This is a genomic window from Nonomuraea sp. NPDC026600, from assembly GCF_040638335.1.
Classification (GTDB): Bacteria; Actinomycetota; Actinomycetes; order Streptosporangiales; family Streptosporangiaceae; genus Nonomuraea.
The window spans coordinates 56,112-112,298 of the sequence record NZ_JBEZYD010000026.1; the positions used below are offsets into that span (position 1 = coordinate 56,112).

Genomic DNA, 56,187 nt, shown 5'->3' on the forward strand with positions numbered 1-56,187 from the left:
CCGCACCTACAAGAGGCTGCCCGCGCCGCCCTACTGGCCGTTCTGGCGGCCAGGGATCCCCCGCCGTCACGTCGCCATCGACTCCGGCGCGTTCACCGAACTGTCCATGTTCCACGAGTTCGTCACCACGCCCGAGGAGTACCTTGCCGCGCTGGCCCGCTACGACGAGGCCATGGAGCTCGATTGGTGCGCTCCTCAGGATTGGATGTGCGAGCCGTGGATGCTCGCCAAGACCGGGCTCACCGTGGCCGAGCATCAGCGCCGTACTGTTGCGAACTTCCTCCGGCTGGTCGCGCTGTGGCCCGAGTTCAGCGATGCCGATTGCCCGGTGATGCCGGTGCTTCAGGGCTGGAGCGTGGACGACTACCTCGCCTGCGTCTCGTTGTACGAGGAGCACGGCGTCCGCCTGGCCGAGGACTACGAGATCGTCGGCGTCGGCTCCGTCTGCCGCCGCCAGGCCACCGCAGAGATCGGCGACATCTTTCGCACCCTGGCAGAGTTGGATCTCCCCTTGCACGGGTTCGGCGTCAAGCTCGCCGGCCTGCGCCGGTACGGCCGCTACCTGGTGACAGCCGACAGCATGGCGTGGTCGTACGCCGGGCGCCGCACCCCCACCCAATGCGGATCCACCCGCCACAAGAGCGAGGCGAACTGCCAGGTGTTCGCCCTCAACTGGCGCGCCCGCGTCGAGGCGGTCGCCGCCGAGGCCAAGCGCGAGATCGGCCAGCCCGACCAACTCGACCTGTTCCCCACCCCCGCCCGCGCCGCCCAGCAGCGCGCCACCAGGCCCATCAAGCAGGTCGCAGCCGCCTGCCCCGGCCGAGACGACCAGCTCGACCTGTTCGCGGCCGCGTGACCGCGCTGACGTGATCAGCGGACCGGGACACTAGCCCGTCCCGCCGTGTTCCCTGCCCAGCACACCAGCACGGGGCAGAGCAGGGGGCACGGTGACCAACCAGCGGACGTGGACCATCGGCGGAGTCACGTACACCGCCGACTTGGAGGCCAAGGCCCGACGCCTGCGCAACGCATTCGACCCCGAACAGCCACGCGACCGGAAAGGCCGCTGGATCGAGACCGGCGCGTCCGTCTCCATTTGGGGTGGCGGCACCGGAACCGTCGCCCGCAACCTGGGCGGCGGCCGCCTGGAGGTGCACACCGCGGACGGACGCAAGCTCGCAATCCACCGCAACTACTTGACGGTCACGGCCGCGCCGGGCGGGAAGAAGCCGTCCGGTAACCCCGCGGACCGGCCCCGGCCGCAGCGCGCCGCCAAGCCCTCCAAGGATGTGCAGGAGTTCACGCCGTCCGGGCAGGACACCCGCGTCCCCGTCTCTGAGCTTCGGCCCGGCCAGCTCGCGTACGTGCACGGCTGGGACCAGTTCGGCGACAGCACCAGCAACCTTGGCCGCATCTCCGGCGTCTCGCCGGCGGGCCCGCCGGAGGACGCCGACACCAAGCCCGGTTCGGGCTGGTCCGTCTCCTTCGTGGACAACGTCAACCGGCATTGGACGATGTTCACAACCGACGACGCCGTGGCCCGCGTCGTACCGGACGAGGACTTCGCCCGCCTGGTCGAGGCCGAACGGTTGAACGAGCAGGAGCAGGCCGACCGGATCGCGCGCGAGATCCGCGACAAGGTCAACGCGATCGACGAGGCAGAAGCCTCTGCCCAGCCGGAAGCGCCCTCGCCGGCCGAGGGCGGCGAGGAGCGGCCCGAACTGCGCGCCCGCCAGTGGATCAGCACGCAGGCGTTCAACGACCCGGTCCGCGTCGAGCAGATCCAGGACACCCTCACCGGCGTCGAGGTCGAGGTCGTCACGATCCGCGGCGACCGGCGCACCCTGGCGGAGGAGGAGCTCGGCGACTGGCAGCCTGCCGACGAGCCGCCGAACCACCGCGCGGACGGTGCCCCCGTCTCCCCGCAGACCCGCCCTCAAGAGGGCCTGTTCGCGGACATGGGCACCGACAAGGACGGCAACCGCGACATCTTCATGGCGGCGGACGACGAGGACGACCAGCCCGCGCCCGCCGCAGCACAGCCCGACGAACTCGCGCCCGGCGACGCACCAGATGAGCCGGAGACCGACGAGCTCACGCCCAGGGCCGGCGTCTTCGACGACGCAGCCAGCGAGCAGATCACCGCCGCGGCGGCCGCGTACCAGGAGGCGCTCGCTGGTGACGACGAGATGGCCATGCTGCGCGCCTGGTCGGAGTTCCGCGACCTGGTGGACGAGCGCGGCCGCACCGGCGGGGTGAACAGTCCGCAGTACGAGGAAGGGGATCGGCTCACCCGCGTGGGCGTGAGTCTGCGCGACGACTGGGACGAGGCGCACCGCGAGGTCATCCGGGAGAACCGGCGCCGGGTGGACCGGATTCTGAAGGCGCGCGACCGGGCCGAGAAGCGAGCCGACGAGGGCGACCTTGACGGCGGGCTGGCCATCATCGACGAGATCGCCACCGAGTACCCAGACGGCGAGAACTGGGACCGGGTCCGCGCCCTGGTGCGCGACAAGTGGGTAGACCCGTCCCCGCTGCCCTCCATTGACGACGGCACCCCGCCGTCCCCTGAGGGGATGAGCGACGCCCGGCGGGCGGTGCTCGTCAACGCGATCGAGCGCATGGCCACGGGCTACCGGTGGACGGGCGACCCCGGCCGGTACATCGCCGAAGCGCACGGCGAGCACCGGTACAAGGGCGAGGCGGGGCAGTCGGAGAAGGACTGGATCGACGCCTACATTGCCGCACACCCCGAGGTCCTGACGTTCACGGATAAGGAGATCGTGCGGCGCACCCGCCAGCAGGAGCGGGAGCGGGAGAACCGGAAGAAGGAAGCGACCGCCCGGTCCGGCCAGGCCAAGCAGGCGTTCGACGCAGGCGACTTCGACCAGGCGCTGAAGCTGATCGACCAGGCTGAGGAGCTCGACCCCACCCAGGAGCGGTGGGACAACATCCGCCGCATCATCCGTGAGGGCCAGGCCGAGGCCGGGCAGCCCACCGCGGCCCAGGACGGTACCGCAGAGCCGACGCCGGACCCTACCGCGGAGCCAGAGAGCGACCAGGACGCTGAAGCATCTGCCCCCGCCTTGTCCGCGCCGGAGACTCAGCCGGACGAGGCCCAGGACGACAGCCCCGCCAGGGAGGGCGACGAAAGCGAGCTGGGCGCCCGGCATCGGCAGCGGCGCCAGGAGTCCGAGCAGCGCGCCGTGGCCCGCGACCAGGCCGCGCAGGAGCGCGCCGAGGGTGACCATGCCGTACGGGAGCGCGCCGCCAGCCGCCAGCAGATGACCGCGCTGGCCAGGCAGGCACGCGAGGCGTACAACGCCGGCGACGTCGAGGAGACGTCTCGACTGCTCGACGAGGCCGAGCAACTCGCCCCGGGCAACCCGCGACTCGGCATGATCCGCCGCGTCATCCGTGAGGCGCAGCCAGCGGAGGAGCCTCCCAGGAAGACCACGCCGGAAGGGCAGGCGTACGCCGACGAGATTCGCGTCGGGGACACGCTCTCGGAGGCGCACTGGCGCATGACCGGCCCTAGCGCAGGCGCGCTCCGCCAGGGCGCAAGCTCGTACGCGAACCCAGCGGGCCCGGCCCGGCTAGGCGAGCCCGAGCGGGACAGCCGCCGTGTCACCGACATCCAGGAGGAGGCGGGCGGTCGCCTCACGTTCGTCTTTGACGACGGCGCCCGGATCAGCCGCCGCCGCGATGCGCTGGTCACCCGCGGCACTCCGGCCGAAACCCACGGCGGCGAGGACATCCCCCAGGCGAACGCACAGACCGGTGACCGGATCCGGTTCGACACCGCCGGGCCGACGCTGCCCGCCGCCCTGGACCGGGAGGCGCTCGGCATCGCCCGGTTCGAGAAGGTCACCGTGGCGGGCAGGATATCTCGCCGCCAGCCCGGCATGCCCTCGGTGGCGCTGGACGACGTCACCATCACCCGGGCGGATGGCACCACCGTCCCGGCGCCGTCCGGGACGCGGTTCTCGATCCCGCGCCGTGTGGTGCGGCTCGACGACAGCGAGCCCGCCCCGGCACCGGAGCAGGTACCCGGCGCGGGACTGCGCGAGGGTGACCGCATCTCGAGCCCGACCGGCGATGTGGCCGTGGAGCGGGTGGAGCAGTTCGACGACGGGCTCGTGTCGGCGCTTGTGCGCGGCGACGACGACCGGCGGGAGCGGCACCTCATCGCCGCTGACCGCGCCGTCCGGCTCGCGCCCACGCAGGACGGCGACCAGGTGGACGAGGACGAAGCGTCCGGCCTGGCCTTGGGCGAGTGGGTGCTCATCGATGACGTCCCCGTCCAAGTGGCGTCAGTACCGGAGATGGACGGCGGGCGCGCCCGGTTCGACGTACGCGACCAGGATGGCCGCCTGTCGGAGATGGAGCTCGACGAGCGGCTCCTGCTGACCCGGATCACGGGAACACCGACCCGCGAGCCGGAAGCCCCGGCCGTCCCGCCAGCGGAGCCGGAGCGCGTCACCGCCGTGGATCTGCCGGACGGCATCCCGACCGGCAGGGTGCGGCTCCGCACCGACCAGCGGCGCCGGCTGCTGGACCTCAACCTGGACGCCACCAGTTCGGGCGCTTCCCCAGAAGTGGCGCAGGCTGTGGCCAGGCTGCGCGCCCGCCGCGAACTGTCCGCCGAGCAGATGCAGGCCCTGGCCGCGCACCTGCGCACGATGGCCGCTGACGAGAACACGCCTGCGCCGCGCCAGCGTGCGCTCGCCCGTACCGCCGGATGGGTCGAGGCCGCCAACGCGAGGCTGGAAGGGTTCCCGCCGCCGCCGCACGACCCCGGCCGCCCAGGGCCGGAACGGGCGTACGCCCGCAACTTGGGCATGGGCGACGTGATCGCCCTCCCGGGCGAGGACGGTACGGTCCGGTTCGGCACCGTGACGGCTACCCGCCCCGTGAAGGGGTTCGGGCTGCACCAGGTGCACGTCCGGCACGAGGACGGCAGCGTGGAGCAGCGGGTCCTGCCGGACGGCGTGGACCTGTGGCTGATGCCCGACCTGCCAGCGGATCAGCCCCTCCGCCCGGCCGACTTCACGCGCGAGCACGTCACCGCCGACCGGATCGACGTCGGCGACACCATTCGCTGGGACGGCACCGATTTCGCTGACCCCGTCGTGGGCCAGGTGCTGTCCGTGAAGCGGCGCGGCGGCGAGTTCGCCGAGACTCGTCTGTACGAGATGACCGTGCTGGACGGCGACGACGAGCAGCGTACGATCACCGTCGCTGACCGGGGTTGGCCCTCGGTGGAGCGGCTCGACCGCGGGCCCGCCACGACCGGGCAGCCGTACGACTCGGTGATGGCGCCGGAGAACGCCGAGTACGTGGGCTGGCGCGACCTGCGCGTTGGCGACCGCGCCCAGGTGATGATGGCGACCGGCACCATCACCGGCATCACCCGCCATCCGGCGGCCGACGACGTGCCCGAGGGCGTCACGGTCCAGATCATGGCCGACTCGGGCGAGCACCGCTCCGTGTCGGTGTTCGACGACCCGGACGCCCCGGACGACTACATCGACCCTTCGGTGATGCGGCTCATCCCCGCCGACGACAACGCGGCCGCCCGCATCGCCGCCGTACGGCGCGAGCGGGAACAGATCAGCCGCGAACGCGAGTTCACCGCATTCCTCGCCGACCTGGAGACGACCCGCTCCCGGTGGGCGGCAACCGACGTCGCCGAAGCGCTACGCGAGCTCCCGGCCGGAGCAGGGCGTGAGGAGGCGCTCGCCGCCGCTCTGGACCGGCTCGACCGCATCGACGCCACGACCGACAGCACCGCGGCGACGCTCGCGTTCCGGCTCGGCGCCCGGGACGACGCCCAGACCGCCGCCATGGCGTCGGCCACCAGTGCCGTCACCGGCGCCGTCAAGGCCCGCGCCACGGGCCGCATCCGCGCCGCACTCGAAGGGGCGGACCCGCTCGGCAGCGAGACGTGGCCGCGCGCTCTGGCCCGAGTCGCGGCCGCGTACCGAGACCATCCGCCCGCCCCCGGCGTGCTGCCCGCCGGCATGTCGCTCGCGCGGCTGCGTGACCGCATCAAGGGCGCGCCCGAGCAGCCCACGCCGCGCATGCCCGACATGCCACCGGACGCCGACCTGCCCGGCCGTCTGGCCGCGTACCGGGCCCAACTCCCCGACGACCTGACCAACCTGGGCCAGCAGCCCGTCATGCGGACGCTGTTCGAGCCGACCACTCTGGAGGACCTCGAAGCCGGGCGTGTCCCCGCCGTACGGCAGGACATGCTGTGGGCGCCCGACATCGCGGACGACGACGGCCCCGGCCCGGAGGCGATGCGGCAGCTTGCCGTGCTGCGTACAGCGGGCGCTGACCTCGACGTGAGGTTCCGGCAGCACCTTGCCGGGCGGGCCGACGCGCTTGGCGCGGAGCTCGACGCCGTCACGCGGGAGCGCGGGCAGGCGTGGAAGGCGGCCGATGACCTGGACGCGGAGATCGCCCGTGTACGGAGCGACGGCGGCATCCCGGACGAGGGTCTGCTGGGGCAGCGGGACGATGCGGCCGCGCGCTGGGAGGCGGCCGCGGTGCGCGAGCAGGAGCTCCGGCGCATGCTCGCCGAAGCTCGCCGCGAGGCGCTCGCCGCCACCCTGGCCGAGGTGCGGCAGGTGGGCGGCGACGGGCTTGACTACATCGACCGGAACCGGCGTGTCCTGACTGCACGGGCGGGGTCGAACGCTGGGGCGCTCCGCTACGTGGAGGAGGTCCTCCCGTCCGACTGGCTCGCCGCGGCGCGCGAGTCCGGGCCCGTCGAGGTGGTGACCGGGCCTGGCCAGCACGTGCACGTCCGCGCGGACGGCTCCACCCGGATCAGCCTGCCCACTGACGACCACACGCAGATCGCGCCGGCGATCCGAGAGGGGCAGCCCGGCCGCGTCCCGGTGCCGTCCGCGCAGCCCGGCGGGGTGGCCAAGGCCACGGTGGCGGCGCACGAGCTGGGCCACCACCTGGAGGCGACCGTGCCCGGCCTGCGCGCGGCGGGCCAGGCGATGCTGTGGGACCGCACCAGCCACGGCGACGTCGGCGACCGCGTCAGGCCTGAACCGATCTCCGGTGAGGACCGCGGCCGCCCGTTCGAGATCTACCCGGGCGACTTCCCCGACGCGCGCACCGGCCGTGTCAACGGCGACGGCACCCAGGAAGTGTTCGCCAACGTGCTGGAGTCGCTGGCGGGGCACGGCGACTACGCCGACGACGATCTGCGGCACTGGGGTCTCGGCGTGCTCGCCCTCCTGGCCACCGACGCGACCGGCCCGCAGGGCGGCACCCGTCGCGAGGAGAGGGCGGAGCGGCGCGACCCGCTCGACGGCATCAACCTGCTGGCGCTGACGGACGAGCAGTTGCGGGCGCTGCTGGCGCGGATCGACGACCCGCGGGCAGTCGCTCGCCTGCGCGGGCTGCTCGACGAGCGCGAGCAGCATCGTACCGGCGGCGGCGAGATCGACCTGACCGACGTGTCGGACGCCGAACTGGAGTCGATGCTGCTGGCCGGCTGGGACGGCTACGGCGACGATCCGGCGAAGACGGCGTTGCAGGACCGGGTGATCGCCGAGACCGAAGCGCGTGAGGCCGAACGCGGCCGCCGCGGCGACGAGCTCGGCGACCTCGCCGCGTCCGAACTGCTGTCCATGGACACCGACGACCTCGCCACGCTGTACGGCCGCAACCTGGGCCGGTACGGGCTCGACCCGGCGGTCACGTCGCTGCTCGACCAGATCAGCGCCGAACTGGAGGAGCGCGACCGGCGCCGCGACATCGGCTCCGACCCGTACGCGGGGCTCGACCTGGCGGGGATGAGCGAGGAGCAGCTCGCCGAGTTGATCGAGCGGCACCAGCCGCTCTATCACTCCGACCCGTGGTCCGGGGCGCTGGTGCGGCGGGTCATCGCCGAGCTCGACGACCGTGACCGGCAGCAGGGCGCGGAGGACGATCGCACTCCGGAGGAGACCCGGATGGACGAGCTCATCGGCCAGGGGTGGAACCCGCGCGAAGCGTACGCCGAGGTGTACGGCTTGTCGGAGGAAGAGATGGACCGTCAGGAGCGGATAGCGATCATCGACGCTGAGCGTGGCGCTGGGGAGCGGCGGGAGCAGGTGGTGCGCCGCATGTACAAGCAGTGGGTGTACGAACAGGCCCTTGATGCGGAGAAGGCGACGAACGGCTACATGCTGTCGCCGCTCGGCCGGAAGGCCGGCGTGAACCCGGAGCGGTTGTGGGGTGGCAACGCCGATCACGCGTACGCGTACGCGTCGGAGGAGCTCAAGCGGTGGTGGGCAGATCAGCCGAACGGCGGCAGGATGACCTACGACGAGTGGCGCGCCCAGTGGCTCGGAGACTCCCGCGACCGCAGGCAGGCACAGGAACGACGGCAGACCGCGGGCAACGGAAAGGACTTCGGCTGATGAGCACCGGCCAGGGGCGGACGCCCACCGATGAGGAGCTGGTCGCTGCGCGCCGCTCCGCCAGGCGCGCGGCGTGGCTCGGCGCTCCGCCCGGCGTGTGCCAGTACGACCCGCGCAACCCGGACGAGCGGACGCTGGCCACCGTGTGGGTCGCCACCTACGTTGACGCACTCCCCAACGACGACGCGGCCGCCGGCGGCCAGGAAGAGGCCTAAGTGGATCGCATCGTGGAGGGGTACCTCGTCGGCGTCTACTACGCGGTCACCGTGGCCGAGACCGCGCCAGGCGGAGACGACACGATCGGCGTCGTCTCTGGCGCGGCCGCGGCGCGCCGGCTGCTGGAGTTCCACAACGGGAAGCCGTTGCCGCACTCCGGCAACGTGCTCGACGTGGCCAACCCGGACATGGTCGTGGCGGCGCTCCAGGAACTGACGCACGTCATCCACGTCCGGCCGGCCGAGGCGGAGTGATCGGAGCCAGACGCTAGCCACGGTCGCCCGGCAGGGTGCTGGATGTGCGGGGGTTGGGGTGGCGGTTCGGGCTCGCCATAGGGATCACGCTGGGACTGATTGTGGGGTCGGTCCTGCTGTGGATCTGCGCGCCTGAACCGCCACCCGCGGACATCTATCTCGACGGCCCGCCGCTTCAGACCGCAAGCGTGAGGGGACGCCGTGACGATGTACCGGGCCAACGGCACACAGATCAACAAGACTCAGGCGACAGCGCTCGTCACCGCCGTGCCGGTGACCGACCCGCTGGTGAAGGTTGCCGAGCACATCTATGAGGGTGTGCGGCCGGACGGGACCGACTTCCCGCCCCGCCGCCGCCGGCTCGTGTTCCGCAAGGACCAGATCATCCGCACGTCCGAGCTGAACGCCTGCTTCCCGGCTCCGACAATCAAGTCGATCAGCCCGGCCACGGGCGCGGCCGCCGGCAACACGCTCGTCACCATCAAGTGCACGAACGCGACCCCGGGCACCACGGTCACATTCGGCGGCACCGCCGCGACCAGCGTCGTGGTGGAGGACGAGAGCACCATCACCTGCCGGACCCCGGCCAAGACAGCGGGCGCGGCCGACGTCGTGGTCACGAACGACTCTGCTGGAGTCACCGCCACTGGCGGCTTCACCTACGCCTGACCCATCCGAAAAGGAGAGCCACCCCCCGTGGCCGTGTACCAGTGGAGCCGGTTCGGCGTGCAGTACAAGGCCGTGCTGGATGTGAAGGCGTACGACCCCGACCAGCCGCGCGGCTGGCACGGGCGGTGGATCCAGGTCGGCAGCGTGGTCCGGCTCCACGGCGGAGGCCAGGCCACCGTCGTTGGCAACAGCGGCGACTGGTATCAGGTACGCCATACCAGCGGACATGTGACGACCATCCACAGCAGGCAGATCGCCGCGGTGGTGAGCACGCCGGCCCCGGCTCGCGCCGCGCGTACGCGGGCGGGCAAGGTGCAGCCGGGCCAGACGGCGACGGCGGCGGACCTGGCCGTCCTGGATGAGCGGCTGTGGGCCGACCTTGACCCGGCCGGGCGGCTCAAGCTCACCGAACTGGAAGCCAAGGACCATAACCTGTTCATGCGGAACCGGGCTATGGCCAAGCGGCAGATCATGCAGGACCTGACGCGCCGCATCGAGCACGTGGACGATGAGTACGTGCTGGAGGAGCCGGTGCGGGCAGCGCTGGCCCGGATCCGGTCGGGCGAGTCCGTCATGGTCCGCTCCCCCACGCGGGCGGTGGCGTTGCACGCGCAGCCGGACAGCCCGGACCTGCCGAACGACCTGGCCGACTGGACGTACCAGGAGGTGCTTCCGGAGGAGTTCGAGCAGGCGCGGCAGTCGATGGCCATGAGCGACTTCGAGGTCATCGACGCCGACCGCTACCGGGCCCTGCACCGGGAGAGCATGGTGGCCGCCATGATCAACGCGTGGGCGTTCGACGCCGTGTCGCCCCGGTCGCTGGCCATCCAGGTTGTGGCCCGCGAGCAGTTCGGTCTGGAGCGGACCACGATGGACGGCGTGAAGCCCCACCGGCTGGAGATGGCCGGCGAGATCCTGGACAAGCAGCGGCCATTTGTGGAGGCGTTCGTGCACGGCCAGTACGACGCCACCCAGGAGTGGCTACGGGAGGCGGGCGTCACCCACCTGCATGTGCTGCGCGGCATGGTGTGGGACGCCACAGACACCGAGGAAGGCGTGCCCGCGTGGGCCGACCGAGACCGTGGACCGGACGCGTACGAGGCCGATGTGCCGCTGCGGCCGCTGTCGTCGTTCACGCTGTCGCCGTTTACGGCGCAGGAGTTCGTCGGCCAGGAAGGCGACACTTTCGAGTGGATTCACGAGCACGGCGTCGTCATCGACGGCACCGTCCCGGCTGCGCGCGTCTTCGCGCTGCCTCGTACGGGGATCGGCTGCCTGAACGAGTGGGAGGCGGTACTGCTGGGCGGCACCGACCGGTGGCGTGTGGTCGGCCGTGTCGGCAAGTATCGCTTCTATCTTCAGCACCTGATCGCGACGGCGGGGAGCCGTTATGAGCAGTTCGTCGCCACCGAGTTCGCCCGTAGCATGGGGATGATGGAGATGATCCCCGATTCATGGACGACGGGACAGAAGGCCCTTCCGGTCGAGGAGGCTGCGGTGGCGCGCAAGCAGGCTTGGGACGTGTGGAACGGCGGCCGGATCGCCACCGACCTGGACACTTGCGTGAAGGCGTCCGGCATGAGCCGGGAGGAGACAGCGCGTGACCTTCTCGCTCGGCAGCATCTGGTGGATGTTCCGGCCGACCTGCTGGAGGAGTGCCGGCGTGTTGTCGCCACCCAGAATGCAACGCCAGCATAGACGCCACTAAAGAACGTGCGGTAATCTTTGAAGGTTGACAGGTTGGCGGTCGTCTACGCCCGCTGCACACCCGGAAAGGAGACCGTAGCCATGCCCGCACCTACCATGACCGTCGTGGAAGAAGACAGGACCCGGCGCCCGCAGCGGCCACACCCCAACGTCGTCGCCCGCGAGCAGGCATACAGTCGGCTCCGTGACGAGTGGATGGCAGCCCACCCGGGCGCCGAGGACGACGCCATGCTCAACGACCCCGACTTCGTCCGGGCCATGAACGTGATCGACGGCCGCGACCCCAACCACGGGCTCGACGAAGCCTGACGTTAACCCGACCCACCGAAGATCATCCCGGCGTGGGTCGGGAAGCGGGCGGCGACTGGCAGCCGCGAGGATGGCACGGGCGATGGATCGAGATCGGCGACCGCGTCCAGCTAGTCGGCTTCGGCCGGACAGGGACCGTAAGCGGCGCCAGCCGACGCCGCGGCGTCGGCGTGCAATGGGACGACGGCGGTACCACGACCGTCGCACCTCACCGGTTGAAGGTGATCGAGTCCACCCCGTACACGCCCCCGCGGCACGTCCCCGAGGCCGACTCGACCGCCACCCCGGATGGGGCCGCCGCCTACTTCTCCCGCCCCGGGCACCCCGGCGACGCGTGGGTCCGCTACGACGAGAGCGGCGACCTGGACGGCTGGATCCGCTACAACCGCGACGACCCGTCCACCATCAGCCGCTACCGGGAGGTCTTCAACGATCCCGCATGGCGGCGCGACGTGGACGCGATGGGGCTACGCGAGGCCCCTCCGCCCGGCACGACGTCCCCGGCCAGGCCGTCCCTCGCTGACCTGATCCCCGCGTCCAGAGACGACGTTCACAACCGGGGAGGGGAGATCACCGAGGCGTTCCGGCGGGAGCTCCAGCACCATAACTACGCTGGCTTCGGCGTCGTCATCGACCTGGCCGACTCGTCCTACTCCGAAGAGTTCGGCGGCACCGTCACCCTGGACGCCAAGGTCGTCAAAAACGGCCGGAAAGCCGGGCAGACCACACGAATTTTCCACCGCGATCTCGACGGCAGCCTGTGGGTGTCGCACGACTACCTCAAGATGGAAGACGAATACCAGGGGCAGGGCTTCGCCAGCGCCTGGAACGGCCACCTCGAGGGGTGGTACCGCGAATCCGGGCTGGAACGGATCGAGATCCAGCCCGGCCTGTCCGCTGGCGGCTACGTGTGGGCCATGAACGGCTACGTGTGGTTCGACGGCTACGAGGCGGGCCCCTTCATGCTGCCCGCTGAGGGCAGCGAGCACCGCAAGAAGCCCGTCCCGCGCCTCATGGGCGAGATCGACGCCCTGGAGAGGCTGTTGGCGGTCAACCGGGACGGCTCCGCACCCGCCGGGTACGGGCTGACCGACGATGAGATGGAGCAGGAGCAGGCCGAGCTCGAGGCCGCCCGCGCCATCCTGGAGCGGCTGCGCCTCCCCTTCCATGACCCGGCCTACCCGTCGCCGCGTGACATCGCCCTGATCGGGTGGAAGCCAGGCCGTGATCGCAAGAACGATCCGTGGCTCGGCCACCGCGTCATGGCAGGTAGCAACTGGCGGGGCGTGAAGTGGCTGACCTGATCGTGGCCGGACGCTAACGGCCCTGCGCGGCCACTCTGCACGGCAGTCGATCAGGGGGTGGCTGCGGTGCCAACGCTGGAGCTCGAACGGAAGGCGGCCGGGGGGCTTGCCGCCGGCATCGTCAACGCGCAGGACGAGGGCATCGTAGAAGCCCTGGTCAGCGTCACAGGTGTCGTCGATAACGTCGGCGACCTGATCTTGCCCGGGGCATACACCGAGACGCTCGCGCAGCGCACGCCGAAGGGCTTTTTCTCGCACGACGACAAGGTATGGGTGGCCCGTACCGAGCAGGTGGAGGAACTGCTGCCGGGCGATCCGCGGCTGGCCGCCATGGCTGCCGAGGCGAAGATCGCATGGCCGCGCGAGGCGGGCGCCCTGTACGTCAAGGCCCGCTTCAACCTGGAGACCAAGGACGGGCGCGAGGCCTTCAGCAACGTCAAGTTCTTCGGCCAGGAGCAGGAATGGTCCATCGGCTACCGGGTCCCGAAGGGCGGCGCGACCCGCGACGCCAAGGGCATCCGCAGGATTAAGAAGCTCGACTTGTTCGAGTACTCGCCGGTCGCGTTCGGGGCCAACTCGCAGACGTTCACCCTGTCGGTCAAGTCGGCGCTGGCCGACGACGACCTGCCCGGCCGGATCGCTGACTGCCTGCGCGACGGGGCGCCGCTTGAGGTCAAGCGGGATCTGATCCGGGAGGCGCGCGAGAGCGGGCAACTCGACCTGGTGCCGATGGGGTGGCAACTCGGCATGGACGCTGCGGTCGCGCTGGAGGACCTGGCGGCCGCCAGCGGGCGGGAGGTGAAGGCCGACCGCGCAGACGCCGGGACGGGCGTCATGGTGGCGTTCGTGCTGCCCGGCGAGGTAGCTGAGCAGCTCGCCGTCCCGGACGGCGTGCCCGCCGGCGACCTGCACGTCACGCTCGCCTATCTCGGTAAGGAGCTCGACGAGGCGGGGCTCGCCTCGGTGGCTGACGTCGTCAGCGAGGTGGCCGCCGGGGCGGCGCCGCTGTCCGGCGTGGTCGGCGGGATCGGCGCGTTTCCTGCGGGTGAGGACGGCGTGCCGGTGTACGTGCCGGTGGACGTGCCCGGCCTGGAGGTGCTGCGGCAGCAGCTCGTGGAGCGGCTGGCCGAGGCCGGGATCGCGCTGGCAACAACCCACGGCTACACGCCGCACGTCACCCTCACCTACCTGCCGGACGGCGAGGTGACGATGCCGGAGCCGATGCCCGCCCACGAGGTGGCGTTCGGCGAGGTGGCGGTGGTGCGCGGCGGCAAGGTGACGCCGTTCCCGCTCGGCAGTGCCGATGCCGCCGCCGAGGAGCCGGATGGGGACGACGGCGGGGACGGCTGGGACGACCTCCTCGACGTCGGCGACCCCGAGGAGGGCGAGGAGACGAAGGATGCTCAGCTCGACGTGGCCCGTGCGATGGGGTTGCCCGTGCCCGTCAGCTTGGAGGAGGTGCGCGAGCAGATCCGCCAGGCCGTGGCCAGGTGGGCGCGCGAGGCTGGATTCCCTGGATGGGTGAACCTGGTGGCGACGTTCTCCGACGTCGCGTTCGTGTGCGTCCACGACGACACCGAGATCGAGCAGACGCTCCAGGTGCCGTACGAGGTCACTCCCGCCGGCCGGGTGACGATCGGCGAGCCCCTGCCCGCTGAGGTGACCATGTCGGGCGTTCCGGACGAGGGCGCGCTCCTCGCGGTACTGGAGGAGACGGCGGCCGCCGTCAAGCACATCGGGGGCGGGGAGACGAAGGCGGGCAGGGTGCTGTCCTCAGCGACCGCGAAGGACTTGCGCCAGGCGGTCGCGTCGCTGCTCGCCGTGTTCCGGCGGGCGGGGATCGACATCTCTGACCCGACCGAGCCTGACGAGCGGCACATCGACGAGGAGGAGGTACTGCCGGACGAGCCGACCGTCCGGCCGGACTCGACCGCCCCGTCCGCGCTTCCCACGGAGATGAAGGCCCTCTCCCCCGAGATGCTGGCCGAAGCCGCCGAGATCAGCGCTGCGGCGCTACTGATGGCGGTGGAGGAGTGAGGCTGTGGCGGCGCGGCCGCGCATCCGGCTGCGCCCACTGCGAGCGCCTGGAGCGGGTGCTGGCCGACACCCGGCAGGCCCAGGGCGAGGCGGAGCAGGCCGAGCAGCAGACGCGCGTGGAGAAGGACAGGGCGTGGGAGCACGTGGATCGGCTCACGCGCCGGCTGGCCGCGATCGACGGCGACCGGCTGCGCGGCGAGCGCGACGATCTGCGCCTGGAGAACGCCACCTTGCGGGCTCGGCTTGCGCTGGGCGACCGGTCGGAGCTCGCGCGTGCGCGGGAGACCATCGCCCGCCTGGAGGCCCGCCTGGAGGCGGTCGAGCGCGGCGTCGTCACCCTCTGACCTTCCCTGCGTGATCGGGCGCTGACGCAAACCCCGTGTGCCCGCTTTCCTCGCCTTTGATCGTCTGACGTCCCGGTGCTGACCGGGCGGCGCGACCGCGAAGTCAATCCGTGTCAGCATCAAGGGGGAGCCGTGACCACGGCTAAAAGCGACATCAACAAGCGCATCAAGGAACTGACCTCCGCTCTGGAGACAAAGTCCGCCCGGCTCAACGACATCTCCAACACGATCACCGACGAGACCGGCAAGGGCCACTTGGTCCTCTCGACTGAGGCGCACGCCGACTACACCAAGACGCTCGGCGAGGCGCGCGAGATCAAGGCCCTGATTCAGGAGCAGAAGGAGCACCTGGGCATCGAGCGGTTCCTCGACGAGCCAAACGAGCCCAGCCACGCGGCCCGCGACGCCGTGGCGTCCGCGCACGGCAAGCAGCACAAGAGCCTGTCCGAGGCGTTCCTGGGGAGCGACGCCTACTCCGAGATGAAGTCCGGCGCCTTCCGGCAGCTTGGCCAGGTGGCCGAGTTCGAGCAGGGTTTGTACGACTTCGAGCGCAAGGACATCTTCAGCCTGAGCGCTGGCACGCACACCACGCCCGCCTTCGGCACCGCGGAGAACGTGGGCCTCGCCGAGCGGCAGCGCCGCCCTGGCCGGGTGCGCGACCTGTTCCCGTCCGAGCAGACCCAGAGCAACATTTTGTACGGGATCCGGCAGGTCGGGTTTACCAACAACGCCAAGCGCGTGCCCGAGCGGGAGCAGCCGAACGGCGGCCCGGCGCTCGGCAACGACACCGACGTGTTCGGTAAGGCGCCGAAGTCCAAGCTGTCGTTCATCCCGTACACCGCGCCGATCGTCGAGCTCGCCCACACGGTCCACATCCACAAGAACACGCTCGCCGACGAGTCCCGCATCCGGGGCATCATCGACCGCGACCTCGTGGACGGGCTCAAGCTGCGTGAGGACGAAGAGATCCTCTACGGCACCGGTGCTGGCGACGCGATCACCGGCCTGTTCAACATCCCCGGCGCCCAGGAGTACACCGGCCTGGCCGCGGACGCGAAGTTCAAGTCGCTCCAGCTCCGCCGCTCCGCCACGATGGCGATTTTGGCCTTCTTTGAGCCCAACGGCGTGGTCCTGCATCCCTTCGACTGGGAGCAGATCGAAACTGAGCGTGACGATCAGGGCCAGTACCTGATCGCCGTGTCGGTCGCGGTCGGCGGCGAGAAGCGCGTGTGGCGGATGCGGGTCGTGGACACCGCCGCGATCAACCAGGGCACGTTCCTGACCTGCTCCTTTGGCTACGGTGCGAAACTTTTTGACAGGGAGTCCGTGTCCGTCCAGGCATCCACGGAGACGGGCGAGGCGTTCGAGCGCGGCTATGTCGTGCTGCGCGGCTCCGAGCGGATCGGCCTGGCGGTGGACAGGCCCGAGTCGCTGGTGCTCGGCGAGTTCGCCACCACCCCGTGACCTAGGCGAGGTGATCGGGAGGGGACGCTAACGGTCCTCTCCCGGCACTCTCCCCCGCATGACTCCGACCTCGCGTGATCTGCACGTCTACCGCGCCAGAGTGCCCAACACGGCCCGGTGCAAGACCAACGTCGGGAATGCCCGTGCCAGCGCGTAAGCACATCGACGTAGGCGAGCTCGTCAAGGCGTACGAGGCGGGTGCATCCATCCGCGCCCTGGCCAGAGACTACGAGGCGTCGCACACCGCCATTCAGCGCAGACTGAAGGGTCGTGTGGTCATGCGCCCGGTTGGCGGCAGGGCCGGCGGCAACCTCATTCCCCAGCAGGTGCGGGACAAGATCGCCGCCGCTTACGCCGAAGACGCGCCGATGGCGGACATCATGGCCGAGTTCGACGTGTGCGATGAGACGGTGCGCCGTTTCGCGGATGAGGCCGGGATACCGCGGCGGCCGGTCGGCGGGCAGCAGCGTCTCGACCCTGACCAGATCGTGGAGCTGAGCAGCCAAGGGTGGCCGCCCGATGCGATCGCGGTCCTCCTGGACGCGAGCCCTTCCCGCGTGCGGGCGATCCTGCGCGAGCTCCGAGAGGAGCCGGCCGAGGTGTCGGAGGCAGACGCTAACACCGCAGGTGAATGACACTGCCCGGCATGGCATCACCCTCCAGCACGACACGCACCCGCATCACTGACGACATGGTGGACTCGGCGGCCAACCTCTACAAGCAGGGGTGGACGCTACGGAAGATCGCGGCCGAGCAGCGCTGCTCCTTCCAGCGGCTATCCACGCTCCTGCGCCAGCGTGCAGACGTGCAGATGCGGACACCGGCCCATCCGCGGGCGCTGCGGCTGCCTCCGGACAAGCAGGCGGAGATCCGGGCTGCGATCGAGCAGAAGATGAACCAGTCCGAGATCGCCCGGCTGACAAAGGTGACGCCATCGACAGTGGCGCGGTTGGCCGACCGGGAGAACCTCACCCTGTTCAGGGGGAAGCGTCCGAGGTGGGACGTGGATCTGGCCCGGCAGAGGCGGGCCGACAACGTGACCTACCGGAAGATCGCGGACGAGGTCGGCGTGGGCATCATGACCGTGTGGCGCAGGCTGAACCCGGCGTCCTCGAGGACGCCGGGCTAGAACAGGACGTAGCCCTGCGCGTCGAGGTCGATCTCGATGCTCAGGATCTCCGGGTCCTTGGCGTGCGCGGCCGCCAGCCACTCCTGGTGCAGCCGGCGCGTGTTCTCGTGTGCGACGAGCAGGCCGGCGCCGTGGTTGAGCCCGCCGCACACGCACTTGCATTCGGCCTCGTGCGCGTCGTAGCAGCGGGCATCGCAGCGTTGCGTCCGGCCGCCGGGGCGGATCACGGCGAGGAGCGTGGACACCTCAGACGGTCACATCCCACACGTCGATCACGTTGACCGCCTCCGGCAGTTCATCGACCGGGGTCACCAGCACCCACACGTCTGGACGCTCGGGAACGTATCCCCGGTCGGTCAACCACTGCTGCACGTCGTCGGGCAGATCGGTGTAGGAGACGGGAGAGTCCGCGTCGGAGAGGTCGATGCCGTTGGCGTGCTGCTGTTCACCCTCGACGATCGTCAGCGTGAACGTACGGCCTGAGGGCGCCGGACTGAGGAACTCCTCCATGTCGAGCGCGGTCTCCTCCGGCCCGATCGGCTCATAGCCGAGCTGCTCGCGCACCGCGCGCCGCCCAAGCCACCCCAGATACCAGCGGCCCAGGAGCCGGCCGATCAGACCGTTCTCGTCCTCGGTGAACACCGTGGTGCCGCCCGAGCCGCGGATGGCGAACGTGGTCGCGCAGAACGGGCTCATCCGGATCTCGCCGTAGCCATCGGCTGCCACCTCAAGGATGCCGCGGATCCACCACGCCCGCTGACTCCACACGCCGCCGGCAGACCAGGCGACCACCTCGATCAGGTCTTCCTCCGGCTTGGGTCTGATCCACACGCTGGTGTTGCCGTCGCGCCTGGCCAGCAGAGACCGGACGCCCGCATCCAGCCGATTCGCGACGCCACCGGCGCGCTCGGCGAGCAGTTCGACGACCGCGGCCGGGTCGATATCCCATCGCTCGGGCTCCATGCGTGGCCAGAGACTCGACAGATCGACGGTGCCGCCGTCTGCGACGTCGTGCAGGCTCGGCCACTCCTCCCGCTGGCGGGCTGCCTCGACGGCGTGCTGTTCGGCGAGCTCGTCTTCGGTGACAGGCAAGGGCTGGGGGGTGTTGTTGTCGTGCATCGTGTCCTCTTCGGGTTGGAGGTTCCTCTCACTAGGTACAGATGGACGAACGAGGTTGAGCACGTGGGCGGGGGCGGTCATGCGAGTTCCTCCGTGGGTGTGGCGCCGATCAGGTCGGCTTTGAAGGTGGGCAGATCGTCGGGCTTGAGGAGGACCTGGCGAGCTTTGGAGCCCTCGCTGGGGCCGACCACGTTGCGGGCTTCGAGCAGGTCCATGAGACGTCCGGCTTTGGCGAAGCCGACGCGGAGCTTGCGCTGGAGCATCGAGGTGGAGCCAAACTGCGTCGTGATGACGAGCTCGGCGGCCTTGACGAGCAGGTCCAGGTCGTCGCCGATCTCCGCGTCGATGTCGCGTCGGGCGGGCGCGGCGGCGACGTCTTCGCGGTAGTCGGCGCGGGCCTGCCTTTTGCAGTGGGCGACGATCTCGGCGATCTCCTTCTCCGACACGTACGCGTTCTGGACGCGGATGGGCTTGCTGGTGCCCATCGGCAGGAGCAGCGCGTCACCCTGGCCGATCAGCTTGTCGGCGCCAGGCTGGTCGAGGATGACGCGCGAGTCGGTGAGGGAGGAGACGGCGAACGCGAGCCGCGAGGGCACGTTGGCCTTGATCAGGCCGGTGACGACGTCCACAGAGGGGCGTTGGGTGGCGATGACGAGGTGGATGCCGGCGGCGCGGGCAAGTTGGGTGATGCGGACGATCGAGTCCTCGACGTCCTTGGGCGCCACCATCATGAGGTCGGCGAGCTCGTCCACGATGACGAGCAGGTACGGCAGGGTGGTGCGCGGCTCTTCCCCCGGCCGGGGCTTGACGGTGCCGGCGCGGACGGCGGCGTTGTAGTCGTCTACGTGCCGGAAGCTGGTCTCCGCCAGGGTGCCGTACCGGCGGTCCATCTCCCCGACGACCCATTCGAGGGCCTCAGCGGCCTTCTTCGGGCTGGTGATGATGGGGGTGATCAGGTGCGGGATGCCCTCGTACACGCTGAGCTCGACCCGCTTGGGGTCCACCAGCACCATGCGCACCTCGTCGGGGGTGGCGCGCATGAGGATGCTGGTGATCAGCCCGTTGACGCACACCGACTTGCCGGCGCCAGTCGCGCCTGCGATGAGCAGGTGCGGCATCTTGGCCAGGTTCACGACGATGGTCCGGCCCTCGACGTCCTTGCCCAGGCCGACGATCATCGGGTGGCGGTCGGCGCGGGCCACTTGGGAGCGCAGCACGTCGCCGAGCGCGACCAGGTCCTTATCGGTGTTCGGGATCTCGACGCCGATGGCGGCCTTACCGGGGATCGGGGACAGAATCCGCACATCAGCAGACTTGACGGCGTAGGCGATGTTCTTCGTGAGGGCGGTGACCTTCTCCACCTTCACCGCGGGGCCGAGCTCGATCTCGTAGCGGGTGACGGTCGGCCCTCGGGTGAAGCCGATCACCTGCGCGTCGATGCCGAACTGGTCCAGCACACTGGTCAGGGCGTTGACCACGACGGTGTTGGCCTTGGTCTGCGGTCTGGGCGTCCGGCCGGTCTGGAGTAGGGCGAGGTCGGGCAGGGCATAGGGGCCGGGGTCGTGGACTGCGACGGGGAGCAGTTCGGCGGGATCCTCCTGCTCGGGGGTGTCATCGGTCGGCGATGTCGGCGCGGCTGCGGGTGTGGTGGTCGGTGCGACGGGCGCGGCGGTGGCGGGCTGCGGCTTGGTCTCCGGCGTGGCGGGCGCGGGCGTGACAGGAGTGGGCGCGGGTGTGGCGAGGGTGGGCGCCGCGGGCGACTTCTCCGCCGCCTTGACCGGGGCGGGCTGCTCGGTGGTGTCGTCGTCCGTCTCGGCGCGGGCGCGGCGGCGCTCGGCGACGCGATCGAGCACGTCGCGGACAGCGTCCCGGGTGTGCTGGGGGACGCGGTGGAGCGGGACGCCGGTGATGAGCAGCAGCCCGAACACGGCCAGGATCAGCAGCAGCGGGACGACCACGACGACAGGCAGCACGAGCGCGGGCAGCGCGGACAGCAGCCAGCCGACCATGCCGCCGGCGGCCGAGACAGCGTCCCAGCTTCCGCCGTCCCCGAACGGGGCGGGCAAGCCTTGGGTGACGTGGACGATGCCGAGCAGCGCGGCCGCGAGCAGGCACCAGCCGGCGACCGTCCGGCCGGGTGAGGTCTTGGAGCGCAGCAGTCGCCAGGCGACCGCCACGGCGAGGAGCGGCAGCAGCCACGCGCCCACGCCGATCACGGCGCGGATGACGACGTCCACGGCGGTGGCGATGCGGCCGTCCGCGAACCGCCACACGATGGCGGCCAGGATGAGGGCGGCGGCGATGATGGCCAGCGCTATGCCGTCGCGCTGTTGCGCCTTGTCGAGGTTCTTGGCGCCGCGCGCGGCCGCGCCGAGGGTCTTCGCGGTGAGCTTCCAGCCCTTCTTCGGCAGCGTGACGATGAGGGTATTGAGGGCCCAGCCGAGCGGGTCCTTGGACGCTGAGGAGCGGCGTGCCAGCGTGGGCCGCGCCTTGGTCCTGGCGGTGGTCTTGGTGGCGGTCCGTGTGCGGGTGGTGCTGGCCCGGGTGCGTGGTTTGGCGGGCACGAGGTCCTCCGGTGGGGTGAGGAGCGGGGGCCCGCGCCCTGGGCGCGGGCGCGGGCAGGGGCGGGGGCTAAGCCACGGAGCGCAGGTGACGGATCGGCTTCTCGGCGACCGCGCCGAGCGGGCCGGGGTCGAGGTGGTGCTGCGCGCGGGTGACGGCCACGTAGTTAAGCCGCTTCTCCTCCGCGCCGAGTTCCTTGCCGTCCTCCGGGATGCGGGCGTCGGACCCGATCTGGACGGTGTGCCACTGACCGCCCTTGGCGCAGTGGATGGTCGAGATCTCGATGTCGAAGTTGGTGACGTCCCTGTACTTCTCGGCGACTTCGAGCAGTTCGTCCGCGCCGTGCTCGTTGATCAGCTTGACGAAGGTGCCGAGGTCGCCGCCGTCCGCTTCCTCGTCGGCGTAGTCCTGAACCTGGCCCCAGGACTCGAACCCGATCAGTTCGGGGTGCTCGGCGGGGCGGCCTTCCTGGAGCGCCTTCGCGGCCTTCGCCATCTCCTTGATGGGCTTGAAGCCCTTGACCAGCATGGGGATCTGGCCAGCCTTGTGGGCGTGCATGACGTGGACCATCGCTTCGGCGTTGGTGCGGGTGAGGATGACGTCGGCGTCGCTGGCCGCGATGGTGCCGAGGGTGGAGTTGATGGCGGGGTTGCCCTTGAGCCGGAGCGGTGTGCCGACCATGGCGAGCCAGATGTTGGCCAGGTCGGCGATCTCCTGCCCGAACCGGAAGCTTTGGGAGAGGGTGCGGCGGGCGTCGGCCTTGATCTGGCCGAGTGCGTTGATCGCACCGTTCCACTCGTTGATCTGCTGGGCCGAGTCGCCGAGGGCGATGATCTGGGAGCCGGACGCCTGCTGGAGGTCCACGTAGATGGACCGCATTACCGGGGACACGTCCTGGGCCTCGTCGAGGATGACGACGCCGTAGCCGAGGCTGGGGTTGGCCATGCGCAGGCGGGCGAGCTGGAACGTCTTGAGGTAGACGTCGCCGGTCCACGTGATCTCACCGTGTGGCGAGCGGATGTCCTCCCGGTAGGCGTCGATGTAGGGGCGGATCACGGTGCGGTAGCGCGCCAGCATGCTGCCGTCGAGGCCGTGCGGGGTGGGGATGTGCTCGTCCTGCACGCCGAGGGTGTCGCTCTTGCAGTAGCGGATGATCGCTTCCTTGGCGATGGTGCCGATCTGCGCGGGAGAGAACTTGCGGTCGCCGACAATGAGCGGCCGGGTGATGCCGAGGATCTTGGCGATGCGCCATCCCGGCTGGCGGGGGCCGCCGAGCCGGTGACGGTGCGTCTGGGGAACGGCGCGCCAGGCGGCCGAGTGGACGGTGGCGCACGTGACGTTGGCGGGCATGGTGCCCTGGGCGTCCTCGATCACCGACTTGTTGAACGCGGTGTAGAGGATGCGCTGACCTGCGAGGGCCTTGGCAAGCTCGCGGGCGGTGGCGCTCTTGCCGCAGCCTGCGCCCGCTTCGACGACGAGGTGCTTGCGGGCACGGCCATCTTCGACGATGTCGTGCTGCTCGTCGGTCATGTGCTGCACGTGGGGTGATCCTTCCGGTGGACACCGGTTTACGCCGCTCGCAACCCGGTGTAACACTCAAACATTAGCAGCATTCTCTAATGTCGTCTATTACGGTTTCGGAAGGCATGTGGAACGGGCGCGGACGGTAGGACGGGCCCCCGCCTACCGTCCACCTCCGATCTGGGCCGCTGGTCCAGAGACATCCGTTGACTCTGGAGGCGGCCATGCCACCCCGAACCCGAAAGCAGGCTGTAGCCGACCCCCCTGCCGAGGAGACCCCTACGGTTTCCCCGGCACTGGAGCCCGCCGACCCGGCGCCGCTCACCCCGCCCGAGGAGCCCGCTGAGGCGGACACCGAAGACGATGAGCCGACTACTGACGCTGCACCGCTGACTCCACCTGCCAAGCGCGTGAAGGAGCCCGAGGTCAAGCAGGACCCGATGACTCCCCCTCCGCCGCCGGCGGCCCTGGGCCAGGAGGGGACGCTGGATCTGCGCTGGACCAACGGTGAGCAGGTGACGGACGCGGACGACCTGTTCGAGGATCCGGGCGCCCGCTACACGCACATGCTCGTGAAGCGGCGGGTGCTGGAACGGCATTACTACGACGGCGCCAACACGCCGACCAACCGCCTGCTGTACGCGGTGGGCGCGCGGGTGCCGCGATCGGAGGCGGACCGTATCCGCCAGAAGCTGTCATCCTCCTGATCGCGTGATCGGGGGGACTCGGCGGCGTACTGGTGGAGTGTGGGCACCCAAATGGTGGGGACCCGGCGCCCACACTCCTCCAGTGCGCCGCCGAGCCATATCTACAGGAGGAGCTTGGGGTGAGCGCTGACGAGCTGCTGGTCGTCTCCCCGGAGAAGGTGGCGGTGCGGGCCGGGCTGAAGCTCCCGCTGACCGAGGCGCAGCGCGAGACCGTCGCCGAGGCAATCAGCGACGCGTTCGGGGACGTCGCCGCCTACCTAGGCAAGCCGCCCCTTCCGGTGACGCTCGTTCAGCGCGGCACGCGCGGGGACGGGCGGGGCGGCTGGCAGCTCGCCTACGATCCGGCGATCGAGGTGCTGTTCGCCGTGGCGGAGACGGGCGTGGACGACGAGCTCACCGGCCTCTACACCATCACATACCGGGCCGGCCTGGATCCGGTCGCGAACCCGGTGTACGGCAAGGCGCTCGCCAGGTTCGTGGCGGCGGCCGCGGCCGCGCACCCGATGGTGCGGCGCGCAGTCCAGACCGACGCCCCAGATACGCGGCTGATCAAGCAGGCGAACGTCGAGGGTCAGGGTGTCACCTTCGAGGACGCGAGCGGCGGCGCGGCAGGGTCGGGCGCGGCAGGCGCGCCCCCCAGCCTGGACAGCCTGAAGCGTTGGCGGCGCCGCGGCGTCAACCAACAGCCGGGCATCGCCCCGCATCCGCTGGAGATCACGTGGCGGTGGCCATGGCCGTAATACTCGCGACGACGCGCCTAGCGGTGCGACGCGCGATCGTCACCGTGGATGCGCACGGCACACGCTCGGCGTCCGACTGGGCGCCGGCAGGGCTGGCGCGGCCGGGGCGGCTCGTGGAGGAGCCGGCCGAGGATGGCGAGCGCGACGGGCCAGGCGTGTGGGTACTGGGGGTAGACCCGGAGGAGTGGCCTCTACGGGCCCGCGATCTCGTCGTAGAGGCGTCCACGGGCCGGGAGTGGGTAGTGATCACGGCGGAGCGTCGTGCACACGCTGTGGACGCTTCTGTGGACTGGCTGCGGGTGGAGAGCACGCTCCGTCAGACGTGACCGGCTACCGGCGGCGGGCCATGACGAGCGACCCCGCCAGGCTGAGAAAGTGCGAGCCCGGAGTGTCGTTGGTGCCGAACTCTGCTTCCCCGATCCGGGGGAAGACGACCTCCACCATGGCGGACACCTTTGAGCCGCGGACCGTCGCCGGGAGCGCACGGGTCGCCGCGGCGATTACGCCGGGCACGATCACACTCTGACACTCGCAGTGGATTCGCTGGTGGAGCGGCAACGATGGATCACGCGGCCTGTCGGCCAGGTCCACGGCGGCGAGCGTCACCCATCTGCCCGGACCCGTGCCTGACCTGCGCCGGTCGTCGCCTCCCTTGCGAACGTACTCCATCTTCGGGAGCTGGTACGGGACGCTCGCCGGGATGATCTGGCCGTCAGCGTGCCGGTGTGAGGGGCGAGCGTCAGCGCCGTTGGTGGTCTGCCACCGCTTCGCGTCCGGCGCCCGGTCCTTCGCCTCTTCTGCCACCGCTTCGGTGATCCGCTCGACCTTGTCCCGGATGACGCCGGCCGCCAGCCGTTTCGCCAGCCCCGGATAGATACGTGCCTTCGTGCGAGCCATGGCCGAAGCGTGCCGGTTCCGCGCCCGTTGCGTCCCCGACCGTCGCCCGGATCTCGCATCCCAGGACGTTCCATCCAGCCGGGATTCGGGCGCGCTTTGTGTCGGGGGAAGTGCATACGCTCGTAAGCATGACTACCGCCAAGCAGTTGCCCGGCTGGGCGTCGCCCACCTGGGAGAGGCTCCTGAAGATCCGAGGGCTGCTTTACATGGGCAGCTTCAGCCCTTCGGAGCAGGAGATGCGTGATGACCTCGACCGCGCTCTCCGCAAGGTCTCCCCGGGGAAGCCCCTCAACACGGCCGCTGTGCATCGCATCTCCAACGAGGTGCTGAAGATCTTGCTCAGGTACTCCGATGACCGGCCCATCTGCTTGCCTGCCTACGAGGCCGTATACACCAAGGACGGGAAGCTCATCCCTGTTGCGGAGGCGGCGACCGCTGCCCCGAGTAAGTACACGCACCAGCAGAAGGTCATGATGATCCGGCTCCACATCTTCGTCGTGGTCCTGATCGCCCTGTACGGGATCATCAGCGATCACGAGGACCAGGCCGACAAGATCAGCCTTTACACGGGTGGCGGAGCCGTGCCTATTGCCTGGTGGTGCGCGCAGGTAGTCGCCAAGCAGTACGACAAGCGCTACGGCGACAACGCCGAAGACTGATCAGCCGCCAGAGCCGTGCGTCGGCGCGGGCCCGAAGGACATACGCCGGATGAGGTGCCACTGGTAGATGCCGTTGTCGCGGTTGATGTCGATCAATGAGACCCGGGTCAGAACGGCAGGAAGCACGGTCGCGTGCTTGGCGAGGATGTCCCGGATCGGCGCCAGTGGCAGTCCGCTGGTGTGGGAGTAGGCGAGGCTCACGTGCGGGACGAAGCCGTCTTCCGCTTCTGGCACTCGGTCAGCACCCCACACATCTGCGATGCCCTCGCGTACGGCTCGACGTACCGCATCCACCGCTTCCGCGGGGCGGACGGGAAGGTTGACGCCTTCGGGATCCACGACGGGAGGCCCCAGGGTGACGGGCACGGGGCCGATGCCGCCGACACGCTCGCTCACTGCGGCGGCGATGGCGTTCAGGGTATCTTCGCTCACCTCGTCGGTGAAGCCGACCCCTTGCAGGGTCATGTGGAGCCATTCCAGCGGGATAGGGCCGAGCGCTCCTGTAGTCGCGAGCTGGGACTGGAGCTGTTCCGCGAACTCATGGATGGCTGGCTGGTCCTCCACGAGGATGTGCCAGGTGTAGCAGGAGCGGCCGATGTGCCAGCCTGGCCGCCACCACCAGTGGTCACGCGTCTCGGTCTCTTCCGCTTCCAAGCGCCCGCCTTTCCACTTTCGCGGTCGTCGCCGCCCGGAAGGCGCCGATCGCGTCACTGATCCTTCTGCCATCCGTGCTGTCGCGCAAGGCCGGACGCATCCTGGCGCTGATTTCGGTGAGTTGCAACAGAAGAGGAGCCGGCCGCGCGTCGTCGGGGGTACCCAGTACCGGCGACAGCTCATCGCCGGCGGCGTCGAGCTCATTGAGGTCAATGTGAGCGCGAACGACGTGCAGTTGAGTCATGCGCTCGGTACCGAGGTTCCGATCCGGCTCTGGCCGGGATTGGGAGAGCGCCACGGCGCGTTTGGCCATCTCCAGCGCCAGCGCGGGATTGTCGAGCACGAGGCAGGCGTCTGCCCAGTAGCTCAGAGCCCTTTCCGCAGGGCAGCTCAACACTCCCCCCGGGCACTGGCGTTCTTGCACGACGGGAATGTCCCGCGCCTGCGCCAGCTTCTCCCGTGCCTCGTCAAGTCTTCCCGCCCGCGCGTAGTCGAGCGCCAGAGTGCTCGCCAGCATCACCTCGGTTTGCCCGCCTGCCCGCGTAGCAAAATAGAGGCCGCGCTCCGCCTGGCGAATCGCCGCTTCCAGATCCTTCGCCCAGTAGGCCGCCACTTGCCGCGTCTTGCATACCCAGGCGCGCAGGGCATCGTTCCCGGCTTCCTGCGCGAAATACCATGCCGCGTGCGTGTGGGCCGCGGTCGCATCGACCCGTCCCATGTCGGTGCTGGCCCAGCCGAGCATGGTCATGGCCCATCCGGCGATCCCGTACAGCTCTGTTCTGTAGCGGAGGGGCTGTTGTCCCTCGAGCAGGCCGAGTGATTCGTCTCGGATGCGCCGCACATCGGCGAGAAGCTTGCCCATCGGGGTCTTCAGGTAGTTGTGCGCTGTCTGCTGTAGTTCGGCGTTCAGCCGGGCGATGGTGTCGTCCCCGACGTTGCTGCGCTCAGCCTGGTTCAAGATCTTCGATGATTCTCGCGCGTAGAGAGACAGTTGCTGGGAGGGATCGAGGATACGACGGTCCCTTAGGTCGGTCAGATTAGGACGAGATACCTCAGGCGTGCCCGGATATGACCCATCTACGACAGCGGTGTGCTCTTTTGTCCTGTAATTGTCATCAAGCGATCGATAGTCGATACAAGTGATCTCTTCCCTTTCACTGCTTCTATAGAACGCATATTCGGCATTCGTGAGCAGGCTCTGGGCGCGCGTCTGGTAAATGCGGGCCAGGACATGCAACGCGGCGACGCTGGGGCGACGACCTCGGTTAGGCCAGTTCTCGAACTGGTAGATCCGCGACTTGACCATGGTGGCATCACCAGCGTCGAGCTCATTCCAACGGTCAGCCACGTCCTGAAGGCTAAGGTCATGGGCCCATCGAAAAGCTTCGCGCGGCGATATTTCGGGATGGTCCGTTTCCCAGACCGCCGCGATGTGTTCCCATGTCAGCCCACGCATCCGTAGCTGGTGCGTGCGAAGAGTCCGCTGCCGCTTCGACGTAGTAGCCATGGCTCATCCTTTGCAAGGGAACGCCTCGATCTTAAATGTAGCGCTCGCCGACAGACTGGCGAAGAGTTAACTTTTCGGCCCCCCTGGCGACATCGTCGCAGGTCACCGCCTTAGCGAAGTGTTAACTATTTTGGCTCTCTCCACGCTTCGCAACTGAGCGTTTACTGACTTTAGTTCTTACCGCATACGACGGGAGCGGTGTTGTCCGTACTCCTGATCGCTCCCCATATCCAGCCGAGGCCCCCAATGATGACCGACGCTCCCTCCTCGCCGCCGCCCGGCAGCAACTTCAACACGCGCGAAGCCGCCCGCCCGCACGTACGCCGTGTTCCGAGTCCTGGAGCACCAAAGACGAGACCACGGGTGCAGGTCCAAGTCGCTTCGCAAGGCTGAGATGCGCCTCGCTGACGCGGGCCGGGTTGAGGCGCCCGGCCCGTGCCCTTGACCTGTTTACTGAAAGGAGTTGAAGACGAGCATGCTGGCCACCGAGTTTGACCCCGACGCCACCAACGCGGCAAAAGCACATGCCGAGGACCTTCAGAGGTGCAGCGGCGGGTGGTGGCTGGTGCTGTACGGCCCGCACAGCCGCCGCTTCTTCGCCTTCTACACGGGCCGATCCGCGAGAGTGAAGATGCCTATCGAGGCTCGGACACCGGCCGAGCTCTGGCCGATGATGACTGCCGCCGACGACGCCTGGTGGAGGTCGCGGCTCGTTCCGCTTCGCGCGCAGCCCGATGCTCGGGACGGGCCGGCCGACTGATGAATACGAGGCGTGGGGTATGCGTCGGCGGATCCAGATCTGCGCGCACAATCTATGTCTTTGACGGGCCCAGTAAAGGAGAAGTCTTCCCGGAGCAGCGCCACGACACGGGCCGGGATCAAGACCTCGTCCTGGCTCGTGTCGACCGTCTCGTCTCGCAGCCCAGGATGTCCGCGGGGCTGCGAGATCAACCTCGGCCACCCACACCTGCACAGCGCGAGCCTGCCCTCTAACAGCGCCGCGCGGCGGACGGAGAGTGGGGAAGGCGGGCGGCATCTTCCCCGTTCGCTGTCCGCCTTCCTTGTCTCACCAGGGCCCCACGCTCTGCGTTCCACTACCGCAAAGGTCGCAGCCTTGAACGCCATCGTGCTCGCCTTCCTCAACTACAGCACGGTCGAGCCCCCGGCCGATGGCGACGAGGCCGGAGCCGACATCGCCCGGGCGGACCCGCACGACCGCGACCACGACCACGACGGCGGCCGCCAGGGCCACCGCCCCAACCACGAATGATCACCAGAAGGGTTCGCCCCTCATGGACTCGACCCCACCCGCTACCGGTGGCGCACGCGGCAGGACAGCAGGAATCCTTGCCGATGACCTGTTCTTCGCCATGTGGGACACCACGCACTCGGGTCTGCCCCACCTGCACCCGTCACGGGCGGCTCTGGGCCTCGCTGGCGCGCTGATCGGCGAGCTGGTGCTGCACAACCGGCTCACCGTGGCGGGCGAGCATCTGCGCGTCGTCGATCCGCGGCGAGTCCACGAGGCGGTGGCCGATGGCGCGCTCGCCTCCATCATGGCTTCGCCGCGGCACACCGCCGTCCGCACGTGGCTCGAATATCTGGCGAAAGACGCTGTCAAGAATGTGACCGGGCGGCTGATCGCCGCCCGACTCCTGACGCGCGAGCAGCCGACTCTTTTCCGCCGTCAGCAGAGATTTCGCTACACCCAGTTCACGAAAGCCATGTGGCCGTCGACCCGGCTGAAGCTGGACCTGGACGAGCGCAAACCGATGACCGTGCAGGACATGCTCCTGGCCGCGCTGGTGGACGCATGTGACCTGATGCGCGTGGTGATCGAGGATCCCGCCGATCGGCCCGCCGCCAAGGCGTATCTGGCCGCTCTGCTGAAAGAGCGGATGCCGCAGCCGCTGAAGGACCTGACCGGCAGCGTCCGCGCCGCGGTCGGCGATTCCGTTCTGACCTACCGCTGACTTCAAGAGAGGACCTGATGCGCACCACCCCCTCCAACAGCCACTCCAGCAGGCATGATCCGGTCGCCGGCGCGTTAGCCGCCGACCGGCTGTCCGCACGCGCGGTCGTCTGCTTCACCATGGCAGCAGCCGCGCCGCTCACCGTGGTGGCCGGTTTGGTGCCGACCGCTTACGCCGTCACGGGGAGCCTTGCCTTGCCGGCCGCATTCCTGATCATGGGCGTCGTCCTGGCGCTGTTCTCCACCGGATATGTGGCGATGGCCCGGCACATGGCCAGCGCCGGCGCCCTCTACACCTACATCAGTCGCGGCCTTGGCAGACCGGCGGGCGTGGCCGCCGCCTGGGTCGCATTGATCGCCTACAACTGCCTGCAGACCGGGTTGTACGGCGCGTTCGGTGCGGCGCTCGCGCCGATGCTGAACCGCTGGGTCGGTATCTCCCCGCCGTGGTGGCTGCTCGCCCTGGCCGCCTGGACGGTAGTGGCAGTCCTGGGGGTGATGCACGTCGACGTCAACTCCGGCGTGCTGGCCTTCCTGCTGTGGGCGGAGATCACGGCGATCCTCGTCCTGGACCTCACCGATCTGCTCCACCCCGCCACCGACATGGCGCTGGAGACGCTGTCTCCCGCTGCCGCGCTGACCAGTCCCGGGCTGGCACCCAGCCTCGCGATCGCCGCCGTGGGGTTCGTCGGTTTCGAGTCCGCGGCGACCTTTTCGGAGGAGAGCCGCGAGCCGGGCCGCACGGTGCCTCGGGCCACGTACGCGACCGTGGCGATCATCGCCGGGGTGTTTGCCTTGTCGGCGTGGGCGATGGTGGTGGTCGCCGGAGCCGGCAACATCGTGGAGACGGCGCGCCAACACGGCGCGGAGACGATCTTCGTGCTGGCCGGGGCGCACTGGGGAAGCGTCGTGGTCGACATCGCGCAGGCGCTGTTCGTGACCGGTCTGCTGGCCGCGATGATCTCTTTCCACAACACCACCGCCCGGTATGCGTTCGCGCTCGGCCGCGAGCGGCTGCTGCCCGCGGCCTTCGGCCGGACCCGGCCGCGCAGCGGGGCGCCCCTGGTCGGCTCCATCGCGCAGAGCGTGCTCGGCCTGGCCGTGATCGTCACCTACGCCATCGCGGGCTTGGACCCGCTGGTGGACTTGTTCTATTTCGTCGGCACCGCCGGCGGATTCGGCGTGCTGCTGCTGATCTTCGTCACGTCCATCGCCGTCATCTTCTACGCCGCCCGCCACGCCCACGGGCAGGCTCTCCGGCAGCGCCTCATCACGCTGACACCCGCCGCGATGGCCACAGGCGCCCTAGCCACCATCGTGTCGCTGATCTCGACCAACTTCGCAACCCTGCTCGGCGTCCCGCAAGATCACTGGCTCGTCCACTTCGTGCCCCAGCTATATGTGAACGTCGCCGCGCTCGGCGTCCTGTACGGGCTCGTCCTGCGCTCTGTCCTGCCCGATATGTACGCCCGGATCGGGATGGGCGCCAAGGCCGCCCTCCCTAGCACCCCCCTCAACTAGAAGCAGGAGATCGCCCGCCATGCCCCCGATCATCCGCCAGGCCCGCATCACCGACATCGAGCCGACTGCACGCCTGATCGCCGCCGCCTTCAACAACCTGGATGCGGCGCGCTGGCTGGTGCCGGACGCGGGCCGCCGCCCCACAGTTCTGGCCGCCAACTTCCGGATCCTCGTGGAGCACGCCCTCTTATTTGGCCTGGTCGACATCATCGACGACGGCCCCATCAGCGATGACAGCGATGTGCGGCTCCACGTCGCCAACACCGGCCCGGCCGCCGTCGCGGTCTGGTTCGACCGCACCGAGCCGCTGCCGGAACCGGGTTACTACGATCTCCGCCTGGAAGCAGCCACCGGCAATGACGTGGACCACTTCAAATTCTTGGACAAGCTGTTCGCGGAGCATCATCCAGCCGAGCCGCCCCACGATCACCTGGCGCTCCTCGCGGTCGATCCGCCCTACCAGGGCTGTGGGCTGGGCACGGCGCTGCTGAACCACCATCACACGCAGCGGCCTGACACCCCCGCCTATCTGGAGGCCAGCAGCCCGCGCAGTCGCGACCTGTACATGCGGTTCGGCTACCAGGTGCTGAAGACGATCAGCCTGCCGAATGGGACCAAGTTCTGGCTCATGTGGCGCGCTGCGAACTCCGCGAACTAGCTCGCCCGGCCTGGCCCGAACGCGAGCGTTTCCGACCAGGCCGGGGCTGCGAACCCCCTCGACCCCCGCCCGGGCATGGCCCTGGCCGGGGCGCCAGCGTCGTGGGACGGCGCGAACCCTCCGCCGTCCCATGACACATCCCCACAACCGGCCGCGCGAAGGACACACGATGGACTGGCTACCTGTCTCCCCTGAGGGCTACCACGGCTGGGTCCCCCCGACCGGCGCGCCCCGATGGCGATGGTTGGACAAGCTACTACAGCGCCTCAGCCAGGACTCCACAGCAGCGGCAGAGCCGACCATCTCGCCGCTGCCACCGGCTAGCAGGGGCGACCCGCTACTCGCCATGAACCTGCATGAACGCGGTCGCGGCCGCTGTACGGCGCGCAGGCACTGATCCACCCAGACAGGGTGATCAGCCTGCGACACGGCCCATGGGTTCAGCCATCGGCCGATATCAGGCTGGCCGCGCCCCGAACCACCTTGACCCTCCTTTTCTCCCCTCACGCGCAGAAGGCATGAACTCGTCCATGACCAACAAGCGGGCCTATGAACTGTGGCCGCATCAGCACGAAGCGGTCGACGCCACGGTGGCCGCGCTCACCAGCGCGGAACGCGCCACTACCGTCATGGCCTGTGGCACTGGTAAGACCCGCATGGGAGCCGCCGCCGCCGGCACGCTCTTGGAACGCACCGGCGGGAGCCGGGTTCTGATCGTGGCGCCGTTTTTGGAATTGCTCACCCAGACCATCCGTGAATGGCGCGCGGTCCTCGGCGACACCGCGCTGGGCCAGGTCATTGCCGTCTGCTCCGACCAGAAGGTGCTGGACGAGCATCAGGGCGACCTGCAAGAGCAGCGAGCCGCCGTCACCTCCGACGCCGCCGCCCTGGTGGAGCTTGCCGCCGCCCACGGCCGGGTCACCGTGGCCAGCACGTACCACAGCCTGCCGGTGATCGCCGCCGCGCACGAGCTCGGCCTGCCGATGTTGGACCTGGTCATCTGCGATGAGGCGCACCGCAGCGTCGGCCGCGTGGACAAGACGTGGGCCATCGTCCACAGCAACGCGCACGTCCTCGCCGACCGGCGCCTGTACCTGACCGCCACCCCGAGGGTGTTTCAGGGCGGCGGCGACGACGTCGTCAGCATGGACGATGCGAAAATTTTCGGCGAGACCGCATATCGCCTTTCGTTCTCCGCCGCATCCAAGCTGGGCCTGCTGGCCAACTACCAGGTCGTAGCGCCGGTCGTGACGTGTGAGCAGATTCGTACCGCTGCCCGCGCGCCGCAGCCTGCGGAGTTCTACCAAAGCGGCGGGAAGTCGGCGCTGTCGGCCTCCATGCTCGCCACCCAAATCGCCGTCCTGCGCGCCGCCCGCCAGTACGGCATCCGCCGCATGATCACCTTCCACAACCGCGTGAGTGGTGCCGAATGGTTCGCCACCACCTTGCGGCACGCCGCCACCCTTCTGGACCCTGACGAACGTCCAAGCAAGCTGTGGACCGGGCACGTGCACGGCGGCCAACCTCTCGCCCAGCGCCGCACGATTCTGGACCGGTTACGCTCCGACGACGACGGCCTGGTCGTCATCGCCAATTCGCGCGTGCTCGGCGAGGGTATTGACGTGCCTGCGGTCGACTCCGTCGCCTTCATCGACGGGCGCACCTCTGCTATCGACACCATCCAGGCCATCGGCCGGGCACTACGGCGCGGCAACCAGCCCGGCCCCAAGACCGCCTCCATCATCGTCCCGGTCATCCTCGAACCCGGCGAGGACCCCGAAACCGCACTCGCCACCTCGGCTTACGCCGGGGTGTGGCAGGTCGTGGGTGCCCTGGCCGCCCACGACGAGGAACTTGCCAGCCACCTCAGCACGCTGCGCCGCCAACTCGGCAACGATTCCCTCCTCGCCGGCGCGAAGGTCTCTCCTGACCGGCCGCTACTCGAGTGGCTCCGCGTCACCGGCGTGCCCGTACCGGACGGCTTCGCCGCCGCCATCACCGTCCAGGCCATCCGCGCCAGCACCCACTCCTGGGAGGAGTACTACGGCGCCGCCGAAGCGTACTACGCCCAAGCCGGCGACCTGCTGGTGCCGGACGGCTGGCAGACACCCTCCGGTCTGCCGCTCGACAACTGGCTCCACCACCTGCGCACCTACAAGAAGAACAACACCCTCTCGCCACGATGGATCGCCCTAATGGACGCTATCGGCATGGCCTGGGACCTGCGCGAACACCACCGGCGGCGCCTCATCTCCGAACTCTGCAAGTACCGCGAGGCGCGCGGTGACCTGCTTGTTCCCAAGCAGTACGTCACCGATGACGATCCTCCCTACCCGCTCGGCTCCATCGTCGGCAACACCCGTGTCCGCTACAACGCAGGATCCCTTGATCCCGGCTTCGCCGCTGAGTTGACCGCCCACGGCATGGTCTGGCATGTCCCGAATTCGGAGTGGGAGCAGTTCCTCGCCGATCTGGACGACTACCAGAAACAGAACGGTGACCTGGACGTCCCGCAGGAGTACGTCACTCCCGGGCCCAACGGCCGGCCGCTGGGCCGGAAGGTCGCCGGCCTGCGGAGGCGCCGCCAGGAGGGCCGCGTGCCCGGCGAAGACATCAAGCAGCTCGACAGCCGCGGCTTCATCTGGGACGCCCTTGAGTACCGCTGGAACCGCTACCTGCAAGCGCTGTACGTCTACAAGCGCACGCACGAAGGAAGCGTCGATGTACCGCAGAAGTACGTCACCCCGTCCCCCGAGAAGCTCACCCTCGGCCGATGGCTATCTCAAGAGAGGGCCCGCTACCGCAGGGGCGAAATGTTGCCTCACCGCGCCAAGGCGCTCCGAGCAGCCGGCGTCAAATTGCCTCCCGAGCGAGCCCAGTGAAGAGTCCTGACCTCGGCACTCAATCGAGCGCGTGGGTGCGGTTGAACGACTCAGGTCCCGGCCAGCAGGTAGTGACTGCTGTGGCGCTGGCCCCAGGACCACATGCAGCGAGTCGACTCGGTCGTTATGCGTCCAGACGGGTCGTGATCCTCGCTTGAAGGTCACCCAATGCCGATGTGCCCGCGTAGGGTGCGGTTTCGTCGAGTAGTTCTCGAAGTCGGTCCTGGACGCGTGTCGAGTCCACGAAGGCCATCAGCTCCAGCGCGGAGTTGGTGGCGGCGACGGCGCCGTCCGGGTCATCGGCGGCGAGGTGCGCCCGAGCCAGACCGATCAAGTCGAAGGTTTTGCTGCGGATACGGCCGTCAGCTCGCAGGGTGATCGCTTGTTCGATCATGTTGATGGAGCGGGTCGCGTGGGTCGGCTGGCCTTGGCGGGCGGCAATTTGGTAGCACACGCCGAGAGTGGCGTAGTACTCGCTGGCGTCAAAGAAGCCCACCCATGGCGGGTCATCCGCAGGAGTGCTGTGCGCGAAGGCGTCTTCAGCCAGGCCCGCCGCCCGGTCGAAGTCGGGTCGTCCTATGACGGCGTAGGAGCGGGCTTCGAGACTATGCAGGATGGCCCGAACCGTCGGCGTGGCAGAGTTGCGGGCCCCATACAGGGCCAGGTGGACGAGTTCGAGAGCGTCCTGGGGCCGGTCCTGGTGGCCGGCTTGACGGGCCATGCAGTTGAGCAGATGCGCGCCAAGGTTGGCGTCACCTGCCTCCTTGGCAGCGCGCAGGCCCAGCAGGAAGTAGTGCTGGGCAGCGGCGTGCATACCACAATCGTGGCTCATCCAACCGGCGACGCTGGCCAGCTCACCAACGGCGGCATACAGCTTACGGCCGACCTTTTCGGTATAGGTGGCGTCCTTCAGCAGGGACGCCGCCCAGGTGAGTTGTCCGATCACCGCTTCGCGGGCCAGGCCGCCGCCGTGGAGGTTGTCCAGCTCGCGCAGGCCCGCGGTGACGGCGTGGATCTGCGTGACCTCACGAAGCCCGATGCGGCTGTGGCTGTGGCCGGAGGGGATGTCGAGGGGGTCGGGGGTGGCTGTCGTCCAGGGCTGGATGGCTCGCAGCAGGTCGTCGCCGGTGAGGACGGCAGCGCTGTGGTTGATAACGTCGCGGCGGCCGAGCATGAGGTCGCTCCTGGTGCAGTTGATGATCTCGGTGACCGTGTGTGTCGATACCCAGGGGGTACCCGGCCACGCGGTCACCGGCGCGGCGGGGTCGAGGCCGATGTGGGCGAGAGTGAGTTGCTGGCCGACGTGGCGGCGTAGAACTTCCAGCAAAAGCTCGGGGACCGGGTCGCGGGGTCGTTCACCGTGCCGCCAGGCGCGTACGCGCCGAGCATCGGGATGCACGTTCTTGTCATCCGCTAATTCCTGGAGCTCTCGGGCTAGCTGGCAGTTGTTCAGGCCTGCCTGCTGTTGCCAGTAGATGAGGCTGTGGTTGCGGGCGGGGCCGTCGTCACCGGTATGGGCCACGAGCTACCTCCTGGCGTAGGGCGACCCCTGCCCGGAGCGTAACCGTGTTCTTCGCGGATGTCGTTGCCCGGCAAGGATTCGCCTACTTTCCGCCTACCCCACAGCCGGTACGCGCCCCCTCGCGGCGGTCTTGGCACCGCCTTGGGGTCGGCGGCGAAGATGGCCGATTCGCCGTCTTCACCGCCTATGCCCTCCGGGGGTTCTGTGAGCGATGACAGCTCACACGGCGATCCCCGAGGAGACGACCTTGGACGAACTCGATGTTCTGGTGATCGCACCCCACCCTGATGACGAAGTGCTGGGGTGCGGTGGCAGCATCATCAACCACCTGGCGGCGGGCCGCCGCACCGGCGTGGCCTACCTGACCTCCGGTGAGCACGCGAGCCCCACCATGTCGGCGGACAGGCTCGGACCGCTGCGTGAAGACGAAGCCCGCGCGGCCACCGACGTCCTGGGCATGCCCGCGGACAACGTGGAGTTTCTACGCATCGGTGACGGAAGCATCTCGCCGGCCGATCTGGCTCAGATGGGCACGGTGATGGAGTTGCTGCGGCGCAGGCGTCCGCGGCTGCTGTACCTGCCGCACCCGCGCGAACCCTACGACCATCGGGCGGCGTTCGAGCTGTGCTGGCGGGCCGCCGGCATGGCGGGCAGCGGCAACTACCCGCAGCACGGGGTGAGGCCGCACTGGGTGGAGACGATCCTCGGCTACGAGGTGTGGACACCGATCAGTCACCCGGAGTACGGCGAAGACATCACGCCCGTGCTCGACCAGCGCACTGCGGCGCTGGCTCAGTACGGCTCGCAGAGCGCGGCCGCCAAGGGAGATGGCCAGGCCGACTACATCGGCCAGGCCGCCCGGTTTCTTCCCGGGTATCGGGGCGCGATGAGTGTGGGCGGCTACCGGGAAGCCTTTCAGGTGTTGCGGCTGGGCCGGGTGATCGTATGAGCGGGCGCCGGCTCCTGGCCGGGGTGTGCTGGGCGGGCGCGGTGGCGATGGCGGCTCGCGGGACGGCCGGGTCGTGGAACACCGCCCGGTCACTGGCCTGGTTGCAAGACGGGCAGAGGCGGCCGGTCGGGGGTGGGGTGCCGCTTCACGTGGTGGTGATCTTGCCGATGTTGCGTGAGCAGCGGATCATCGCTGAGGCGTTGCGCTATTTCGCAAAGCTCGCCGAGGCGTGTCCGGCAGCGGTGTCGCTGGCGGTGGTGACCACCGCCCGTGAGCACGCCGAACGCGGCCGGTTCCCCGAGGTGCGCAGCACGAACGAGCTCGCCGCCGACCTGGTGGCTGAGCTGCGCGCCGCCGGGGTCGCGGCGCGGCACTACGACTACCCCGATCCCGGCGGGACGATGGCCCACCAGGTCAACTACGCCGCCCACGGCGAGATCCACCACCTGGCCGCGGCCGGTGTGCCGCAGGAGCAGGTGTGGGTGGCGCTCTACAACGCCGATTCCCGCCCGCACCCGGACACCATCGCCGCTCTCGCCGCCCGGGTGAGCGGTGATGAGCAGGTACGGGTGGTGCAGCAGTCGGCGATCTTCACGGCCAACGTGCCGCAGCTCCTGGCCCAGGGGAGGCTGGTGGCCGCCGGAGCGGGCCTGCTGCAAACCCGCTGGACGTTGGCCCGGGAGATTCCCCGGCTCCGCCGCCAGGCCCGCCACGCGCGCCATGGGAGCCGGTGGCCGCATCTGGCGCACTGCGTCGGCCATGGCCTGTTCATCCGCGCTGATGAGTTCACCGCCCGTGGTGGCTTGCCGGTGCAGACGATGAACGAGGACCTGGCGTTCGGCTACCTCGCCTGCGCGGCCGGCACGCCGATCGAGGCGCTGCCGCTGCTGGAGCTGGCCGAAACTCCCGCCTCGGTGCCCGCCCTGGTCCGGCAGGGACGGCAGTGGTTTTGGTCCTACCCCGAATACCCGGCCTTCGCGGGGCTGGCCGCACGCCAAGGGCTCGGCACGCGGTGGCGGCGGGCTGGCCTGACGGTGCAGGGGCTGGCCCGGGGAGGGCTGTGGCTGAGCCAGTCGCCCGCCGTGGCCGCCGCGCTGGCGTTGCCGCTGCTCGATCGCCGCCGCGGTGCGGTCGCGGCGAGCGCCGCCGCGCTGATCCTTTACGCCGCGGTCCCGCTGGCGCTGATGGCCGCCCATCCCGCTACCCGGACCCATGTGCCCTGGAGCGCGCAAGCGCTGGTGGGGATGCTCGGTGCCGCCGTTACCTCGAGCGCGGGCCCGTGGTGGTGCTGCGTCAGCGCCGCCGACCGGGCCGTGCGTGGCACGACGTACCGGCACGACAAGACGGAGCGCTGACATGACGACCCACGTCGACAGCGGCCTGGACGAAGCGCTCGCCGCTCTTGCCGCCGGCCCGGACTTCACCCGCGCACTGCGCCACCCCGACCTGGACGGGTCGGTCAGCGCGGTGATCGCCACCTACAACCGGTGCCCGCACGACCCAGCCACCCGGCTGGCGGACAACCCGCTGGCCTGGGCGTTGGACAGTCTGCTCGCCCAGCACGGCACCGCCCTGGGCGAGGTCGTCGTGGTCGATGACGGCTCCACCGACCACACCCCCGCAGTGCTGCGCTCCTACCAGCACAAAGCCGCCCAGGTGCCGGTGCGTGTCGTACGGCTCAGCGTGCGGCGCGGCGTGACGGCCGCCCGCAACGCCGGCCTGGATGCCGCCCGGGGTCGGTGGGTGCTGTTCAGCGACGACGACTGTGTGTCTGCCCCCGACCAGGTGGCCGGTGCCGCGCACGTGATGGGGCGGCTTCAGCGCCAGGACCCGGCCGTCGCCGCGGTGATGTTGCCGTTCTACTATCGCGACCTTCGGCCCCGCCACGTGGTCGCGGCCGGTGAGCTCGGCCGCCTGGAGCTGGGGCAGGCGCGGCTGTGGGCGGGCTTTCACGCCTGGCCGGATGCTTACCTGCCGGATCCGCCGTTGCTGGCCGGCGGTCCTGTGGTGGCGCCGCTGCCGGTGCAGGTGATCGCCGGGACGGCTCTCATGGACGCTGGCGCGCTCGCGGCCATCGGCGGATGCGCCGACGTCTCCGCCTGGCGCAGCGCCTACCCGGAGCACCTGTACCTGTCGGCTGATCTGACCGACGCCGGCTACACCCTCTACCACTGCCCGGACCCGCGGTTAGGTGCGGCGCACCTGAAGTTCGGCGCCGCCGGCAGGTTCACTCCGCCTGGCCGGACCGGGGACGAGAGGTTGCCCGGGGTGGGGCGCACCCTGGCGGAGCTGATCGACCTGGCCCGTCAACCGGCCGACGACACCGGTAATCGGGTGCCGGACGAGCGGTTCCACCCGGAGATGGTGGGAAGCTTCTTCGCTTTTTGGGCGTGGCGTAGCCCGCAGGCGGGCCACCGGTGGGCGGTTCGGGTGTGGCAGGAGTTCGTCATCGACGGCCAGGTCTACTCCCAGACGGTCACGACGGTGCCGCCCCGACCGGCCCGGCGCAAGGCATGGCGGGAAGGGCTGGCGCGCGGCGCCCGCTTCCTCACCGACACCCCGGCCCGGGGACTGCCGGACGGTCAGGTGCAGCAACTCCTCAACGAGGTGTGCGCGACGGTCGGCCAGCCGCCCATCACCGACTGGTGAAAGTCTGCTCCACCAACTCCAGGTTGGCGCTCCACCACTCCAGCATGGCGCTGGCGGAGACGAACAGGTGATCGCAGGAGGTGTCGTGCCGCTCGTAATGCCAGTTCAACTGCCACAGGTCACACACCCGCTCCCACCACAGGCGGCGCACCGCGTGCAGGACCTGCTCATCACCCACCGAGACGACCCCGCGATAGGCGGCGACGAACGCCGCCGCCCGCAGCACATCGACCACACCGGTGGTGGCGTCGCTGAAAATCAGCGTGACCGAACGGGCCAGCTCGTAGGCGTAGGCGCGCCGCCGTCCCATACGGTCCCAGTCCAGCACCGCCACCACCTGCCCGTCACGCCACAGCAAGTTCAGCGCGTGGAAGTCGCCGTGAACGTACCCGCCCGGCTCCAGGTCGGCGCTGTCATCAGGGCGCAGGTGACCCACGTTTTCCAGCAGCTCACGCCGGGCGTCGAGCTGGGTGCGGGTGAACTGGTCGAAGTCGTCCAGGTGGGGGCGCTCGCCGATCAACGCCTGGTAGCGGTCGAGTCCGGCTTTGGCCTTGGACCCGTCCGGCACCCGGTGCTGGATCGCACCCACCCCTTCGGGCAGCGCTTGGGCCAGGCCCGCGTGGATGCGGCCGAGCAGTTCGCCGACCTGGCGGCACTGCGCCAGGCTCCACCGGGTTCCGGGAAGGTGCTCGCCGTCCACCCAGGCGACGGCGGCGAACACCGCCTCACCCAGGTGCAGCAGTGTCTGCCCGTCGGCCGTGGCCAGCGGGGCGGGAACCGGCAGCCCGGCCGCGGCCAGCACCGCCGTGGCGCGGTGCTGGAAGAGGGCTTGGTCGGCGCTGACGTCCAGAACTTGCTTGACCGCGACGCTGACGTCGCCGACGTCGACGCGCCAGTTGCGGTTCATCAGCCCTTCGGCGATCGCCGTGATGCCGGTGGGAGCACCAAGCCCAAAGGATTCACACACCGTAGTCAGTACCCGCAGGTCAGGGGATGTGCTGACCGTAGACAAGCTGTTCACCACGGTTCCCTCCGGTCACGTCTCGGCTCACGCGGACCACAACGTATCAGCCGCATCACTACACGCGAGGGAGATAAGTCAATGCATGATGACGATCATCGAACGCCTCAGCGGGGCCGCGTTGTCGTGGGGTTGGAGGGCCCCTGTTTCGCCGGCAAGACCACCCTGGCCGGGGCGCTCGCCGACCGATTCGGCGCCACGATTGCACCGGAGTACGCCGACGTGACCGCCCTCCCGCCGTTTCCGCCGGCCGATGAGGCGAGCGTCACGGCAGCGCTGGAGCACTTTCTGATGGTCGAGCACAGCCGGGCCGACCGGGCTGCCGGAGCCGTGGTGGTGTGCGACCGCAGCCCTCTGACCTTGATCGCGTTCGAGCACGCGATGGCGGCTCTGGCCGTCCCCCGCGACCCCATCCACGCCATCGCCCTATTCACCCAGGCGGCCGAGCGCGGCGGCATCCTCGTCCCGGACGGCTACGTCCACCTGACCATCACCCCCGAGCAGGTAGCGGCGCGACAGCAGTGGCGCGGCCCGGTGGCCGCCCACCTGGCCCATCCCGGAGTGCAGGCCCTCATGCGGGAGGCTTATGAGTTTTACCTGCGACAGGTGCCGCCACAGCGGTGCCTATTCCTGGACGGCGGCCAGCCCCTGGCCGAGGTGGTGCAGGCAACGTCGGCCTTCCTGGACGGGCTGGCCGTCACCACCGCCCCGCCGCCCCCGTCGTGGCGGTGCCTGCTGCCGCTCGTCACCACGACCACCGGCGGGCAGCAATGACCACCCCGCCCGCCACCGTGCCCGCCACCGTGCCCGCCGCCTGCGAGGAAGCCGCCCTGCGACAGCGGCTACACCGGTTGTGCCCCGGCGTCATCGGCGAGGAGCCAGCCATCCGGACCGAGACGAGCCTGCTGCTACCCGGCCGTCTCGGCGCCCGCCCGGTGATCGCCAAGCAGCCGACCGACCGGCGGCCGTTCTGGGTCCAGCGGTGCCTCCACGAGATCGCCGTCTACCGGGCCCTGGAGGCGGCCGGGCCCCCGCCGGTTCCTCTCCCCGAGCTGGTCGCCGCCGACCCCGAAACACCGATCGTGGTCGTGACCCGGCTGCCCGGCGATGCGCTCGGCCCGGACAGGTACCCGGCCACCCCACCACCGCCCGAGCGGGTCGACCTGCTGCTCGCCTGCCTAGCGCGGATGCACGCCTGGCGGCCGACCGGCGGCATCTTCCCCGTCGACGACGACTACCCCGCCCAGTACGCCCGTCTGGGTCCGCTGTTCACCCCCGATGATCTGGCGTGCGTGGCCCGCCTGCACCACCAGGTCACGCACCGACTGACCCTACGGATCGCCCACGGCGACGCCCACCTGGGCAACGCCCTGCTCCACGATGACGCCGTGGCGCTCATCGACCTGGAGTTCACCGCCTGGCGGCCTCCCGGCTTCGACCAGGCCAAGCTGTGGGTACTGCTCGGCGACCACCCCCAGGCGCAGGCCCGCCTGCGAGACGTTATCCCCGCCGACCCGTGGCATCAGGCGGCGTTCTGGCTCGCCGCAGCGTTGATCTGCGGCCGGGAACTCCGCTCCCACCAGCGGATGGCCGCCCGCCAGCAGCGCCTGGCCCGCCTCGCCGCCGACCTGCACGTCAGCCTGCACGCCCTCCACCGATCCGACCTCGCGTGAGGAGAGCCATTGTGATGGACCTGCCCGCCGAACCCGTCAGCGACTTCTACGGCTACGACCGCGGTGCTCCCGTCGACCGCCTCTACATCGACGCTTTTCTCGCCCGCCACGCCAACCGAATCCATGGCCACGTCGCCGAAATCAAGGACAACACCTACGCTCGCCGTTTCGCCGCCGGACACCTGAGCGGCGTCACCGTCATCGACATCGACCCCAATAACCCCGAGGCCACCCTCATCGCCGATCTGTGCCAGCCGCTCAGCCTGCCCGCTGGCACCTTCGACTGCATCATCTGCACCCAGACGCTTCAGTTCCTGACCGAACCGGCAACCGCGCTGGACAACATGCGCAACGCCCTGCGGCCCGGCGGAACTCTGCTGCTCGCCGCACCCGCCCTCAGCCGCATCTCCTGCGGCGCCCCCGACAGCGACCTGTGGCGCGTCACCCCGTCCGGGTTGAAACACCTGCTCACCCACTGGCCGGGCCCAGTGACCGTCACCGGCCACGGCAACCTCGCCACCTGCCTGGCGTTCCTTACCGGCTACGCCGCCGGTGAGCTGCCATCCGAAAAGCTCACCGCCCCCGACGACCCGCGCTTCCCCCTGCTGTCCTGCGCCGCCGCGACCCTGTTCACCCACTGATCTGCGGGAAGGTCCCCATGCTCATCCCCCATGACGCGGTCGTCTTCGACTGCGACGGCACCCTCGTAGATACCGAAACGTCCTGGAACCGCGCCTACCATCACTTGTTCGACCACTACGGCGTCCCCCTCGACCCGTCCGCCCGCACCCGGCTGGTCGGCCTGCAACTGAGCGAGCTCGGCCACGCCCTGGCTGACCTTCTTGGCCACCCCGCCCCGCCCGACCAACTCGGCCGCACCATCTACGCCCTGGTATGCGACAACGTCGGTACCGGCGTGAACGCCCGGCCTGGCGCGGTCGAACTCGTCACCGCCTTGCACGGCACCCGGCCGCTGGCCATCGCCACCAACACCCCGGTCGAAATCGTCACCGGCTACCTGGAACGCATCGGCATCCGGGCGGCGTTCGACGCGGTCGTGGACTGCGTCACCGCAGGTGCGCCCAAACCATCGCCGGCCCCCTACCTGCACGCCTGCATGATGCTCGGCGTGGAGGCGGCCCGGTCCATCGCCATCGAAGACTCCGCCACCGGTACAACCGCGGCACGGGCTGCCAGCATGTTCATCATCGGCGTGCCCTCCCACCGCGACCTGACTCTCGATGCCGACCTGCGCGCCCCCAGCTTGCACGACCCGGCGGTATGGGAGGCACTCGGCGCCACCGACAGCGTGTTCTCCCAGACGCGGGACCGCTTCTGCGCGTAGACATCACCTCATGCACCCTCACCTGATTCTCATCCGGCACGGCCACGCCCACTCCAACGCGGCCGGCGTCGCCGGCGGCCTGAACGGCTGTGCCGGATTGACCGACCTTGGCACCTGGCAGGCCCGTCAGCTCGCCGCGCACCTGGCCCGGCAGACCAGCTTCGGCCAAGCACCACCCGCCATATATGCCAGCCCGAGCCGGCGTGCCCGGCAGACCGCCGATATCGTCGGCGCCGCCCTCAACGTCGACGTCACCGAAGTACCCGACCTACGCGACCCGGACTACGGCGACGGCGACGGCCGCCCCTGGGAAGAGATTCTCGACCAATTCCCTGGCGACCCCTCGACCCGGTTGGACGAACCGCTCCTGCCGGGAGCCGAACCGTGGCCGGCGTATCTGCAACGCACCTGGACGGCCCTCGACGCGATCATCGACACCGCGCTGCCCGCCGTGGTTGTCGGTCACGCGGAAACCGTCAAAGCGGCGTTCCACCGTTTCCTTGGGGGCCCACCGAACCAGCGCATGCCGATCAAAGTCATGGTGGACAACACCGCTGTCACTCGCTGGCAGCTCATTCCCCCACGGGTAGAAGGCGGCCTGCCCCGGTGGATGCTGCTCACGCATAACGACACCACCCACCTCGCCGAGCGGGCGCCGTTACCGGGATCAAACGGCGCTGGCGCCTCAGCGTGGATGTCCAAGAGAAGGCCGCACTGACCGAGATCGCGCAGGGCTGCCCCAACACCGAGCTGCCCGGCGCAGACCGCCTCTGACCGAGACGGTAAGCGATCAGTTGCCCAACCTCATGCCGCCCGTGTGGCGTACGCCGCCGCCGACACTGTGGGGGAGCCAGCCGCCTGTGTCGCCAGCCGGGACCCAGCCGCCGCCGTGATTGCTGTGTCTGATCATGGCTGCGAGCATGCCAGTTCCGAACCAGGCCCGACAATGCCCCCGCATGGGGGCCGATCGCACACGCGCGTGGGCGTGTGGAGATCCTCCGCAGGAGGCGGCCCATCGATCGTCATAACCTTCCCCCGGCGAAGGTCGGGGTTGAGGAACAGCGGAACCGCAGTCAAGATCGACTCATGGCCGGTCTCCCGTATCTCGGCTGGACCCGGCTAGGCTCCAGATGATCATCTCGTGACAGTGCGGGACCGACAGCCCCGAAAGGATCGGGTACATGGTTTCTGATCGCGACAGGGAAAAGTATGAGCGGGCCTTCGACACCTTCGACTCTGACCGCGACGGTCGCATAACTTGGTCGGACGTCCAGGTTCTCATCGACCGCTTCGAGGGGGGTCCTGGCATCCAGTCCTTTTACCAGATGTACTGGCAAGAGCTGGTGGGTCTCTCGGGCGGGGACGAGGATGGCCTGTGGAGGGATGCCTTCATCGAGGCCCAGAGCCAGCTTGAATTCAGCCCAAGCCAGGAAGACACAATCCAGAGCGCCGCTGACTCGATCTTCCAGTCCATAGCCAACGACGGCGGCGATGAGATCGCCAAAGACGAGTTCGTCAACCTCCTCCGCAGAGTCTGGGGGACCGACGACCTGCACGCGGCGGATGCTTTCCGCCAACTCGGCCCCGACAGGGACGGCCGCGTTTCGCGGCAAGAGTTCGTCCAGGCAGCGCAGAAGCACTTCTTCACCACCCACCACAACGTCGGTGTGAGTGCTGCCTTCTTCAGCGAGCTCTAAAGAGGGCGGTCACCCCGGCAAGCCTCTCCTCATCATCCGTCCGCGGTAGCCGGATCGCGCAGGGAGATGAACGGAGAAATGTGCCTGCTATTCGGGCTGGTGGTCGAGGTGGACCAGGTCGGGCGGCAGCTGGGTGGTCTCGGCGCGGGAGCTGGCGGAGAACGTCACGCCGACCGATGCCGAGCTGGGCCGGGCGCGTGGGCGGGCCGGGGCGCCCCGGCCCGCCAGGGCAATCGTGCGGGTTTACATCAGTGCAGCGTGGCCTGCCCGGCATGGCTTGTAGCGCCGCCGGAGTTGTCCAGCACGTGGGCTCTGTAGGTGAAGGCCTGTCCGAACCTCAAGCCCCTGTCCTCGTAGTCGTAGATCATGATGCTGCCCGTGAAGGTTCCCTCAGGGCCGCAAGATGTTTCGATCCTGCCTCCCCAGTGTTCCCCCGTGATGAGGACGTGGATCCACGCGTCGGGCTGGCAGGTGCCGCGCCAGTGCATGGTGATGTCTTTGGGAGAGGGCGTCGGCCCGGCTCCGACGAAGGAGAAGGTGTCCTCCGCGGCGGCGCGGACGGGGGTGGCGGCTTGGGCGGGTGCCGATGTGCCGGCGACCGCGCCGATCGCTAGGGCGGCCACCGCCGTGGCTGCCAGGCGTGCGAGGTACTTCATCGTGATCTCCTTATCTGCTCGGCTGAGGCGAGCTGGTCGGGGTCGTGCTCGGCTTGCGGCGAGGCCGGCCTGCGTCCCGGCGTGTGGTCGGCGGCAACGTTATTGGCGGTCCCCTGGGATGTACGGGGCGGCCTGGGCGTGGTCCTGCCGGAGACCGGGGCGCGGCCCCGGGTGATGCCGGATCGGCTGCCGGAGGGCCGGCGGTCAGGTGGATCGGGGTTGCAGGGATCAGCGGTCTGGGCTGGGAAGCGGCTGGTCGGGGCAGGTGCGGGCGATGGCGGCCAGGGCGTCCTTTTCGACGGGGTCCACTGACAGGTGCCAGCGGAGTTTGACCGCGGTCCATTCGGCCGCATACCGGCAGCGGGCCGGCTCGTGCGGGGGCAGCCACTGGGCGGGGTCCTTGTCGGCCTTTTGCCGGTTGCTGCGGGCGGTGACCGCGACCAGGTGCCACGGCTCGTCCAGGTCGTTGGCGTAGGCCTGGCGCTGGGCGGCGTCCCAGGCGTGGGCGCCCGAATCCCACGCCTCGGCCAGCGGCACCAGGTGGTCGACGTCCAGCTTGGACGCCGCATCGACGAGTTGGTCGTCGTAGTAGGAGTTCCAGGTTCCGCCGGTCAGCGCGCAGCCGGGGCCGATGTCCGGCGGGGTGGTCGCCTCGTCGATCAGGACTTCCGCGCGGGTGTCGCAGCCGTCGCGGTCGACGTCGATCCAGTGTTTGAACGAGGTGCGTTTGTAGCCGGTGCGGTCCTCCACGTCCACCGGCAGGCCCTGCACCGCCTCCTGCAGCAGTGGCCCTTCGACGGCCGCGGCGGGTGACGTCCGTGCCGCGGCGGTGGCCGGGGCGTTTCCGCTGGCAAGGGTGGCGGCTAGGAGTGCCGCGACGGCCGTCAGGGTGCGCCGCACGGGGAACAACGCAGGCATGGTTCTCCAACCCGAAACACTCATTACTCACAGTGGTGAATTGCAACTCTAAGTAATCAATGCGGGTGGGCGCGTGTCACTACCGGCGCGGTGACAGCTATCTACCGCTCCCCGTGAAGGGCCGCTCGATTCGCCAGCACGGTTGGCGGGAGCGCTGACGTCAGGCGCCTACACCACGCGGCGTGTTTCTGGCGTACTCCGTTTTCAAAGGGGTCACAGGGTCACCTCCCACACCTCAGCGATCCCGCCCTCCCGGTTGACCTCAATCCGGCCGGTGGGCCGGGCGCAGCCCAAGTCCACGCCCGACACCTTGCCGGTCTCCACGCCCAGGATCGTGCTGCGCACGCGAGGGAGCACCAGATCGTCCGCGCACGGCCGCGGCCGCCACACGCCTTCCTCTTTGCCGATCCAGCCGGGCGGGAGACCAAGCCCGGGGCGAAGCACGATCTGTCGGATCGCGCCGGGGATGGCGCGGACGGTCACGCCGAGCACGAGGACCAGGCCGGCTCCCATGTCCGCGGGCAGCGGCCACTGTCCATCGGGTAGGTCGCCGCGGGTGAGGTGGATGAGGACGTGTTGCTCGCCGAGTTGCTCGGCCACGTGGCGCCTGGCGAGCTTCTCCGCGTGCTGGCGTATCGGCTCGTCGTCGGCCGTGTTGGGGATGAGGTACCGGGCAATCCGGTCGGGCCGTGTCCCTGTCGGAACGGCGTGCTCGACGAGCTCCTTGTACGTGGCGTGCTGGCCGGGGTTGCCGTGTTGCTCGGCGATGACGGGCGCCTTCTCCGGCTCGACCATGATGCGGACGCCGTACACGGTGGCCACGTACGCGCCAGGGCTGGCTTCGGCGAGAATCTTGGGCAGGCGGGCGGCCAGGAGCGGCCGGTCGGCGTACTCCTCCGCCATCCGCTCGATGTGCACGATGAGCGCTCGCGCCTTCTCTACGCTGTAGACCTGCTCGGCGGTCTCGCCCAGCCCGTCCGCGATGTAGGCCTTGTATGCAGCCGTGCGCCGCTGGAGGATTTCCTGCACCACGGGGTGGTCCGGGAAGCCCAGGTGCATGCTGCTGGCGATGATGTCGGCGATCTCGTCAGCGGGGTACCCGCTATCGAGGAGGTCGCGGAGCTGCTCCCGCGTGACCCTCCCCTTGGCGACCGCTGTGCCGCCAGGGTCGCGCCGGGGCAGGCGGGAGTCGTTCAGGCGTGTAGGCGTGCCGCCGCGCAGGTGCGGGGCGGGCTGGCCTTCCCCTTCGTGGGTGGCGCGGGTGACATTCACGCACGGCTGGCTCACCCCATGGAGGACCTTGCGGATCTCTCCGGCGTCCGGCCGCTGAAGGAAGCGTGGCGTCTCCACGACGCGCAGGTTCAGCACACAGATGCCGGCCAGCCGCTCGGCGTCGGTGGCTTCGATCACCTGGTCGGCGCGCAGCCCGAGGTCGCGGCGGACGGTCTCGGTCTCGGCGTTGTCGTAGGCGCAGATGACGGTCAGCATGTCGTGCGTGGCCATGAGGTCTCCAGGCTGGTGAGGGTGGGGTACAGCGCCGGGGGGACGTGCCGGCGGGGACGTGCGCGGAGGGCGCGCAGGTGAGTGGCGATGGTGAGCTGGGCGTCGAGGACGCCGACGTTCCGCAAGAACGGGGCCAGGCCGGTCGGGTTCCAGCCGGCGAGGTCGTCGAGCTCATCGCGCGAGAGGAAGACTCGCTGCACGTTCCGTTCGACATCGGCCAAGAGGGTGCGCTCTACGTATCGGCTGGCGCTGAAGTCCTCAGTGGCCTCGTCGTGCACCGTGTGCGTGGGTCTGGCGCCCTGCCGGGCCGGGGTCGGGGCGCTACTCGACATCTGCGGCCGCCTCCGGCTCGGCGTCGGTGGGGGTGTCGCGTTCGCTGCTGTCGATCTGCGTGCCGTCCCACAAGCGGGCGTGGAACATGACCTTCATGGGGCCGGTCGTGTGGAGCTTCCCGGCTTCCAGGCCGGCCGTGCGAACGTCCATGTCGGCGCGCGCAGCCCAGGACACCCACGACTCGGCGACCATGACGCGTAGGTGCGACGGCAGAAGGGGCGGATCGTCGGTATCGTGCTGCCAGTGGTCGGCGAGCTGCTCCAACCAGCGGCGCACTCCGGGCTTGGGGTCAGGGAACGGGCCGCACACAGTGCGGGCCGCGGCCTCCAGCCCGGGGATGAGCTCCTCGCGGGGCCCGTTCGGGAGCGGCCGCTCATGCTGGCTGCCGTCGATCCAGTCGGCGTAGTTCATGGCGGAGACCTTGTTCCGCGCCCTGGCGGCTTCGAGCTGGTCGAGCAGCTCGTGGTGGGTGGCCACCATGCGCAGCAGCAGGCCGGGCCCGTCCTGCATGAAGGTGCTCACGGCGGCGTTGTCGATGACGTTGCCGGAAGGCTCGGCGAGGATGGCGTGGACCATCCGCTCCGTCTTGGCGAGGTCATGGCGGGCGGCGGCGATCGGATCTACGGCCATGGTCACTATTCAGTCCATTCGGGGTTAAAGCCGGGTAGGTCGCGGTGGGCGCGGAGAAGGCCTCGGATGGTGGGGCATGGGTAGCCCATGTGCGGGGCTTCGGCCGGGTTGCCGGTGTCGCAGTAGGCGCAGGTCGCATACGGGACGAGAAGGCGCTGATCGCCGTCGTATCGGTAGATGCGTTCCTCGTGTACGGCGTGCTGGTCGAGTAGCCCGAGGTGGTAGTCGGCGATGGCGAGCTCGTGCCGCGGATGATGGCGGGCGGCGTGCTCGGCGTCCGGCCGGGACATGGCGCCGGTCGGTCCGCCCCACGTGACGACGTGGTCGATGCTGCTGCCGGGGTGGCGGCGTACGAGGTTCACGAACTGGTGACTGCTGGGCTGGAGGTGCCAGACGGCGGGGGCGCCGCCGGCGCGTTCGGCCAGGACCTGGGCGGCGGTGAGGGCGTTGCGGAGCCAGCCCACCATGTCGTGCGCCTGCTGCACATCGAAGCTGGGCGTGGTGGTGGCGGGGTCGCGGACGTCGAGCTCGGGCGTGGTCATCGGCGCCGTCCCGTCCGGTGGCGGGCCCGCTGCTGATAGAGCGTCTTGGCTCGCCGCTGCCCGGGATGCGGTCGCCTGTAGAAGAAGCGGTGAGCCCACCACGAGCAGCGGATCATCCGGATCGGGATCGTGAACTCGAGGCGGCCGGGCGATGCCCACGTCTCCAGCCGCTCCGCCGACGTCACGAGGTCCGGCGCGAAGGACAAGCCGTCAACGTCGAGGAGACCAATGTCCTGCCAGCCGTTCGCGTCGGTCGGGCTGGCGCCGGAGGGGCCAAGCTTGAAGGCCCGTACGGACCCATGGAAGACGCCGCTCATCGGGCCCACCAGAGGCCAAGGTGCGGGTGGAGGCAGTCGAGGAGCTTACGGAAGCTCCCCAGGACGGCTGGCGTGCCGGTGAGCTTGAGCAGGTGGAGCCGAAACAGCTTGCCGTTGTCGTGCTGAACGGTGACGTGGATGCCGCGGGCCTTGGCAGCGAGGAGGATGCGGCGGAAGGTGCGCCGGGATTTCGGGGAGTACTGGCGGGTGATCACATGCCAGGGGATCGTGCGGGGCGGCGGGGGCGCCGGGGGCCACTGCATGTGGAGCCGGTCGGGGGCGCGGGTTTTCTTGAGGGGGAACAGGCCGGGCATGAGAAACGGTCCTCTCCGTAGTGGGGAGAGGACCGTATGAGGGCGTTCGGGTTAGCGTCTGCGTCCGATTTGGCCGGGGCAGGAGGCGCCAGTGTGTCGATGCCCGTACCGCCCTAGGCATGCCGTGCAGAAGATCCTGTCTACGGGGACGGTGGTGCTCGTCTCAATGGTCAACTTCTTGTCGGCGATGGCGGCGGGAGCCTGCTCAGCGGTGATGGGGACGCGAATGGCTGCTACCCACTGGTGCGCTGTACCGGTCATTGGACGGTCTTCCTCTCTTGAGTGGAGAGGGGACCATATGGCGGGCTTGCGGTTAGTGTCTGCCTCCAATCAACCTGGCCCGAATTACACCCAAATCAAACCTTTTGTACGATTCGGTTATGCGGCTGTGGGTGGGCATTGACGGGATAGAGGTCGAGGGCAAGATCCTCCAGGACCGACAGGTCCTCACGGTCTTCCGCCGGTACGGCAAGCGGCGCTATCTGCTGGGCGACTGCCGGTCCGTGGCTCAGGTCCGTGAACACGTCGGCGATCTCGCCGCCCTCGTGGAAGTCGTGCAGCTTCGCCGCAGATAGGGCGAGCGAATCATCTGGTGTCACGCCTGCTGAGCGCGTCTGCCCGCATACGGCGCCGTATCTCGGCCGCGAAGATACGCCGCGCCCGTAGCTCATGGCGGAGGTCGCCGCAGAACGGGTCGCGCACGAGCCGGAACGTCAGCCAGAAGTCCCGGGCCCAGAGGCGAGCCTGGGCAAGGCGTTCGGTTCGATGTTCCACGCTGCGCCTCCTCTCTCCGGGTACACGGGGGCGAGAGTCTCGACCGTGAGGGTGGCGGTGCGGCCGTCGTCGGCTATTTCGGCTTCGACCAGCGTGCCTAGCAGGGTGCCCTGCGCACCGAGGATGACGGGGATCTGCTTACCGATCTGGCTGTCGAACGCGCCAGGGGCGAACACGTCGCCGGGGTCGGCGTGCTTCTCGATCTGCCAGCGGGCGGAGCTGCTGCTCACGCTGGGGTTCCTTGTGCGGCTGCGGTGATGACGTCCTGGAGGGCCTGCACATACCGGTACTCCACTTCAAGGGTCCGATACGGCCACTCCCGGGTGGACGCGTCGCCGAGGTAGGCATAGCTGAGCCCGTGGACGTGGACGCGGCCCTCGCGCACTTCCACCCGGTGCTCGGGCAGAGCGCTGCCCTCCTGGTTCTCCTGGAGCGCGGCCGCGTAGCCGTGGAAATCGCGCACCTGGTCGAACGCGGCGACGAGGGCCGGCACCTGGCCGGCGGGGATGCTCCACCCGCGTTCCGGCGTGACGGCGAGGTAGTCGGAGTGGCAGCCGAGGTAGAACGACTCGCCGCGCACTTCGACGGTGAACGGTCCCATCTCCGGGGTGGGGTCGAGGCAGCCGCCCATCATTGTGGCCTTTCGTCGTTGGCTGGCGGGGTGGCGCGGTTCGGCAAGCGTAGCCGGTTGACCGCGGCGCGGCGGGTCTCTTCCGGCCGGCGGTCGTAGCGGGCGGTGGTGGCTGGGGAGGAGTGGCCGACGAGGGCCTGCGCGGTAGCCAGGTCCACGCCGGCGTCGAGGAGTTCGCCGATGAAGGTGCGGCGGAAGTCGTGCGCCCGGAACGGCTTCTTACCCATCGTCTCCGGGTCGAGGTGCTTAGCCTGGCTGACGCGCTTCATCAGCATCTTGCGCAGGGCCTGCCCGGTCATGCGGGCGGGCCGGTCGTTGGCGTCCGTACGAAGCCGTCCGCCCTTCCAGATGGAGGGGAAGAGAGCGCCGGGGGTGCGGCCGCGCACGCTGAGCCATTCTTCGACGAGGGCGGCGGTGTCGTCGGGCACGTACGCCATGCGCTCCTTAGAGCGCTTGCCGAGCACGCGGATGCTGTTAGTTTCGCGGTCCCAGTCGGCCAGGTCGCGAGAGACGAGCTCCTCGCGCCGTACCCCGGACGTGTAGAGGACAGCGAACATGGCACGGTCCCGCATGTCGGCGGGCTTGTCGGGGTCGTCGCACACCGCGAGCAGCAGCGCCAGTGCGGCGGCCGGGATATGGCGGCCGGCCGGGAGGGTGGAGGCGTCTTCCTGTTCGAGGTCGATGGCGCGCTGGTAGTCCTCAGCTGATAAGAGTTCGAGCCGCCACGCTTCCTTCAGCACGCGGCGCAGGGCGACGAGGTGCTTGTTGATGTAGGCGGCGGACCACCCCTGCTTGAGCACCTCCGCCCGGAGACGGCTGGTGTGCTCGTAACGGAGGACGTGCCAGGGGAAGTTCTCCCCGGACACGGTGCGGTCGTCGAGCGGCTGGCCGCGGAGGATGCGGGCGAGCCGGTCCAGGCAGCCGCCCATGGCCGTCTTCGACCCTGCTGACCGCAGGTTGTCCAGATAGGTGCGGTACGGGTTCCGGATCGGGTCCACCCGGACCACGTCGCCGGCGACGAGCTCGCCGCCGGCGGGGACGAGTCGGGCGGGGACGGCGCGGGCGGGCAGCCGGTCGATGGTCGTCAATTCGGTTCCTCTTCTTCTCCGGCCGGGAGCGCCGCGGCGTGCGCTTCCCAACCTGCTGTCCATGCGTCGGCGTACAGTCGGTCGATCAGCTCTATCGGGTCTACGGGGCTGCCGTCAGGGTCGCCGAAGCCGAGCACGTCGTTCGCCCACTCGTCCGGCGCTTCCGGCGGCACCCCTTCGTCCAGGGCCGGGCCGATGCGTAGCCCGCGTTCCTGGAGCCGGTACGCGAAGTCGGGCGAGGACAGGGCCGCGTACATCTGGTCGGCGAACGCGTGGAACAAGGCGTCCGCGACCAGGTCGTACGGGGAAGCGGTGTCGTCGTGGGAGGCGCGGGCGGCCAGGCGGCGGCGCAGCCCGTAGTAGACGTCACGCGCCTCCTGGTGCCGCTCGCGGGCGGCCTTCTCCTCCGGGGTGCGCGGCTCGATCCCAGGCAGCAGCGGCCGGGTCACAGCCGCACCTCGTCCGCCGCGAAGCCGTACGGCGCGAGCAGATCGGGCAGCGCGTCCCTGCCGGCCAGTACCTTGCGCTTCCGGCCTTCCATCGGGCCGACCACGCCGAGCTCCTCCATCCGATCGAGGAGCTTCCCCGCAGTGGCGAACCCGATACGCATCCGCCGCTGGAACTGAGCGGCCGTCTGCCCTTCGACGACGAGCACGATCCCTTGCGCCAGGAGCCGCAGCTCCGCCTCCGCGGCCTCGTCGAAGTCAGGGGAGGCGCGGCGGGCCGTCATCGCCCGCCAGTCCTCCGGCAGCTTCGCGGCCAGGGCCTGCGGCATCGGCGTGACGAGGGCGCGCAGCGAGCCCGGCAGGTACTGCGACAGCCACCACAACCGCCAGTGCTTCCGCTCCAGCACGTCCATCTGCCGGACCAGCTCGCGGCGCAGGTCTCCCGACCGCTGCTCGTGCGCCTTCTCCGCCTGCTCGGCGCGCTGCTCGGCCGCGGCCGCCCGACGCTCAGCCTCCACAATCCGCGGTCTGGCGAGCTGCTCGGCCCGCTCCTCGATGCGCTGTTCGAGGGCATCGAGGCTGCGGAACAGGGTGTCGGCGAGGCGGTTGAGCTGGTGTTCGAGGAAGGGCTCAACGTTGCCGTCTGGCATGTCCTGGCCGTCCTGCGGCCACTCGTCGGGGTGATCGTTCGCCTCCTGCCAGCCGAGGACCTCGCTCTCGCTGGGGCCGTCGTCGCGCACATCGTCCATGAGGTCGCTCACCTGGTCTGCTCCTTCAGCTCATGCTCGGTGATGGGCTCGACGTGAGACAGCGCCACACAACTCGACTCCCCCTCCATCCACACCACGGCGGTGTGCCCGCCCAGCAACTGCGCCGGCGTCCGGGTACGGCTCCGCCTGCCCTCCCCCTCCCGCCAGCCAGTCCAGTACCGGACGGGCTGGCCCACCGGGTAGGCGGCGTTCCACTCCTCCACCAGCTCGGCGGCAACCTTCGCCCGCGCACGGCGCCAGGTTCGAGAGCACCGCCCCAAGCAGCGCGCCCACACTGCCGCCCAGCCACCACAGCGTCCAAATCAACCGGTTCGCCCGACACCACGGTGTCCTCCACATCGGTGCTCGCGCGTGCGCGCGCGTTGGCCTCCCGAAACTCCCGGGGCGGGGTCTGGCCTTTGGTCAAAGGGGTGTCGGGGATGGTGGTCATGAGGGCCTCCGTGGGGTCATGGCGGCGATATGGACGCCGTAGGCGAGTACGCAGGCTCCTCGGACGACGGTGTCGTTCTTGCGGGCCATGAGGGGGCGGATGAGTACTCCGCAGGTGCAGGTGATGGTGCCGGTGTCGCGGTCCATGGCTTCTGGCATGTGGAGGCGGGTGGTGCCGTCTGGGGTGGCGGTGGGTGCGTGGCGGGGGCACAGGTTGGTGCCGCCGAGGTGTCCTCTCTGGAGCATGCGCCAGCCTGGCTCTAGTTCGCCGGTCTCGTACATGGCGATGGCGTCGTACGTGTTGGGGCATCGTGTGGCTACGCAGCGGCGGATGCCGGGTGGGGCGATGGTGAGCTTGGTGAAGGTGGCGGTGAGGAAGGTGGTGCGGTAGCGGAGCGGGTTGGAGCCGTCTGCGCGGAGGGCCTGGCCGGTGAGTGGGACGGAGCCGTGGAGTTCGCGGGCTACTGTCTCGCTGAGGATCATGGCGAGGGGGCGGGTGCGCACGGAGGAGGCGCCGGCGGGGATGTAGACGAGGCGGCCGGGCTGGAGCTCTTGGAGCGTGGGTGTGGTCGTGGTGTTCATCGCGGCTGCTGTGCTTCCTGGTCGGCCTTGCGGAACAGGGCGGCGCACGCCGGACGGCGGCATCTCCAGCTCTCCGGGATCTCGTGGGCGGGGTTCTCGGTCAGGCCGCCGAGCATGATGCGGCGCGGGTCGCAGGC

General features: G+C 69.5%; 58 protein-coding genes (2 of these 58 running past the window's edge). 33 read left to right on the plus strand and 25 right to left on the minus strand.

Going from position 1 to position 56,187, the window contains the following annotated elements; translation table 11 throughout:
* The 13 genes from AB0F17_RS42820 to AB0F17_RS42880 all read left to right on the plus strand — a co-directional run.
* Positions 1-856, plus strand: partial view of a hypothetical protein gene (locus AB0F17_RS42820; RefSeq protein ID WP_358035507.1) — the 3' portion only. Its footprint begins 113 nt before the window's first position; only the last 856 of its 969 coding nucleotides appear in the window; its start codon lies off the left edge, out of view; its stop codon occupies positions 854-856.
* A 91-nt stretch (positions 857-947) separates the two neighbouring features.
* On the plus strand, positions 948-8,429 hold the full coding sequence (locus tag AB0F17_RS42825) for a hypothetical protein (protein WP_358035510.1): 7,482 nt from the start codon (positions 948-950) through the stop codon (positions 8,427-8,429).
* Complete coding sequence (locus AB0F17_RS42830) at positions 8,429-8,644, plus strand: hypothetical protein (protein WP_358035513.1); 216 nt, start codon at positions 8,429-8,431, stop codon at positions 8,642-8,644. Before AB0F17_RS42825 ends, AB0F17_RS42830 begins: the two co-directional genes overlap by 1 nt.
* Complete coding sequence (locus tag AB0F17_RS42835) at positions 8,645-8,899, plus strand: hypothetical protein (RefSeq protein ID WP_358035515.1); 255 nt, start codon at positions 8,645-8,647, stop codon at positions 8,897-8,899.
* Positions 8,900-9,106: 207 nt separating this feature from the next.
* On the plus strand, positions 9,107-9,568 hold the full coding sequence (locus AB0F17_RS42840) for an IPT/TIG domain-containing protein (protein ID WP_358035785.1): 462 nt from the start codon (positions 9,107-9,109) through the stop codon (positions 9,566-9,568).
* Between the two features lie 27 nt (positions 9,569-9,595).
* Positions 9,596-11,266: a hypothetical protein gene (locus tag AB0F17_RS42845; protein ID WP_358035517.1), complete on the plus strand. Its 1,671-nt coding sequence runs from the start codon at positions 9,596-9,598 to the stop codon at positions 11,264-11,266.
* Between the two features lie 90 nt (positions 11,267-11,356).
* Positions 11,357-11,584 carry a hypothetical protein gene (locus AB0F17_RS42850; protein WP_358035519.1) on the plus strand — a complete coding sequence of 76 codons (228 nt, stop codon included), beginning with the start codon at positions 11,357-11,359 and terminating at the stop codon, positions 11,582-11,584.
* 32 nt (positions 11,585-11,616) lie between these two features.
* Positions 11,617-12,888 carry a hypothetical protein gene (locus tag AB0F17_RS42855; protein ID WP_358035521.1) on the plus strand — a complete coding sequence of 424 codons (1,272 nt, stop codon included), beginning with the start codon at positions 11,617-11,619 and terminating at the stop codon, positions 12,886-12,888.
* Between the two features lie 66 nt (positions 12,889-12,954).
* Positions 12,955-14,925 carry a 2'-5' RNA ligase family protein gene (locus tag AB0F17_RS42860; protein WP_358035523.1) on the plus strand — a complete coding sequence of 657 codons (1,971 nt, stop codon included), beginning with the start codon at positions 12,955-12,957 and terminating at the stop codon, positions 14,923-14,925.
* Entirely contained in the window at positions 14,922-15,269 is a 348-nt protein-coding gene (locus AB0F17_RS42865; RefSeq protein WP_358035525.1) for a hypothetical protein, read from the plus strand. The genes AB0F17_RS42860 and AB0F17_RS42865 overlap by 4 nt, the downstream gene beginning before the upstream one ends.
* Before the next feature lie 132 nt (positions 15,270-15,401).
* A complete protein-coding gene (locus AB0F17_RS42870; protein WP_358035527.1) occupies positions 15,402-16,733 on the plus strand; it encodes a phage major capsid protein in 1,332 nt (443 codons plus the stop codon).
* 143 nt (positions 16,734-16,876) lie between these two features.
* On the plus strand, positions 16,877-17,368 hold the full coding sequence (locus tag AB0F17_RS42875) for a hypothetical protein (protein WP_358035529.1): 492 nt from the start codon (positions 16,877-16,879) through the stop codon (positions 17,366-17,368).
* Positions 17,369-17,379: 11 nt separating this feature from the next.
* A complete protein-coding gene (locus tag AB0F17_RS42880; protein WP_358035531.1) occupies positions 17,380-17,862 on the plus strand; it encodes a hypothetical protein in 483 nt (160 codons plus the stop codon).
* Here AB0F17_RS42880 and AB0F17_RS42885 read toward each other — a convergent pair.
* The 4 genes from AB0F17_RS42885 to AB0F17_RS42900 form a co-directional block, all read right to left on the minus strand.
* On the minus strand, positions 17,859-18,107 hold the full coding sequence (locus AB0F17_RS42885; protein ID WP_358035532.1) for a hypothetical protein: 249 nt from the start codon (positions 18,105-18,107) through the stop codon (positions 17,859-17,861). The two genes, AB0F17_RS42880 and AB0F17_RS42885, sit on opposite strands and share 4 nt — an antisense overlap.
* 1 nt (position 18,108) lies before the next feature.
* On the minus strand, positions 18,109-19,062 hold the full coding sequence (locus tag AB0F17_RS42890) for a hypothetical protein (RefSeq protein ID WP_358035534.1): 954 nt from the start codon (positions 19,060-19,062) through the stop codon (positions 18,109-18,111).
* Positions 19,059-21,545 (minus strand): DNA translocase FtsK 4TM domain-containing protein, encoded by a 2,487-nt coding sequence (locus tag AB0F17_RS42895; protein ID WP_358035536.1) that lies wholly within the window; start codon positions 21,543-21,545, stop codon positions 19,059-19,061. The genes AB0F17_RS42890 and AB0F17_RS42895 overlap by 4 nt, the downstream gene beginning before the upstream one ends.
* 67 nt (positions 21,546-21,612) lie before the next feature.
* Positions 21,613-23,073, minus strand: a complete 1,461-nt coding sequence (locus tag AB0F17_RS42900; protein WP_358035787.1) for a 3'-5' exonuclease — start codon at positions 23,071-23,073, stop codon at positions 21,613-21,615.
* Positions 23,074-23,288: 215 nt separating this feature from the next.
* Here AB0F17_RS42900 and AB0F17_RS42905 point away from each other — a divergent pair, with 215 nt between their 5' ends.
* The 3 genes from AB0F17_RS42905 (at position 23,289) to AB0F17_RS42915 (ending at position 24,837) form a co-directional block, all read left to right on the plus strand.
* On the plus strand, positions 23,289-23,771 hold the full coding sequence (locus AB0F17_RS42905; protein WP_358035538.1) for a hypothetical protein: 483 nt from the start codon (positions 23,289-23,291) through the stop codon (positions 23,769-23,771).
* A gap of 119 nt (positions 23,772-23,890) precedes the next feature.
* On the plus strand, positions 23,891-24,511 hold the full coding sequence (locus AB0F17_RS42910) for a hypothetical protein (protein ID WP_358035540.1): 621 nt from the start codon (positions 23,891-23,893) through the stop codon (positions 24,509-24,511).
* A 23-nt stretch (positions 24,512-24,534) separates the two neighbouring features.
* Positions 24,535-24,837 (plus strand): hypothetical protein, encoded by a 303-nt coding sequence (locus AB0F17_RS42915; RefSeq protein WP_358035542.1) that lies wholly within the window; start codon positions 24,535-24,537, stop codon positions 24,835-24,837.
* Between the two features lie 4 nt (positions 24,838-24,841).
* Here AB0F17_RS42915 and AB0F17_RS42920 read toward each other — a convergent pair whose 3' ends face one another.
* Entirely contained in the window at positions 24,842-25,408 is a 567-nt protein-coding gene (locus AB0F17_RS42920) for a hypothetical protein (RefSeq protein WP_358035544.1), read from the minus strand.
* Positions 25,409-25,536: 128 nt separating this feature from the next.
* Here AB0F17_RS42920 and AB0F17_RS42925 point away from each other — a divergent pair, with 128 nt between their 5' ends.
* On the plus strand, positions 25,537-26,067 hold the full coding sequence (locus tag AB0F17_RS42925; RefSeq protein WP_358035546.1) for a hypothetical protein: 531 nt from the start codon (positions 25,537-25,539) through the stop codon (positions 26,065-26,067).
* Here AB0F17_RS42925 and AB0F17_RS42930 read toward each other — a convergent pair whose 3' ends face one another.
* Together AB0F17_RS42930 and AB0F17_RS42935 are read right to left on the minus strand one after the other, a co-directional pair.
* Positions 26,068-26,721 (minus strand): 2'-5' RNA ligase family protein, encoded by a 654-nt coding sequence (locus AB0F17_RS42930; protein ID WP_358035548.1) that lies wholly within the window; start codon positions 26,719-26,721, stop codon positions 26,068-26,070. It abuts the gene before it with no gap.
* Complete coding sequence (locus tag AB0F17_RS42935) at positions 26,693-28,069, minus strand: hypothetical protein (RefSeq protein WP_358035550.1); 1,377 nt, start codon at positions 28,067-28,069, stop codon at positions 26,693-26,695. Before AB0F17_RS42935 ends, AB0F17_RS42930 begins: the two co-directional genes overlap by 29 nt.
* Positions 28,070-28,703: 634 nt before the next feature.
* Between AB0F17_RS42935 and AB0F17_RS42940 the strand changes: the two genes are divergently transcribed.
* The 6 genes from AB0F17_RS42940 to AB0F17_RS42965 all read left to right on the plus strand — a co-directional run bounded on the left by AB0F17_RS42940 (position 28,704) and on the right by AB0F17_RS42965 (position 35,261).
* Positions 28,704-28,988 (plus strand): hypothetical protein, encoded by a 285-nt coding sequence (locus AB0F17_RS42940; protein ID WP_358035552.1) that lies wholly within the window; start codon positions 28,704-28,706, stop codon positions 28,986-28,988.
* A gap of 354 nt (positions 28,989-29,342) precedes the next feature.
* Complete coding sequence (locus AB0F17_RS42945; RefSeq protein ID WP_358035554.1) at positions 29,343-29,498, plus strand: hypothetical protein; 156 nt, start codon at positions 29,343-29,345, stop codon at positions 29,496-29,498.
* A 22-nt stretch (positions 29,499-29,520) separates the two neighbouring features.
* Complete coding sequence (locus tag AB0F17_RS42950; protein ID WP_358035556.1) at positions 29,521-30,201, plus strand: GPP34 family phosphoprotein; 681 nt, start codon at positions 29,521-29,523, stop codon at positions 30,199-30,201.
* Positions 30,202-30,218: 17 nt separating this feature from the next.
* Positions 30,219-31,721 carry an APC family permease gene (locus AB0F17_RS42955; RefSeq protein WP_358035558.1) on the plus strand — a complete coding sequence of 501 codons (1,503 nt, stop codon included), beginning with the start codon at positions 30,219-30,221 and terminating at the stop codon, positions 31,719-31,721.
* Positions 31,722-31,740: 19 nt separating this feature from the next.
* Complete coding sequence (locus AB0F17_RS42960) at positions 31,741-32,379, plus strand: GNAT family N-acetyltransferase (protein WP_358035560.1); 639 nt, start codon at positions 31,741-31,743, stop codon at positions 32,377-32,379.
* Between the two features lie 530 nt (positions 32,380-32,909).
* Entirely contained in the window at positions 32,910-35,261 is a 2,352-nt protein-coding gene (locus AB0F17_RS42965; protein ID WP_358035562.1) for a Helicase associated domain protein, read from the plus strand.
* A gap of 124 nt (positions 35,262-35,385) precedes the next feature.
* Here the strand turns inward: AB0F17_RS42965 and AB0F17_RS42970 are convergent, their stop codons facing one another.
* Positions 35,386-36,783 (minus strand): hypothetical protein, encoded by a 1,398-nt coding sequence (locus AB0F17_RS42970; protein ID WP_358035564.1) that lies wholly within the window; start codon positions 36,781-36,783, stop codon positions 35,386-35,388.
* Positions 36,784-36,994: 211 nt separating this feature from the next.
* On the opposite strand from AB0F17_RS42970, the gene AB0F17_RS42975 reads away from it, so the two are divergent.
* The 3 genes from AB0F17_RS42975 to AB0F17_RS42985 are packed head-to-tail and all read left to right on the plus strand — an operon-like array spanning position 36,995 to position 40,381.
* Positions 36,995-37,732, plus strand: coding sequence for a PIG-L deacetylase family protein (locus AB0F17_RS42975; protein ID WP_358035566.1), 738 nt, complete (start codon positions 36,995-36,997; stop codon positions 37,730-37,732).
* Positions 37,729-39,087 (plus strand): glycosyltransferase family 2 protein, encoded by a 1,359-nt coding sequence (locus tag AB0F17_RS42980; RefSeq protein ID WP_358035568.1) that lies wholly within the window; start codon positions 37,729-37,731, stop codon positions 39,085-39,087. Before AB0F17_RS42975 ends, AB0F17_RS42980 begins: the two co-directional genes overlap by 4 nt.
* Before the next feature lies 1 nt (position 39,088).
* Positions 39,089-40,381 (plus strand): glycosyltransferase family A protein, encoded by a 1,293-nt coding sequence (locus tag AB0F17_RS42985; protein ID WP_358035570.1) that lies wholly within the window; start codon positions 39,089-39,091, stop codon positions 40,379-40,381.
* On the opposite strand, the gene AB0F17_RS42990 is transcribed toward AB0F17_RS42985, so the two are convergent.
* Positions 40,368-41,348, minus strand: a complete 981-nt coding sequence (locus tag AB0F17_RS42990) for a phosphotransferase (protein ID WP_358035572.1) — start codon at positions 41,346-41,348, stop codon at positions 40,368-40,370. The genes AB0F17_RS42985 and AB0F17_RS42990 overlap by 14 nt on opposite strands.
* 135 nt (positions 41,349-41,483) lie before the next feature.
* On the opposite strand from AB0F17_RS42990, the gene AB0F17_RS42995 reads away from it, so the two are divergent.
* From AB0F17_RS42995 to AB0F17_RS43020, 6 genes are all read left to right on the plus strand, one after another.
* Positions 41,484-42,176 (plus strand): AAA family ATPase, encoded by a 693-nt coding sequence (locus tag AB0F17_RS42995; RefSeq protein WP_358035574.1) that lies wholly within the window; start codon positions 41,484-41,486, stop codon positions 42,174-42,176.
* A complete protein-coding gene (locus tag AB0F17_RS43000) occupies positions 42,173-43,075 on the plus strand; it encodes a phosphotransferase (protein WP_358035576.1) in 903 nt (300 codons plus the stop codon). Before AB0F17_RS42995 ends, AB0F17_RS43000 begins: the two co-directional genes overlap by 4 nt.
* A complete protein-coding gene (locus tag AB0F17_RS43005; protein WP_358035578.1) occupies positions 43,072-43,716 on the plus strand; it encodes a methyltransferase domain-containing protein in 645 nt (214 codons plus the stop codon). Before AB0F17_RS43000 ends, AB0F17_RS43005 begins: the two co-directional genes overlap by 4 nt.
* 17 nt (positions 43,717-43,733) lie before the next feature.
* The gene (locus tag AB0F17_RS43010; protein WP_358035580.1) at positions 43,734-44,420 is read left to right on the plus strand and encodes an HAD family phosphatase; all 687 of its coding nucleotides are present in this window, start codon (positions 43,734-43,736) and stop codon (positions 44,418-44,420) included.
* 10 nt (positions 44,421-44,430) lie between these two features.
* Positions 44,431-45,138: a histidine phosphatase family protein gene (locus tag AB0F17_RS43015; RefSeq protein ID WP_358035582.1), complete on the plus strand. Its 708-nt coding sequence runs from the start codon at positions 44,431-44,433 to the stop codon at positions 45,136-45,138.
* Between the two features lie 463 nt (positions 45,139-45,601).
* A complete protein-coding gene (locus tag AB0F17_RS43020) occupies positions 45,602-46,117 on the plus strand; it encodes a hypothetical protein (protein ID WP_358035584.1) in 516 nt (171 codons plus the stop codon).
* A 248-nt stretch (positions 46,118-46,365) separates the two neighbouring features.
* On the opposite strand, the gene AB0F17_RS43025 is transcribed toward AB0F17_RS43020, so the two are convergent.
* The 8 genes from AB0F17_RS43025 to AB0F17_RS43060 all read right to left on the minus strand — a co-directional run bounded on the left by AB0F17_RS43025 (position 46,366) and on the right by AB0F17_RS43060 (position 51,330).
* A complete protein-coding gene (locus AB0F17_RS43025; RefSeq protein WP_358035586.1) occupies positions 46,366-46,773 on the minus strand; it encodes a hypothetical protein in 408 nt (135 codons plus the stop codon).
* Between the two features lie 228 nt (positions 46,774-47,001).
* Complete coding sequence (locus AB0F17_RS43030) at positions 47,002-47,691, minus strand: HNH endonuclease family protein (RefSeq protein WP_358035588.1); 690 nt, start codon at positions 47,689-47,691, stop codon at positions 47,002-47,004.
* Between the two features lie 213 nt (positions 47,692-47,904).
* Entirely contained in the window at positions 47,905-49,194 is a 1,290-nt protein-coding gene (locus AB0F17_RS43035; RefSeq protein ID WP_358035590.1) for a hypothetical protein, read from the minus strand.
* A complete protein-coding gene (locus AB0F17_RS43040) occupies positions 49,173-49,526 on the minus strand; it encodes a hypothetical protein (RefSeq protein WP_358035592.1) in 354 nt (117 codons plus the stop codon). The genes AB0F17_RS43035 and AB0F17_RS43040 overlap by 22 nt, the downstream gene beginning before the upstream one ends.
* Positions 49,516-50,157: a hypothetical protein gene (locus tag AB0F17_RS43045; protein ID WP_358035594.1), complete on the minus strand. Its 642-nt coding sequence runs from the start codon at positions 50,155-50,157 to the stop codon at positions 49,516-49,518. The genes AB0F17_RS43040 and AB0F17_RS43045 overlap by 11 nt, the downstream gene beginning before the upstream one ends.
* A gap of 5 nt (positions 50,158-50,162) precedes the next feature.
* Entirely contained in the window at positions 50,163-50,699 is a 537-nt protein-coding gene (locus AB0F17_RS43050) for a DUF6221 family protein (RefSeq protein WP_358035596.1), read from the minus strand.
* A complete protein-coding gene (locus tag AB0F17_RS43055; protein WP_358035598.1) occupies positions 50,696-51,016 on the minus strand; it encodes a hypothetical protein in 321 nt (106 codons plus the stop codon). The genes AB0F17_RS43050 and AB0F17_RS43055 overlap by 4 nt, the downstream gene beginning before the upstream one ends.
* Positions 51,013-51,330: a hypothetical protein gene (locus AB0F17_RS43060; RefSeq protein WP_358035600.1), complete on the minus strand. Its 318-nt coding sequence runs from the start codon at positions 51,328-51,330 to the stop codon at positions 51,013-51,015. Before AB0F17_RS43060 ends, AB0F17_RS43055 begins: the two co-directional genes overlap by 4 nt.
* A gap of 380 nt (positions 51,331-51,710) precedes the next feature.
* Here AB0F17_RS43060 and AB0F17_RS43065 point away from each other — a divergent pair, with 380 nt between their 5' ends.
* A complete protein-coding gene (locus tag AB0F17_RS43065; RefSeq protein ID WP_358035602.1) occupies positions 51,711-51,905 on the plus strand; it encodes a hypothetical protein in 195 nt (64 codons plus the stop codon).
* Between the two features lie 138 nt (positions 51,906-52,043).
* Here the strand turns inward: AB0F17_RS43065 and AB0F17_RS43070 are convergent, their stop codons facing one another.
* The 8 genes from AB0F17_RS43070 to AB0F17_RS43105 form a co-directional block, all read right to left on the minus strand.
* Complete coding sequence (locus AB0F17_RS43070; protein WP_358035604.1) at positions 52,044-52,334, minus strand: hypothetical protein; 291 nt, start codon at positions 52,332-52,334, stop codon at positions 52,044-52,046.
* Positions 52,331-52,735 carry a hypothetical protein gene (locus AB0F17_RS43075; RefSeq protein WP_358035606.1) on the minus strand — a complete coding sequence of 135 codons (405 nt, stop codon included), beginning with the start codon at positions 52,733-52,735 and terminating at the stop codon, positions 52,331-52,333. Before AB0F17_RS43075 ends, AB0F17_RS43070 begins: the two co-directional genes overlap by 4 nt.
* Entirely contained in the window at positions 52,735-53,823 is a 1,089-nt protein-coding gene (locus AB0F17_RS43080) for a tyrosine-type recombinase/integrase (protein WP_358035608.1), read from the minus strand. The genes AB0F17_RS43075 and AB0F17_RS43080 overlap by 1 nt, the downstream gene beginning before the upstream one ends.
* Complete coding sequence (locus tag AB0F17_RS43085; protein ID WP_358035610.1) at positions 53,820-54,272, minus strand: hypothetical protein; 453 nt, start codon at positions 54,270-54,272, stop codon at positions 53,820-53,822. The genes AB0F17_RS43080 and AB0F17_RS43085 overlap by 4 nt, the downstream gene beginning before the upstream one ends.
* Positions 54,269-55,030: a DNA translocase FtsK gene (locus AB0F17_RS43090; protein WP_358035612.1), complete on the minus strand. Its 762-nt coding sequence runs from the start codon at positions 55,028-55,030 to the stop codon at positions 54,269-54,271. Before AB0F17_RS43090 ends, AB0F17_RS43085 begins: the two co-directional genes overlap by 4 nt.
* Positions 55,027-55,242, minus strand: a complete 216-nt coding sequence (locus AB0F17_RS43095) for a hypothetical protein (protein WP_358035614.1) — start codon at positions 55,240-55,242, stop codon at positions 55,027-55,029. The genes AB0F17_RS43090 and AB0F17_RS43095 overlap by 4 nt, the downstream gene beginning before the upstream one ends.
* A 223-nt stretch (positions 55,243-55,465) precedes the next feature.
* The gene (locus tag AB0F17_RS43100; protein WP_358035616.1) at positions 55,466-56,050 is read right to left on the minus strand and encodes a hypothetical protein; all 585 of its coding nucleotides are present in this window, start codon (positions 56,048-56,050) and stop codon (positions 55,466-55,468) included.
* Positions 56,047-56,187 carry the 3' portion of a hypothetical protein gene (locus AB0F17_RS43105; protein WP_358035618.1) on the minus strand. It continues 222 nt past the right edge of the window, so 141 of the gene's 363 nt are visible here — the last part of the coding sequence; the start codon falls outside the window, past its right edge; the stop codon is at positions 56,047-56,049. The genes AB0F17_RS43100 and AB0F17_RS43105 overlap by 4 nt, the downstream gene beginning before the upstream one ends.

What these genes read in the sequence shown, in the direction of transcription:
- AB0F17_RS42830 (WP_358035513.1), top strand. Translation starts at nt 8,429, where the DNA reads ATGAGCACCGGCCAGGGGCGGACGCCCACCGATGAGGAGCTGGTCGCT.
- AB0F17_RS42840 (WP_358035785.1), top strand. Translation starts at nt 9,107, where the DNA reads ATGTACCGGGCCAACGGCACACAGATCAACAAGACTCAGGCGACAGCG.
- AB0F17_RS42850 (WP_358035519.1), top strand. Translation starts at nt 11,357, where the DNA reads ATGCCCGCACCTACCATGACCGTCGTGGAAGAAGACAGGACCCGGCGC.
- AB0F17_RS42880 (WP_358035531.1), top strand. Translation starts at nt 17,380, where the DNA reads ATGGCATCACCCTCCAGCACGACACGCACCCGCATCACTGACGACATG.
- AB0F17_RS42890 (WP_358035534.1), bottom strand. Translation starts at nt 19,062, where the DNA reads ATGACCGCCCCCGCCCACGTGCTCAACCTCGTTCGTCCATCTGTACCT.
- AB0F17_RS42900 (WP_358035787.1), bottom strand. Translation starts at nt 23,073, where the DNA reads ATGACCGACGAGCAGCACGACATCGTCGAAGATGGCCGTGCCCGCAAG.
- AB0F17_RS42905 (WP_358035538.1), top strand. Translation starts at nt 23,289, where the DNA reads ATGCCACCCCGAACCCGAAAGCAGGCTGTAGCCGACCCCCCTGCCGAG.
- AB0F17_RS42920 (WP_358035544.1), bottom strand. Translation starts at nt 25,408, where the DNA reads ATGGCTCGCACGAAGGCACGTATCTATCCGGGGCTGGCGAAACGGCTG.
- AB0F17_RS42925 (WP_358035546.1), top strand. Translation starts at nt 25,537, where the DNA reads ATGACTACCGCCAAGCAGTTGCCCGGCTGGGCGTCGCCCACCTGGGAG.
- AB0F17_RS42940 (WP_358035552.1), top strand. Translation starts at nt 28,704, where the DNA reads ATGCTGGCCACCGAGTTTGACCCCGACGCCACCAACGCGGCAAAAGCA.
- AB0F17_RS42950 (WP_358035556.1), top strand. Translation starts at nt 29,521, where the DNA reads ATGGACTCGACCCCACCCGCTACCGGTGGCGCACGCGGCAGGACAGCA.
- AB0F17_RS42955 (WP_358035558.1), top strand. Translation starts at nt 30,219, where the DNA reads ATGCGCACCACCCCCTCCAACAGCCACTCCAGCAGGCATGATCCGGTC.
- AB0F17_RS42960 (WP_358035560.1), top strand. Translation starts at nt 31,741, where the DNA reads ATGCCCCCGATCATCCGCCAGGCCCGCATCACCGACATCGAGCCGACT.
- AB0F17_RS42965 (WP_358035562.1), top strand. Translation starts at nt 32,910, where the DNA reads ATGACCAACAAGCGGGCCTATGAACTGTGGCCGCATCAGCACGAAGCG.
- AB0F17_RS42975 (WP_358035566.1), top strand. Translation starts at nt 36,995, where the DNA reads ATGACAGCTCACACGGCGATCCCCGAGGAGACGACCTTGGACGAACTC.
- AB0F17_RS42980 (WP_358035568.1), top strand. Translation starts at nt 37,729, where the DNA reads ATGAGCGGGCGCCGGCTCCTGGCCGGGGTGTGCTGGGCGGGCGCGGTG.
- AB0F17_RS42985 (WP_358035570.1), top strand. Translation starts at nt 39,089, where the DNA reads ATGACGACCCACGTCGACAGCGGCCTGGACGAAGCGCTCGCCGCTCTT.
- AB0F17_RS42995 (WP_358035574.1), top strand. Translation starts at nt 41,484, where the DNA reads ATGCATGATGACGATCATCGAACGCCTCAGCGGGGCCGCGTTGTCGTG.
- AB0F17_RS43000 (WP_358035576.1), top strand. Translation starts at nt 42,173, where the DNA reads ATGACCACCCCGCCCGCCACCGTGCCCGCCACCGTGCCCGCCGCCTGC.
- AB0F17_RS43010 (WP_358035580.1), top strand. Translation starts at nt 43,734, where the DNA reads ATGCTCATCCCCCATGACGCGGTCGTCTTCGACTGCGACGGCACCCTC.
- AB0F17_RS43015 (WP_358035582.1), top strand. Translation starts at nt 44,431, where the DNA reads ATGCACCCTCACCTGATTCTCATCCGGCACGGCCACGCCCACTCCAAC.
- AB0F17_RS43020 (WP_358035584.1), top strand. Translation starts at nt 45,602, where the DNA reads ATGGTTTCTGATCGCGACAGGGAAAAGTATGAGCGGGCCTTCGACACC.
- AB0F17_RS43025 (WP_358035586.1), bottom strand. Translation starts at nt 46,773, where the DNA reads ATGAAGTACCTCGCACGCCTGGCAGCCACGGCGGTGGCCGCCCTAGCG.
- AB0F17_RS43030 (WP_358035588.1), bottom strand. Translation starts at nt 47,691, where the DNA reads ATGCCTGCGTTGTTCCCCGTGCGGCGCACCCTGACGGCCGTCGCGGCA.
- AB0F17_RS43035 (WP_358035590.1), bottom strand. Translation starts at nt 49,194, where the DNA reads ATGGCCACGCACGACATGCTGACCGTCATCTGCGCCTACGACAACGCC.
- AB0F17_RS43040 (WP_358035592.1), bottom strand. Translation starts at nt 49,526, where the DNA reads ATGTCGAGTAGCGCCCCGACCCCGGCCCGGCAGGGCGCCAGACCCACG.
- AB0F17_RS43045 (WP_358035594.1), bottom strand. Translation starts at nt 50,157, where the DNA reads ATGGCCGTAGATCCGATCGCCGCCGCCCGCCATGACCTCGCCAAGACG.
- AB0F17_RS43050 (WP_358035596.1), bottom strand. Translation starts at nt 50,699, where the DNA reads ATGACCACGCCCGAGCTCGACGTCCGCGACCCCGCCACCACCACGCCC.
- AB0F17_RS43055 (WP_358035598.1), bottom strand. Translation starts at nt 51,016, where the DNA reads ATGAGCGGCGTCTTCCATGGGTCCGTACGGGCCTTCAAGCTTGGCCCC.
- AB0F17_RS43060 (WP_358035600.1), bottom strand. Translation starts at nt 51,330, where the DNA reads ATGCCCGGCCTGTTCCCCCTCAAGAAAACCCGCGCCCCCGACCGGCTC.
- AB0F17_RS43065 (WP_358035602.1), top strand. Translation starts at nt 51,711, where the DNA reads ATGCGGCTGTGGGTGGGCATTGACGGGATAGAGGTCGAGGGCAAGATC.
- AB0F17_RS43075 (WP_358035606.1), bottom strand. Translation starts at nt 52,735, where the DNA reads ATGGGCGGCTGCCTCGACCCCACCCCGGAGATGGGACCGTTCACCGTC.
- AB0F17_RS43100 (WP_358035616.1), bottom strand. Translation starts at nt 56,050, where the DNA reads ATGAACACCACGACCACACCCACGCTCCAAGAGCTCCAGCCCGGCCGC.